Source organism: Paenibacillus motobuensis, assembly GCF_039521865.1.
GTDB classification, from domain to species: Bacteria; Bacillota; Bacilli; order Paenibacillales; family Paenibacillaceae; genus Fontibacillus; species Fontibacillus motobuensis.
In genome coordinates, this window is record NZ_BAAACX010000028.1 from 115,343 (window position 1) to 173,013 (window position 57,671).

Consider the following 57,671-nt stretch of genomic DNA (forward strand, 5'->3'; position numbering starts at 1 on the left):
AGAGGCATATATGGAAAGATCGAGTGAAGAGGATATAAATTAGTGGGCTGCCTGACTGACCCGTTCTTCCAGCGTTTCACCCGAATCTACATGACCTGTATTGATCGCTTCCCACAGATAGATCGAGGCGATGGAGCCATAAGGCTCCCACATATGTGCAACCTGCTGCAGGTATTTGCGGTCTGACCGTTCTTCCATATTATGCAGCCATCTTGCGGCACGCTGCAGCCCGGCATCTCCAATAGAGACAATATTCTCACGCCCGAGGCCGAAGATCAGGAACATTTCCGCCGTCCATTTGCCAATCCCTTTGATCGAGACGAGCTTGGCTGTGGCATCTTCATCATTTAGCTCCTGAAGTCGCTCCAGGTCGACATCTCCGGATAGTACCTTATCACATAGATCACGGATATATGCGACTTTGGCGGTAGAGAGTCCGGCGGCACGAAGATCTTCATCGCTCTGCGCTGAGAGGGCAGCCGGGGACAATTCCCCGGCCAGTTCAATCACCCGACTGCGGATCGATGCGGCCGCTTTGACGGAAATCTGCTGACTGATGATCGATCGTGCTATAGAGGCAAAATGCGGTTCCTGGGTGTTAGTTTTTACCTCGCCAATCAGAGCAATCAAAGTTCCCATACGGGAATCAGCTGCTGATAGCGATTTGACTCGCGGGTCATCGGCATGTATATGGAATGCGATTGAGCTCATTCGTATAACATCCTCTCAATTTTAATGATCCGAATTATTGGTCATCGTCTTCAAGCATCGCAATATATTTCTCGATCAAACTGTCCAACTCCTGCTGAATTTCATTTTGCTGTGTCTGAAGGTTGGATAGTTGATCTGCATCGTAAGCCGTTTCCGGTTCCAGCATAGCTGCGTGGATCAATTTCAACGTCTGTTCTAAATCGGCGATATCACGCTCCATCTTCTGAATCGTGGCTGGATTAGGTGTTGCTGAAGTTTGCGTCGGTTTGGCCAGTTGCTTTGATTGCTGTGGTTTTGCTGTCGAACTCGGAATTGAGCTAATGGCCTTTGCTTCATCATGTTCAGGAGTAGAAGGAGAGTCGACGACCATAGATTTTCTTCTTTCCAGCTCACTCCTGTAGTCCTCAAAGTTCCCAAGCGTCACGGTCATTTGTCCGTTCTCAAGCGCCCATACCTGCCTTGCAATCTTGTTAATAAAATATCGGTCATGGGACACGGCCAGAACAGTACCAGGGAACTCTTCCAGAGCATCTTCCAACGCTTCCCGTGAGTCGATATCAAGATGGTTCGTCGGTTCATCGAGCAGCAGCAGGTTAGGCTTACGGTACATCAGTATAGTCAACCGCAGCCGCGTCCATTCTCCTCCGGAGAGATTGCAAACTTTCTTGAAGACATCGGCTCCGTAGAAGAGGAAGCGAGCCAGTTGGTTTCTGGCCTCACCGGTCTCCATTCCGATCTCGGAGCGGAAGTATTCCAGTACGGTCAGATTCAGATCTGACGGAGCGGATTCTTGGGCTAAATAACCTGTCTCGGTTCTTGAACCCAGGCGAATCTCACCTGTATCAGTAGCAGCCATGCCCAAAACACATTTAAGTAAAGTGCTCTTGCCCGAACCATTTCCGCCGATGAGCGCCGCTGTCTCCCCATAGCGGAGCGTATGCGTTATTTCGCTGTATAACTGCCGGTCACCGATGGATTTACCGACTCCGGTTAATACGAGAGCATCCTTGCCGGAACGGTCGGATTGCTGCAACTGCAGATCAATGCGTTTACGTTCCAGAACGGGCCTCTTCAGCTTGACCATCCGGTCCAACGCCTTCTGCATCGAAGCGGCCCGTCGGTGGAAGCCAGGATTTGGCGGATTGGAGCGGTTGCCCCACTCAATTAACTGCTTGATCGCTTCCTTCATCTTCTGGATTTTCTTCTGCTGCTCCTGGTACTCTGCGAACTGCTGAAGCAGTCTTGTTTCTTTCTCTTCCTTATACTTGCTATAGTTGCAATGATAAGTGAAGGCTTCACCATCTTCAATCTCAATGATCTTGGTGGCAACCGCATCGAGAAAATAACGGTCGTGCGAAGTGATGATGGCTGTACCGCTATAAGTGCCAAGGAATGATTCCAACCATTCGATCGCAGCCATATCCAGATGGTTGGTAGGCTCATCGAGCAGCAGAATATCCGGACTTTGCAGCAAGATTACGGCTAGGCCCACCTTGGTCTTCTCGCCGCCAGATAAGGTAGAGAAGGGGCGGTGATATTGCTCCACCGGAATACCAAGGCCACCGGCCACGCGATCGATTGAAGCTTCAATCTCGTAACCTCCGCCACGTTCGAACTCTTCCTGCATATGGCCATATTGTCTTAGCAATGCCTCCAGCATAGTGGGATTCGTGGCTGTATCTGAGGCGGACATCTCGGCTTCCAGCCGCTGCATTTCTTCTTTTACTTCCAACAAGTTATGAAAAGCGGACTGAAGTACATGGTAGACCGTCTCGCCATTCCCGTAATCCGGGATTTGTGCCAAGGCGCCGATCCGGGCATTTCTACGAATAGCCAGCGTGCCTTGGTCCGGCGTATCACTCCCGGAGATCAACTTCATCAGCGTTGTCTTGCCGCTTCCGTTCCGGCCAATCAAGCCGACTTTCTCGCCTTCTTTGATCTCAAATGATACATCGATTAGTACCAGTTCGGCACCGTAATATTTTTGAATATTTTGACTTTGAATCATCATGATTAAGTTCTCCTTCGACCTATGCCGCTGCTGCCTGTTACCTGTCGAAGACAAAAGAAGGCTGCAGGAAAAACCTGCAGCCTTCTTAGAAACACACACGTATTACAAGTCCGTGAGGTTAAGGGAGGAGCGGCATTTCGCAATTTGTAATGGATATCGAGTTTCTAAAAATGGACAGACGTATCCCGTTGCGAAATGCTTCATGAACAATGCCAAAAACTGCCATCGGCAGCAGGCTCACTCGATTCCATGCAAATTTACGATCCACTCTCCCCACCTCCTTCAAAAACATAATTATTGTAAGTATATGATGGGGGAATGGAAAAATCAAGTAGTGAATTAAAGGCCCAAACTATGCCTCATCTTTATATAAAAAAATCACCTAATAAAGGTGATTAAATAGGATTAGCTTTAAGTTCTCTAAGAATTAAAAGAGCACCAATACCATACACAATAGCTATTGCTAAAGGTACAAGAGTGAATGCCTGATCAACAAGGAATCCACCTAAGATTAGGGAGGAAAAACAGGCGCCTAAAGTAACAAATAAATAAGCTTTGCTCTTATAAACCCACATGTAAGGAAGAAAATGAGAGCCTGCAAGTAAACCGATGGTGAAGGGAAGGTATTCAGGTATGTTCATATACACAATTATAAATACTGGTATGTAAAAAGCTTGGGGAGCTGCCACTATTCCTCCTAAAGTACCTACGGGGTTGCTGGTGGTGAATAAATTAACACCAAGAATTTTACTAATTAGAATTCCAATAGGAAAAATGGCACCTAGGCCAAATATCCAAATTAAACGCACAGCTTCTATTGGAACAACTAAGGGCATAAGGGTGAAAATTAAAAAGACAATTACGCCAGACAGCAAAATGGGGTACCCTTTTTTTGCTTCAAAAATGATTTCCTTTTGTAATTCCTCGAGTGTTTTACTCATAAAATGCACTCCTATAAGTTTAGTAATCTATAACATAGCAAAAATTTACTCGATTTACCATGGTGAATTAGGAAATGAAGACCATAATTCAATGAAAAATACGAAAATAAAACTTTAACAAAATAGGCAGAAGGCCATCAATCATTATTTTGTGGGAAAGATATTGCATTCTCAGCATCTACACTGTTCGTATCAAATTCGTATAATGGCATCAATCGGCACCAAGATATAGATTTATTTTTGTACTAGAAAAACCCTTGAAGCTTAACGCCTCAAGGGTTTCCTCATGATGATCTGTAGTGGGCTCGAACCACTGACCCCTACCCTGTCAAGATAGTGCTCTCCCAGCTGAGCTAACAGATCATATTATAAGTGAAGACAAAATTTATCTTATCAGGAAGGGCCAATTATGTCAAACTTTTTTATATGAATAATGAAGCAATGTTCTACAATTTCCAACCAGAATAAGCATCAGCGACTAATGGGCATTGAAGAAGACCAGACCCTAAAGAACAAGTAAATCCATCCGGTGTCATCGCGCCGGATTTTTTATTTTCAGCAGAATGTCCTACGTATTGGAATAGTCACTTCAGTTCACTAATTATACGATCTCCATTTATTGGAGATTATGAAGATAGGACTATAATCTGAATGGGGGTATCACAAAAAATGAAATTCGATCAAATGGGATTTAGGTTTCGTTGGGGTAAAGTACTTATGATGCTCATGTTGACCGTAACTATGCTGTTGGCTATGACGGGCTGTGGCCTGTCGGCCAGCCAGAAGACGATGGATAGACAAGCCAAGGCTCCATGGTGGTCTAGCCCTTCTATATCTAATGGTGTCTACGCTCCAGCTGTCCAGAAAGAGGTATACTCCAAGGAACCCTGACTTGGAACGGCTTACTCATCTTCCCATCTACGGGAATACCCTTTCTTAGTGACATAGAACATCGGGACAATCAGAAGAACAGAAATGATAATCGCCGCACCAATCGTTAGTCCGTACATCGGTTTATCAGCTCCTTCTCTCCATGTATTACCCCAACTATACATTAGAATTAATTTTTTGTATAATGATGCAAGTTTTTATTTTTAATGTACATTATATAAATTCATGACAATGGGAGGGATAGGAATGGCTGCTGTAATTGTACCCGTGAAGACTGAAGAACAGTTGGAAGAAGCCTGCAATATTCGAAAAGAAGTATTCGTGCAGGAGCAGAAGGTTCCGGAGGAGCTTGAAATCGATGAATATGATGTGATTGGACCGGATGCCCACCACATTCTTATCGAGGTTGACGGAGTATATGCTGCTACAGGCCGTCTAATATACTACAAGGATAATGCGGCAAAAATGCAGCGGATCGCTGTCCGCAAAGACTTCCGTTCACAAGGAATTGGCAAGGTGCTGCTGCTTGCTATGGAGGAGCTGGCTCGTGAGCTGGGATTGACGAAATCTGTGCTGGATGCACAGTGTCAAGCAGAAGCCTTCTATCAGAAGCTTGGCTATGTGACGACTTCTACGGAGACGTTCCTTGATGCGAACATACCTCATGTCAGAATGGAGAAATCGCTGGAGCTCTAATTCTCATACATTCCGCAATTTGGGACAAACTATACACATCCCTCTCAGGGGAGCCCTGTGAAGGGAAACAATGAAGAGGAGATGTGATAGTCAGATGGAAATGAATACACGTGAGACCTTTATCGCAGTCCAGAAAAATGGAGACGGTGATCTTACCGCGTTCAAAACCTCCAACGGCCGGGTTCTTGATTATGAACAGGCGTTACAGGAAGTGAAAGCCGGAGCTATTGCAGGGGTCAATGTATTCAAAGGAAGGGACGGAGAAATGTACATTCGTGGAGATGCGGATGGCGACCCGACCAACAATTTGGACGCATTGCCAAGGTTCGAATAAATCAAATTCCACAATGAAACGATGACAGCCGCAGGCACCTTACCTGCGGCTGCTTATATTTATAAAGAATAGATCTCATGTTGACGCAGAAATTGCATAGGACCTGTTTTGCCAACGTAGTTCTCCATATCATCCGCATAATGCATCAGATAGATCATTTGCTGAATGTCCTCAGGCAGGCTTCGCAGTTCATCCAGCGTCGTATGAACCGCCCCAGGCGAGATAAACTGTACTTCATGCAGAATGGTACGGCAGCCCCGCTCGCGAACAAGCTTCATTAATAACTCTGGTTGAAAAGTCATATCCGCACTGTAGAAAATTTCTTGATTAATATATAGCGAATAACTATCTTTTCCGGGAATATGCGGAGTTTGAATCAATTCAACAGTTAGATTTGGTGACAGAGGACAGGGAACTCCTTCTATCAACGTATGAACCTCAAAGGCATCCTCCAGCGAAGAGATTCCTTCCTGAGTTAATCCACCTTTAAGTGTATTTTCCCATAGAGGTTGAACTAGCTTCTCACTAATATATAGGACCGGCTTACGCTTGTATTGAAATTTCATCCGAAAGGCGAATTCCTCCAGGCCGCCGACATGATCTCCATGGATGTGGGTGATCAGAATCGCATTGATCTCATCCGGTGTCTTACCTATTTGATGTAGGGACATGGGGGCGGTAATTCCGCAATCGATCAGCAGTGTGAAATCTTCAGTACTGAGAAGCGCATTATTGTTGAAATATTGCTTGGCAAAGGCACCGCCTGTTCCTAGCATTTGCAAGCTTAATGACATATTTATTCACCTCTTCATTTTGATGCTGCAGTACTTATTAATATATCATTTTCCAATACTGGCCCGAAATTATTTCAAAAAAAATAATAACCTTTCATGAAAACAGCGCAACTTGGTTCATTTTTTGGAGTATAAATTTACATCAACATGAATCTTATGGAGGTTATCATTTATGAAATGGAGAAGAGTTGCAATACTCGTTACTATATTCTCCCTGATGGGAGGTTCATTGCTATTCGCTGATTCGGCTTCCCAGAAAGTCCGTCTGCTGATGAATGGCCGTGAGCTTGATGATGGCAGTTATATCATTGATGGTAAGACATATATTCCTCTTCGTGAACTTGAAGGGTTGATTTATTATGATGACTCTACGAAGACGGTATATTATTATAAACCGAATGTACATATCTCTCTGATCCAATCGTCCGATGGCAAAGTCTTCGGTGATATCAACAAGAGTGGGAAGCTGAAGTTCAATGTATTCACGCAGGTCGACAATTTAAAGACGGATATATCGGCAGTTAGGGTATCTATCACTTCTCCAGACGGCAACACAACTGTAATTCAGACGAGTGATATTCCTAATAATAAGGATAATTTCTGGTTCCGGACTGAGGATTTTAATTATGATTTCAAGAATGCTGGGAAATATAAAATTGGCTTCTACATGAAATCAGCAGGTGGGGGGGAATTCACCTTAGTCTCAGAAAAGAACGTTAATGTGCTCAAATAACATGCCCCAGTAATCTAAATTGACCTGTCCGCTGTAAAGTGTTACGATACCACAAGGTTGATAACTTTAAACTAAAAGCGAGGTATTTCGAATGAGCGAGCATAATCACGAGCACGGCGAAGCATGCGGCTGCGGACATGATCATGATCATGACCACGAGCATGAAGAGTTCGTGTTGACTCTAACCGATGAGAATGGAAAAGACGTGGACATGGTTCTCGTTGAGACATTTGACGTAGGCGAGAAGCTGTATGCATTGCTGCTTGAACGCAACAATCCGGGAGCCGACGGCATCATTCTGCGTATGGAAGAAGAGAATGAAGAAATGGTGCTGTACAATATCGAGGACGAAGATGAGTGGAATCAAGTAGAGGAAGCTTACAATCAGCTCGTATCCGAATTGGACGAAGCATAAATTTTTCGATAAATAAGAGTTGTCTTTGGCATTTATTTTGCCTGGGCAGCTCTTTTTTTGAATAAAAAAAGGACCTTGAAGACTGTATATACAGCCTTCAAGTCCTGTCTCAAGTTTTTATTAGAAGATCGGATCAGCTTCGACGATAACTTTAACGTTCTTGATGTAACGGTCTTCAGGTCCTTTTACAGGTAATCCGACCGAGACATGATCCTGAATATAATCGATATTGTCCTGGGAGATCACCTCACCAGGCAAGAGGATCGGTATTCCAGGAGGATAGACATATATGAATTCGGCAATAATTCGGCCAGCTGACTCCGCGAACGGAACCACCTCGGTATCAGCATAGAAGGCGTCACGAGGAATAAGCGATAATTGCGGAATTTCCGGTATTTTAACGATCAGTTCGTTGGCATTGCCTTCTTTATAATACAAACTGGACAGCTCGCGAAGAGCGGTTAGTAACGTATTCACCGTCTCCTGATTATCTCCAGGCGTGATCAGACACAGAATATTGTACATATCGCTGAGCTCGACTTCGATCTTGTAATGTTCTCTGAGCCAGTTCTCCGTCTCGTAGCCGGTAATGCCCAAATGGCGCACATGAATCGTCACCTTGGTAGGATCGAGATCGTAGGTGGCTTCGCTGCCAAGAATTTCACGACCGAAGCTATACAGGCCGTCAATGTCGTTCACGCCGCGGCGAACATAATCAGCTAATCGAATCGATTCCTCGGCCAAATCATGACCATGAAGAGCCAGAGTTCTTCGTGCAGTGTCCAGTGAGGCCAGCAGCACGTAAGAAGTTGAGGTCGTCGTCAGCATACTCATAATCGTCTGGACACGCTGAGGATTCACATAGCCATTCTTCGTATTCAGATTGAGCACAGAGCTCTGGGTCATTGAACCGCCCAGCTTGTGAACGCTGGTTGCAGCCATATCCGCTCCAGCTTGCATCGCAGACATAGGCAGATCTTCATGAAAATGAATATGAACGCCATGCGCTTCATCCACGAGTACGGGAACATGATAGCTATGAGCCAGGTCTACAATTTCCTTCAGATGAGCACAGACCCCATAGTAGGTCGGGTTGATAACCAATACCGCCTTGGCGTCAGGGTGCTTCTGCAGCGCTCTGCGTACCGAAGAAGTCGTAATTCCGTGATCGATTCCGAGATTGGCATCCTGAGCCGGGGATACGAAGACAGGCTTCGCTCCGGAGAAAATAATCGCCGACATGATCGATTTATGGATGTTCCTTGGTACGATAATCTTATCCCCAGGAGAGCAAACAGACAAAATCATAGTCATGATAGCTCCACTGGTTCCTTGCACCGAGAAAAAGGTATAATCCGCCCCAAAGGCATCGGCAGCAAGGTTTTGGGCTTCTTCAATTACGCCCGACGGCTGATGGAGGTCATCAAGCGGGGCGATATTGATCAAGTCAATAGACAGAGCATTATCGCCAATAAAATCATGAAACTCTTTATCCATACCCTGGCCTTTCTTATGTCCGGGAATATGGAATTGTACAGGGTTAGTGGCCGCGTGCTGCTTAAGTGCAGTAAATAACGGCGTACGTTGATGATCCATTTAGTCGTCTTCCGCCTTTCTTAAAAAATTAACAAGCTTGAGTATAGCAAAAAGCGACCGGAATGCAAGAAAAGATTCAGTCGCATGATGAATTCTGTTATTTCTGCAGGTAAAAGGCAGCCAAAAATTGGGCAAACTGATATCAATGAAGAAGGGGAGATCATCTTCCCAGGGAGGGGTGAGCAGATGAAACTGACATCAAAGCTTGTTAACAAATCGTTGTTAACTCCGACCTTTGTGTGTCTGTGGATTATTATGTTTCTGGTCGAGTTCGTCAAAGGTTCTTTGCTGGTATCGGTGCTGCCGGTTTATATGGGAGATGTGCTGAAGCTTAGCGCTTTCCTGATCGGACTATCCTTCTCACTCCAGTATATCGGGGACAACCTGTTTCGAAGCCCGGCGGGCTGGCTCGTAGAACGGCTCGGGTTCCGTATGACGATGGCGGTTGGACTATTGATCACACTAGGAGCGGTGCTGATCCTCAGCTTCATTAAGACCGTAGGCTTTATTGTGCTTGGCTGCGCATTGCTTGGCATTGGAACGGCGCCTTTATGGCCCTGTGTAATGATGGGAATCTCCGCAGTGACGAAGGAGAAAAAAAACTTCGGCACAGCGATGGGAGTCATCCAGATTTCCAGTCTTGGTGGAACAGGACTCGGGCCGATTATTATTAACTTTCTCGTCAGTAAGTCTTATACGCTGGTATTCTGGTTCTTGCTTGCCTGCATGGTAGTTGTTGTGATCATCTCACTATTCTTGCCGGGTAAAGGAAATAAGCAGGTATACGCCGCATCTAGAGGTTTGGGGCAGAAGGGCAGATTGCACGCACTGCTGCAGAACATCCGTCATACGTTGCATCACATTCGGCATAATTTGAAGGTAAGTCCATTCCTATACCCGGCGCTCTTCCTCCAGACCTTCGCGATCGGGTTGCTGACACCGGTTATAACCCTATATGTTAGAACGGAACTTGGGCTGTCACCTGAAGCCTACAGCGCCATGTTAATTGCTGGTGGAGGGATTGCCGTTGCCGGATTAATTCCAGTCGGTAAATTAGTAGATCGTTACGGGACAAGTTTGTTTCTGAATGTCGGCTTTGCCTCCGCCGCTATCTCGATCTGCCTATTTGCGCTTACCCGCTCAATTCCAATCGTCTGGTTTCTAGTTATCCTGATCGGGCTTAGCTATTCCTGCATTCTGCCAACCTGGGATACGATGCTGTCGCATCTGATTCCGGAGGGGGAGAAGGGGACGGTCTGGGGATTTTTCTTGACGATCCAGGGCTTCGGTATGATTATCGGCCCAATCGTCTCGGGGAAATTATGGGATTGGCTTGGCCCATCGGCCCCATTTCTGGCCAGTGGCTGTTCTATGGGCTTGCTGTTCTTTGTGCATCTCATCCTCTCCCGGCCAAGCTATCGTCTGAGTACTGAATAAGTACGGAGGTGATAAGTTGATAACGCCCTGATTGGTAGTCCGGGAGAAGGAGGACAGACACACTTATACTTTTTTAAAAAGAGGCTTTGTACAGAGGCAGCAAGGTTGCAAAAGTCTCTTCGATCTTAGCAAGCAGTTTATCGCCATCGAGCAGAATCGGGTCATCGCGTTCAATCCGCAAACCACACATCATTTCCGCCTTCTTGACGTTTTTTAGCCGCTCAGCCATCTTCTTTAATTCAGCGGAATTGACTTCTGCATGTGGGGTTCCAACCGGATTGAAGTGATCCATGGACCAGAAGAAATGCTCAGGTACTACCTTCTTTACCTTGGCCGCATGCTTGTCCAGGAAATCGGCGAATACAAGCTTGTTCGGGCTCTCATAAATAACCGCAAAAATAATGAACAGATGTGTAGAGAACAGTCCTACTTCGAAATGCGGCAAGGCCTTATAACCGCGTTTTCCGCTTGCCAGGGCCACCCAGGTATCAATCGGCGGATTGACAGTCCGTCTAGCATGCTTGGCGACATGGGGGTACATCTCTTCTCCGCAAAGTGCGGACAGATAGGTGGACAGTGTCTGGCCCAGAACCTCCAACTTCGGTCTGACCTGGCCGATAATCGCTTCCATTCTGCCCTCCAGGCCAGGTACTGTGAATACATCGAAATCCTCTGCGGTGAAGCCGTTGAAATTCGTCATCATGATTAACCTCCATATTCAGTGCTTCATTCAAGCACATCATGTCACAATTAGTATAGCATAAACATCGTTATAGCTAGGTTGTCCATCTAATAGCGCAAATAGGCGTAATCTTGCCTGCCGGGGCCTTTCCTGCCCTATTGTCGTAGATCGGGCTTAGAGATGGGGAAAATTAATCAATAATCCAAGTTCCGTTACATAATATGAAGTATAAGATAGAGTAAGCCGCAATCGGGAGATAAAGGTGAGAGCTAAATGCAGCAACATCGGCTTTTAGCACTCTCACAAATGATGAGGAGGGAGTGCCGTGAATAAAAGTTATGAAGTGGAATACTGCAACCTGGAACTCCGATTCGACCGTCGGCACATTCAGCAATTGATCCGTGATTTGATCCAAGACGGGTATTCTTTATACTGGAGCGAGAATGAGACGACTTTCATTATCTCAGTCCGCACAGGCCGCAAGCTGACGAAGCTGCGTTTTCAGCGTATAGCGAATGGATACAAGCTGGTCGGCGATTATGTCATTAAGGATGCCAAACTGGCCGAGTGGCTGGAGAAATTAATCGGCGATCTACGCGGGCATGCTGTCGTAAAACGGTTCAAAGATCGGCAGATCGTGGTCGAGAACATTCTGTTCGGAGAACTAATCCGACAGGTAGAAATCAACGGAGTAGAACATAAGGTTATTTATCAAAAAGGGCCAGTGATTGATGTGAAGAAAATGGCTGAATTATATATGGCTCAACTCGCGGAGAAGCGGCTTGAGCAGCTTCAGAAGGAGCTTGATGCAGAACTTGAGAAACTGTATGAAGCTTTGCAAGAGGGAGATCAGGAGAGCATCAAGGCTTGCAAGGAGAAACTTCGCAAGATCAGGCTCGAATTAATCCGCCTGGAGTGGTAATTAATAGCCTTTATCAAGGATAAGTGACCGCCCTGTGGAAAATGAACTAAATACGAACAATATAATTTTTGCAATCTGTGCAAAATATTATTGCAGGCCCCCTGAGAACCTGGGGCTTGTTTTATGAGGATATGATGAAGGTATTCACTTCTATTCACAAAAGAGTTAAAATGATAGTATTGAAAAAAATAAACAGTGAGTAAAGGATGGAGACCATGTCAAAACAACAAATTGGCGTTATTGGCCTTGCCGTTATGGGCAAGAATTTAGCCCTGAATATTGAAAGCAGAGGTTTTACCGTATCGGTGTTTAACCGTTCTCCGCAAAAAACTCATGATTTGCTCGAAAATGAAGGCAAAGGCAAAAACCTTGTCGGCACCTTCTCCATTGAAGAGTTCGTTCAATCTCTTGAAACTCCACGTAAAATATTAATTATGGTACAAGCCGGTGCAGCTACTGACGCTACGATTGAGAGCCTGCTTCCTCATCTGGATCAAGGCGATATTATTATCGACGGCGGCAATGCTTACTTCCCGGATACTCAGCGTCGCAGCAAAGAACTCGAAGCCAAAGGATTCCGCTTCATCGGTACTGGCGTATCCGGCGGGGAAGAGGGCGCGCTTAAGGGGCCTTCCATCATGCCAGGCGGACCGGAAAGTGCCTATAAACTTGTAGAACCTATTCTGACTGCAATTTCTGCAAAAGTAAACGGCGATCCATGCTGTACATATATTGGACCGGACGGTGCCGGACACTATGTGAAGATGGTGCACAACGGTATCGAATACGGAGATATGCAGCTTATTGGCGAAGCTTATCATTTGCTGAAGGATGTCCTCGGCACGGATGCCAAGGAATTGCATGAAATTTTCAGCGAGTGGAACAAAGGTGAGCTCGACAGCTACCTGATCGAGATTACAGCTGACATCTTCTCACAATACGATGAAGAGTCCGGAAAACCTATGGTTGACGTCATTCTTGACGCAGCTGGCCAGAAGGGTACTGGTAAATGGACAAGCCAAAGCGCACTCGATCTTGGAGTTCCATTGTCTATGATCACTGAATCCGTGTTCTCCCGCTTCTTGTCTGCGATGAAGGAAGAGCGCGTAGCTGCAAGCAAGATTCTGAGCGGCCCGGCTAAGAAGGAATTCAAAGGCGACAAGCAAGAATTCATTGAAAATGTACGTAAAGCTCTGTTCGCCAGCAAAATCGTATCCTATGCTCAAGGTTTTGCGCAAATGCGTGCGGCTTCCGATGAGTATGGTTGGGATTTGAAATATGGCAATATCGCTATGATCTTCCGCGGTGGCTGCATCATCCGTTCGCAGTTCCTGCAAAATATCAAGGATGCTTACGATCGCGATGCTGCGCTTAAGAACTTGCTGCTCGATCCTTACTTCAAGAACATCGTTGAGAGCTATCAGGATGCTTGGCGTAAAGTGATTGCTGCAGCAGTAGAGAACGGTATTCCAGTACCAGGCTTCTCCAGTGCCCTGGCTTACTACGACAGCTACCGTACAGATCGCTTGCCAGCGAATCTGCTTCAAGCGCAACGTGATTACTTCGGCGCTCACACCTTCAAGCGTGTAGACAAAGAAGGCGTATTCCATCATCAATGGTTCTAAGCCTGAGTAACTGGGCAGAGAAGCCCATATCTCAGCAGAGCACTATTATATAGAGCAAGAATAAGACGTCGCACCCAGCGGATTGCCGCTTGCTGCGGCGTCTTTTAGAATCGTTAGTTTATTTCCTGAGGACTAAAGGATAGGCAGTGCCACATCAGTGTGCTCTGTGTTATGATATGAAAAAAGTTTACTGCCAAGCTGGAATTAAGGTAGGTGAGATGTTGAGTAGTCACAAGGATAATATTATACTTGTCGGCATGATGGGGACTGGTAAATCAACAGTAGGGGCGCATTTGGCTGATAAGCTTGGCTACCGTCTAATTGATCTTGACCAGCAGATCGTGCAGCAGGCCGGCTGCTCTATTCCGGAGATCTTCGCTGAGAAGGGTGAAGCTTATTTCCGCGATCTAGAGTCTGATGTGCTTGATCGGGTCCTGCAAGAGGGGGGGATCGTTCTGGCCACCGGTGGAGGGGCTGTGCTGCGGGAGAGCAATTGCAAGTGCATGCTCGGGCATGGACAAGTTGTGGCCCTTGAGGCCACAGTAGAGGAGATTCTAAGCCGTGTTGGCGAAGATAAGAATCGACCCTTACTGGCTGGGGGCGCGAAGCGGCGGATAGAGATCCTGCTGGATGAACGCAAGCACGCTTATCTGTTCGCACATCATCATGTGAATACGACAGGTAAGAGTGTTGAACAAGTGTCAGATGAAATTTTAATGCTTTGCCGCGGTTAATCATCAATTCATAAAGGAGAACTCATAGTATGGATGTTATCGTTAGACCAACGCCTGAGTTAAGGGGAGAGATCGGAGCGTTATCGTCAAAGAATTATACAACACGTTATTTGCTGGTTGCCGCGCTGGCTGAAGGTACTAGCACGATTTATTATCCAGCCCACAGCGAGGACAGCGATGCGATGCGTCGTTGTATTGCTGATCTTGGCGCTGTGTTGGAAGAGGATGAAGAGAAAATCGTCATCACAGGCTTCGGGCGGCATCCGAAGGATATCAAGGAATTGAACGTAGGCAATGCAGGAGCCGTGCTGCGCTTTCTATTAGCGATTGCGGCCCTGTCCCCGGATATTACCTTTGTGAATACGTATCCTGATTCATTAGGCAAGCGTCCGCATGATGACTTGATCGAATCCTTGCAGAGCATGGGTGTTGAAATCGAGCATCGGGATGGCAAGCTCCCAATTACAGTTCGTGGCGGTGCGCCGAAGGGTGGTAAGATAAAAGTATCCGGTGCAGTCAGTTCGCAGTTCCTCAGCGCACTATTATTCCTCACACCATTGCTTGAAGAGGACAGTGAGATTGAGGTTGTCTATGATCTGAAATCGAAGGTCGTTATCGGACAAACGCTGGAGGTGCTGGAACAGGCGGGAATCGTCATCCATGCCAGCGAGGATTTGATGAATTATAAAGTGCCTGGTCGTCAATCCTACCAAGCGAGGGAATATACGGTGCAGGGAGACTATCCAGGCTCAGCGGCAATTCTGGCCGCTGCGGCTGTGACGAATTCAGATGTGAAGGTGCATCGTCTGATGGAACAGAGCAAGCAGGGAGAGCGGGCAATCGTTGACGTACTGCGCATGATGGAAGTTCCACTAACCCATGAGAACGGAGTCGTTCACGTCCGCGGCAATGGTCAATTGCAGCCGATTGAGTTCGATGGCGATGCAGCGACAGATGCCGTACTCGCTATGGTAGCTGCTGCGGTCTTCGCCGAGGGCACATCCCGTTTTTATAATGTAGAGAATTTACGGTACAAGGAGTGCGACCGCATTACTGATTACTTGAACGAACTCCGCAAAGCCGGTGCCGATGTGGAAGAGCGCCAGGCAGAGATTATTGTGCACGGTCGTCCAGGTGAATTGCCAGGCGGCGTCACAATCAATGCGCATTACGATCATCGGGTTATCATGGCTCTAACTGTTGTAGGTCTTCGTTGCCAGCAGCCGCTAGTCATCAAGGATGCGCATCATGTCGCCAAATCGTATCCTGGATTCTTCGACCATATTACCGCACTTGGGGGTAATGTGGAGTGGGTTGAAAACGGGACTTTGTGAACATACATTAGAGAGGAGCAAGTAAAATGGCATTTGAAAATCCAAGCAGAGAGAAGATCAAAGAAATTCTAGAGAAGGCCGGAAATATTGCGATTGTCGGTTTGTCCGATAAGCCGGATCGCACCTCTCATATGATTGGTGAGGCATTGCAGGGCAATGGGTACCGGATTATCCCGGTTAACCCTGTCGTCTCGGGTGAAATTCTCGGCGAGAAGGTCTATCCATCGCTTAAGGATATTCCTGAGCCTGTAGACATCGTTGACGTCTTCCGCCGCAGCGAACATACACCTGAGATCGCTAAGGAGGCGGTTGAGATCGGCGCTAATGTATTGTGGCTACAGCAGGGCATCATTAACGAGGAAGCGGCTGACATCGCCGCTAAAGGCGGGCTCACCGTCATTATGGACCGCTGTATTAAGGTGGAGGACAGCCTCCTGATCGGCAAGCGTCACGGTTAACAGAATCAATCCAGAGCTAATATGACCTTGAATATCGTCCGGTAAAATCTATGCCGGGCGGTTTTCACTTGTCTGCACTATTTCCTTTGACAAAAGAATGAGGCTGGGCGTACCATTAAGAAATAGAGAGAGACTATCCTATAAATGCGTGTTCAATAGTCAGAGTTCCGTACTGGCTTGTTGAACAACCTCTATAAGGGTTTAAATAGGTTTAGGGGGTCGAAACATGATACAAGGTATTGGTGCAGCGGCTGGTGTTGCCATCGGCAAGGCATTTGTGCTGCCCACCTGGGAATGGGATGTTCCGGATCGGCGAATGGAAAGTGTGGATTTGGCCAAGGAGTTCGAAAGGCTGTATGAAGGCATTAGAACGTCCAAGACCGAAATCGAGTTCATGAAGAACGAGATTAAAGAGACGGTTGGAGTAGCAGAATCTAACATTTTTGATGCACATATCGCCATACTGGAAGATCCTGTTTTTATGAGTGAAATTCGCGGGATTATAGAGCGTCAATACAAAGCGGCCGAAGTGGCTGTTAAAGAAGCGATCGATCATTTTGTAACGATGTTTGATCTGTTGGATGATGAGTATATGAAGGAGCGGGCGCTTGATATTAAGGATGTCGGCAACCGATTGCTTAAGCATTTGCTCGGAACCCCAGATATTACACTGCCTTCCGATACGCAGCCATATATCCTGGTAGCCCGGGAATTGTCCCCCTCACAGCTTGTCCATTTGAATCCACAGCATGTGCTGGGGATGGTGACGATAGCTGGAGGCAAGACTTCGCATTCGGCAATTATGGCCAGGGCGCTTGGAATTCCACTCGTCTCAGGCCTGGAGGATTCCTTGACAGAGATATTTAAGACTGGCGATCTTCTGGTGATTGACGGGGATGAAGGAGCTATTTTCCTGAATCCGGGTCATGTCATTATCGATCAATATACTGCGATTGCCGAGAGACAGCGGCGGAGGAAGGAACAACTACAGCTGCTCGCTTCGGTGGACCCTGTAACAAAGGATAATGTGCGGATGAAGCTGGCTGGCAATATTAGCTCGGTGAAGGATCTGGAGCTGACCTTCAAATATGGAGCGGAGGGAGTTGGGCTGTTCCGGACAGAATTTCTGTATATGGATCGGCTGGGCTTCCCAAGCGAAGAGGAGCAGTTTGAGGTCTATCGTCAGATCGCCGAGAGAATGGGAGAGCATTCGGTTGTGATCCGAACGTTGGACATCGGCGGTGATAAGCAGCTGGAATACTTTGCGATCCCTGAAGAAGAGAACCCTGTTCTGGGATTCCGGGCCATTCGGATAAGCCTTGATAATAAAGAAATTTTCAAAACGCAGTTAATGGCTATCCTGCGGGCAAGTGCTTACGGTAATGTTAAAATTCTCTATCCGATGATCTCCTCGCTGGAGGAGGTTCGCAAAGCGAAAGAAATTTTGCAGGAAGCCAAGCAAGAACTTACCGCTAGAGGAATTGCCTATGACGACAATGTACCGATCGGGGCGATGATTGAGGTTCCAGCAGCCGTAGCGATTGCAGATCTTCTGGCTAAGGAAGTAGATTTCTTCAGCATAGGCACGAATGATCTGGTCCAGTACGTGCTTGCTGTAGATCGGATGAATGAGAAGATAGCCCATATGTATCATCCTTTTCATCCAGCGGTACTACGCATGCTTCGACAGACCGTTATGGCGGCGAAGGAAGCGGGAATTCCGATCAGTGTATGCGGCGAGCTGGCCAGCGATGAGAGGGCACTCCCGATTTGGCTCTATCTTGGGGTAAGCAACCTGAGTATGTCGTCGCAATCCCTTCTTCGCGTCAAACACCGGATACTGAATATTTATGCTAGTGAGAGTCGTGAATTAGGCGCTCTTTGCTACCGCCTATCGACAAGCACCGAGGTGGAAGCGGAACTGGTTCGTTACTTGGGAACCGAAGTACGTTAATTCTTATTGATATAGAACAAAATATGAAAAGTAACAGCACCGGAGGATGGACCTCTGGTGCTGTTGTTTCCTCTCAAGCTATTTAGCGGCGAGTGCTTCGATATAAGCTTTGCCGTAAGGCGGCAAATCCGGTGGACGGCGTGCAGAGATGATATGTCCATCGACGATGACGGGCTCATCCTTCCATATCGCCCCGGCATTCTCCATGTCGTCGCGGATGCCTGGGGTCGAGGTGACCGTGACGTTTTTCAGAATTCCGGCTGAGATCAGTACCCAACCGGCGTGGCAGATCTGTCCGATCGGCTTCTGGGCCGCATGCAGATCGCGGATCATCTCCAGTACCTTGGGATAGCGGCGGAGCTTGTCTGGCGCCCAGCCTCCGGGTACAAGGATGCCATCATATTGATCTGCAGAGATTTCCTCGAAGGAGAATTCAGCTTCCGCGGGAACCCCATATTTGCCGATGTATTTTTTGCCTTTCTCCGGGCCGACGAGATGAACTTCGGCTCCCTCTTCGCGGACGCGGTAAATCGGATACCATAGCTCCAAATCCTCGAACTCTTCATCTACTAACGCGATCACTTTTTTTCCAGTTAGTCTCAATATAGTCTCCTCCTGTCTGAAATGAGTCTTGACGAAAATCGATTTCAATATTTTAATTGTATCAAATATGAATTAAAGATTACATACAGCACAGATGTGATTATGAGGTGATACCGTGCTTTTATTCTGCCGTTGCGGCCAGGCAATGACTCTTAGCTTTCGGATGCTAGTTTTCGAAAATATGTATCAAATCGACTTAGTTCCTATTCTGGAATGCGAAGATTGCTCTACTTATGAACTAATTCCATCATTTAAGCAGGATGTAACTAAGCTGTTAGCTGAGCTAAAGGAACAGCAACGGGAAGGAAGAGTTATTTTTACGAGTGTGAATGAGCTTGCTTCGGTATTGTATGACGTTTATAAGTCCGGGCAGGAACTATTGGAGGTGTCCTCATTTAATGCATTCTTGATAGAGAAATGCGAGGAACGCATTAATTTGTTACTGGATTTGTACGGGTATGCGAGTAAAGAAGGAGACGCTGACTGGATGGAGGCAATATCATTTCGCTTATCCAGCTTATCTTCATTTGTGAAAAAGCGCCAATTTTTAGAAACGAAGTAAATGAATTTAAAAGAAATGACGAATAAAGTTGTTTTTAAGGGGCGCATTTTGTTAATATAACATATGGCAAGGTACAGATACTTAAAGTGCGTGTTCAAAAAGGCCGTTTTCAGCACCAAAGGTTGGACGAGAGCTAGAGAGTGGACTTTTTGAATTACCTCTAAATGAAGAAGGGATGGATATGTCATGTATAATTTGCTAAGAATAACATCCATAGAAGACCTTCATAGCGCTTTGCAGCAATCCACTAGTCAACCGCTTTTGTTGTTCAAACACAGTACTCGTTGCCCGATCAGTGCCGGGGCTGAGCGAGAGTTTACAGCATATTTGAATGCGGCTCCCAATGAGGGAGTTATATATGGTTTGATTTATGTGATTGAAGAACGAGAGGTATCTAATGCTGCTGCCGAGTTGCTTGGCGTGAAGCATGAATCTCCTCAGGCAATACTCGTCAAGAATGGGCAAGCAGTATGGAATACTTCCCATTCACAGATTACTTCCGGAGCTCTACAAGGAATTCTGGGATAAGTGAAGCGTTATCATTGCACAAAGTAATATTTTGTCGTATCATTAAACTAATTGGGGTACTGGACCTTACCGGATGAACGAGTGAAAATCTATTGGCAATGGAGAGAAGAATGTGACGGTTACCATTTACGATGTGGCACGTGAAGCGGGCGTTTCGATGGCGACGGTTTCTCGGGTTGTAAACAACAATCCGAATGTCAAGCCGCAGACCAGGAAGAAAGTATACGAAGCGATTGAACGTTTGGGATATCGTCCAAATGCGGTGGCAAGAGGTCTTGCCAGCAAGAAGACGACCACGGTCGGAGTGGTCATCCCAGACATCTCGAATTCAATTTTTGCAGAGATTGCGCGAGGTATCGAAGACATCGCCAACATGTACCACTATAACATTATCCTATGTAACGCAGACAAGAAGAAGGAGAAGGAGATTCGCGTCGTAAATACCTTGCTTGAGAAGCAGGTTGACGGACTTCTTTTCATGGGCGGAGTAGTAACTGAAGAACATGTTCAAGCATTCCAGACTTCGTCTGTTCCGATCGTACTCTGTGCGACGAGCGACGAGAAGGGCATGTTCCCATCCGTAGATATTGACCACGAAGCTGCTGCATTCGATGCAGTGAGTACGCTGATTCGTCACGGTCATCGCAATATTGCTATGATTAGCGGCACTTTGCAGGACCCGGCGAACGGTTATGCACGTTTTCAAGGCTATAAACGCGCTCTCGAGACAGCTGGAATCGAGTATCAAGAGGATTTGGTGCGGATTGGCAACTATCGCTACGAATCCGGTGTCGAGGCTATGAAGTATTTCCTCGGTCTCAAGAAACGGCCGACGGCGATATTCTCAGCGACCGACGAAATGGCTATTGGAGCTATTCACAGCATTCAGGATGAAGGACTTAAAGTTCCTGATGACTTTTCTATTATCAGTGTAGACAATATTCGCATGGCATCGATGGTACGTCCGCAATTGACGACGGTTGCCCAGCCGATGTACGACCTTGGTGCGGTCGCTATGCGTCTGTTGACGAAGCTGATGAAGAAGGAAGCGGTGGACAACCCCCATGTGATTTTGCCTCATGAGACGATTCTGCGTCTCTCTGTCAGTCATGTGTAATGCTTAACTGGGCCTTAGCTGTGCTGGTGGCCATCAGATAGAGATAGACACAAACAAATATATGAAAAAGGTTATCGGGAAAAAGCTCCTTCTCTTGAAGGGGCTTTTTTAGGGTTCAATGAAGCTATATACAATATGAATTGAAGGGAGTCGCGCAACTATGAGTAGAATTGGTCTTATCGGAGCGATGGATGAAGAAATCGCCCTCCTCCTGCAAGGGATGGATGACAAGGAGGAAGTGAAGCGGGCTGGTGTCTCTTTCGTTCAAGGTCTGCTCCATGGAAAGAACGTTGTCGTTTGTAAGTCGGGAGTCGGTAAAGTGAATGCGGCGATGACAACGCAGGTTCTGATCGATTATTTTCGAGTGGATATGATCTGGTTCACCGGAGTGGCCGGGGCTGTTAATCCAACGCTTGATATTGGCGATATCGTCATTTCTTCGTCCTGCCAGCAGCATGATATGGATGTAACGCCGCTCGGATATGAGCGCGGGGTAATACCTTATCAAGAGATTTCCGATTTTCCTGCGGATGAAGATCTGATCCACCTGGCCGAGGAAGCATGTGACAAGCTGTGTACAGACCATAACTTTATCGTAGGCAAAGTGCTCTCAGGGGATCAATTCGTCGCCGATCGTGTTCTCGTCAGTGAGCTATATGAGACCATGGCCGGGGCCTGCGTAGAAATGGAGGGCTCCGCTGTTGCCCAGGTTTGCTATATGAATCAGATTCCATATGTGGTACTACGTTCAATGTCTGATAAGGCAGATGGAACAGCGGATGTGAAATTTGCCGAGTTCACGGAGAAGGCTGCTAGCCGCTCATTTGAGATTGTGAATGATATGCTGCAGAGAATCGTCTGAACTCAAACTTCAGGATAGTCCTGCAAGGCGACCGCGAGAATATCGCGGTTTTTTGCTGTGATCTCTTCCCGCCGCGGAATTCCTTCCCAATGTGACATATCATCCAGCCAGGTCGTAGGCAGACGAACTTCGGCCTGATCCTGCCAGCGATCGATCCAGGCTTGCGGAAGGTGAAGGGAGGAATCCGCATCAAGCTGCCGCTTCAGTGGATGATCTCTCATCTCCAGCCACAGCAGGCTCCATGCCCGTGGAACAACGCGCCACAGGTCATAACCGCCACCCCCAACAGCTACCCAGCGTCCCTCACAGTACATATGGGCCAGCTGGTGCAGAATCGCAGGCATCTCTTGATAGATTCTCATACTGCATTGCATGTGAGACAACGGATCGAGAGCGTGGGCATCACATCCGTGCAGACTGAAGATCATATCTGGCTTGTAGTAATCGATGAGTCTGCGGACCGACGCTTCGAAGCACTCCATCCAGGAATCATCCTCTGTATAAGGCTGTAGCGGGATATTCATGCATGCTCCATATCCGTGATGCTCTCCACGTTCGTGTACGAAGCCTGTACCAGGAAACAGATATTTACCGGTCTCATGGATAGAATAGGTGCACACTTCAGGTTCTGAATAGAAGCTCCATTGCACTCCATCTCCGTGATGAACGTCTGTATCAATATAGAGCACACGGGCCCCATACTGGCGCCTTGCATATTCAATAGCGACCGCAGCATCATTGTATACGCAAAATCCGGCTGCTTTGCCTGAGAGTGCGTGATGCAATCCGCCGCCCAAGTGCAGGGCATGCGTTGTCTGTCCGGAGAGGACGGCTTCAACCGCTGTGATGGAACCACCGACCACATACGTTGCGGCATCATGCATTCCGCTAAAAAAAGGGGTATCCTCATCCATCAACCCATACTGTTCCGCGCGTGTCGTCCAGGAGGGATCTGGCGAATACTTGCTCAATTGTTGAACGGCCTCCACATACGCAGGTTGGTGGACCCATTCCAGCTCGCCGGGGACGGCTGGACGTGATTGCAGCATATGCTCGGGCGCAAGAGCCTGAATCTCCCTCAATAGATCCAGTGTCAATTGTAGACGAATCGGGTGAAAGGGATGATTGTTATGAAAACAATAATTAGACAGCTCGTCATGATGAACAAATAATGCGTTTCCAGACATAGCCTCACTTTCCTTCCTTATGGCCCTTAGTTGCAGCTTGCAGCCCATATTAATAATGTGTGTTCAAAAAGGCCGGTATTCAGCACCGAGGCTAACGTTTCCGATATACGTTTCTTCGAAGCGCTTCAGTTGGATGAAGCTAGGGGTTGAGGAGCGGAACGTACGTAGTTGGTACGTGAGCACCTGAGATGTTTCCGAAGGAAACATGACTTCGTAAGCATTCTCTTAGCCCCGGCTGAATTCAAGATTCGAAGTCGAACATGCTCCCTTGGTTTACGTCGTGTTAGATATAGAATTTATAAGTTATCAGCGCAGCTGATGAAATTCTATATCGCAAGAAAACCTACCGCTGAATCGCGGTCGCTCATCCTTGAATTGTCTTCGATCAGGTTTTCTTATCAAAAGCGGACTTTTTGAACTTCCTCTAATACATGAAGCGCTGCTGGAAACGAATCCGATCAAACTGCTCCTCCGATTCAATAGGCACCCCTTTGCCGATACGTACCATCAAGCAGTTGGCCGGATGAGAGCAAATCTCCGGATCATCAGTCGCATACCAGACCATATCCACGGTTTGCATCAGCCGCTCCATCATTTTGCGGTAGTCCCAGACGCTGAGTCCACTGCTCTTTAAATCCCAGTGCCAATAGTATTCGGTCGTGAACACAATATACTTCTCCATCTGACTGTCTTCAAATGCGGTATTGATCATTCTTGACCCCAGCTTCATCGAACGATAGGCATTGGCAACTTTGATTGCGCCCAGCTCGATCAAATCGGGCATTCGCCCCTGTGACCAGCGCTCCATTTCGTCCGGATAGTGGAAGGTCACATAGCCGACAATCACTTCGTTCTGTCTAGCCAGAATGATTCGTCCTTCCGGCAAGCCGGCAATTTCAATCAGGGCCTCATGCTGGTCCTTCGGCCTGCGAAAGGCATCCAGTTCAGGATGCATCTGCAGGGTCTGCAGGTGGGAAGGCGAGACAGGACCTTCGATGACAATCTCATTATCCTGGTAGGGTATCGTATGGCGGATATACGTTTTGCGGTGTTCCATGGGACCGCCTCCTTAGCTCTTTCCTCTCACTTATAACAGAAAAATGAAAATTTGAAAAGTATAGCCGTGTCGTAATAACGTGTGCTATAATGATATCCGACACAAAAAGATCACAATTGTACATTGACAATGTGACTTTCTTTACAAACTTCTCTCCCCTTTTGCTTCTTCATAGAACGGATACCATCCTACTCTTTGTCGAATCAATTTATCCTTTCTATTCATCCTATTTTTGTATCCGTTTTCATATCTTCATCTTTAATTTTCATTTATTTCAATCTTACAGATTCAAGGAGGATGGAACAATGAGTCAACTGCAAGGAGAAATTATTTGGGCGGAGGCCGCCTCATCCCATCTGGGCAGCTATGAAGAAGCGTATGCGAATTTTAATTGGGAGGAAGTAGAGAAGCAATTTTCCTGGTATGAGACAGGCAAGGTGAATATGGCCTATGAGGCGATAGATCGCCATGTTGATGCAGGCAAAGGGGATCGTGTTGCGCTTCGCTTCAGTGATGCAAGCCGTAATGAATCGTATACCTTCCAGGATCTGAAAGATCAGACCAACCGCTTTGCCAACGTGCTACGCAGCCGTGGAATAGCGAAAGGGGACCGTGTATTCATCTTCATGCCGCGCAGTCCTGAGCTATATATTACGCTTCTCGGCACGCTTAAGGTTGGTGCGGTCGTTGGGCCGCTGTTCGAAGCTTTTATGGAGACGGCAGTCAAAGATAGACTTGAGGATAGTGGAGCAACTGCGATCATTACAACTCCGGCATTGCTGCCGCGAGTGAAGCGGGATGAACTGCCGTTGCTGAAGACGGTATTCGTCGTGGGCGAGAATGTCGCTACGGATGAGAATACGCTTGACTACCATGCCGAGATGAAGCAGGTATCCTCTGAAGCGGAGATTGAATGGCTTAATCGTGAGGATGGAATGATCCTTCATTATACTTCCGGTTCAACGGGGAGACCGAAGGGAGTGTACCATGTCCACAATGCAATGATTCAGCATTATCATACAGGCAGAGTTGTCCTGGATCTGCGTGAAGGAGATGTATACTGGTGCACGGCCGACCCAGGCTGGGTCACGGGAACCTCATACGGGATATTTGCACCTTGGCTGCATGGGGTTACCAACGTAGTCCGGGGGGGCAGATTCGGTCCTGGCGACTGGTATGAGACGATTGCTAACAACCAGGTGACAATATGGTACAGCGCACCAACGGCATTCCGTATGCTTATGGGAGCTGGTGAGGATATCGTAAAGCAGTACGATCTCTCCTCGTTAAGGCATGTCCTATCCGTGGGCGAGCCGCTTAACCCGGAGGTGGTTCGCTGGGGGCATAGAGTCTATGGCCATAGAATTCATGATACATGGTGGATGACGGAGACAGGCGGGCAATTGATCTGCAACTATCCGTCGATGCCGATCAAGCCGGGCTCCATGGGCAAGCCGGTGCCAGGCATAGAGGCGGCGATTATTGATGATAATGGGAAGGAACTCCCACCGAACCGGATGGGGAATCTGGCGATTCGTACGCCTTGGCCGTCCATGATGCGCCTAATCTGGAACAATGCGCCGAAGTATGAGGAATACTTCCGTATCCCAGGCTGGTATATTTCCGGTGATACGGCCTATATGGATGAGGACGGCTACTTCTGGTTCCAAGGCCGGATCGATGACGTGATTAACTCTTCAGGCGAACGCATAGGACCGTTTGAGGTCGAGAGCAAGCTGGTTGAGCACCCAGCTGTAGCCGAGGCGGGGGTTATCGGCAAGCCTGATCCGATTCGTGGTGAGATTATCAAGGCTTTTATCTCTCTGCGGGAAGGGTATGTAGCTACAGATGAGCTTAAGGCGGAGATTTCTCGTTTCGTCAAAGAAGGCCTGTCTGCGCACGCTGCTCCACGCGAGATCGAATTCAAGGATAAGCTGCCTAAGACCCGTTCCGGCAAAATCATGCGCCGTGTACTGAAAGCTTGGGAGTTGAATCTGCCGACCGGTGATCTGTCTACAATCGAAGACTAGATGAACAAATATCTAAATGTTTATAAATACAGAGGGTTCCAGGAAGATCTTCCTGGAACCCTCTGTTTGTGTTATATCCGCTTCAGCCGCCGAACTTCACTGGTGATGATGGGATTGATTCCCCTTTGCTGTTATAGGCGGTAACCTTGATCCAGCCACTTGAGGCATCGCTCTGGAAGCTGAACTGCGTTCCTGGCGTAGAGCCTATATTGGAGTAGGAGCCGTCCGAGCGATCAGAGAAATAAATGCCGTAGCTTGTTACTTGGTCATCGTGTGCATTGGCAGCCCAACTAACCGTGTACTGTCCATTATCGCCCTGAATATTTACTTGAACGGGAGCCGATGGCAGTGCCTGACCATAGGATGGGTCCTCGGGATCTCCCGGCCATGGAAGCTCCTCTCCGGGAAGGGGCTGCTCGGGAGACCAGGCGCTGCTGACGATGGCACTTGGTTCGGATTCCTTGCCAGCAACATCGACCGCCGTCACATAATAACTGAACGCTGGTCCGCCTGAATCGGTGAACTGCGTAGCCTCGCCGGCGAGTGCTGCCTTTCCAGTATTCTGATAATTTATGCCATCCGTAGAACGATACAAGCGATATCCTACAACATCCTTCTCACTATTTTTATTGAAGGTAATGCTGCCTTCGCCAGTCAGTCTCACATTGCTCGGCGCCGCAGGAGCTGCACCATCATCAACCCGCGGATCGATCTTGTTCGGAGCGTCTTCTCCTGCATCTTTCGGCATATAGTAATCGAGTGACCGATGGCCGCCCTTCATAACCGAGAAGGCATGTTGCAACTCTTCAATCAATTCTTTAATCGGTTTAGCCCGCTTTACAACGACCTTCTCCCGAAGCATATCGGAAGGAGTTGCTTCCTGTGGAATGTAGTTGACACCGTCATAAGTGATATATTTCATTCTTACCAATACGTCATCAGGTTCGGTAGGGACATATTTAGCATTGAAAATATCGGTAACCAGCTTACCAGCCTCTCTTGTCAAGTCTGTCGGTAGCTTGCCGCTATAACCGGAGACGGTCTTCGAGACGATACCGTCAGGCTTCGTAAACTTCGGTGTGACGAACAGCTCTTTCTCGTTCTCGGTAACCTCGTTCATGACAGAGGCCCAGATTGAGCGAGCCCGGGATTTACCGGCATCGGATAGCGTATTGGCGGGTTCCTTGTACCCGATCCAAATTCCTAGTGTTACGTCTGGGGTATATCCCATGAACCACACATCGGCATAATTTTGCGTTGAACCAGTCTTGCCGACAACCGGAATTTTGCCATAATTCTTGAATGAAGATTTGATCGATTTGCCAGTACCATCTGTAATAGCGGTGCGTAGCATATCGGTCATCAGATAAGCGGTCTGCTCTGAGAATACACGCTCTGGCTTAACCTCATGCTTATAGACGATCTTGCCTTTGGAATCGGTGATCTTCTCAATCATGTAAGCGTCCGTGAAATTACCGCCGTTAGCGATGGAACTGTATGCATTCGTCAGTTCTTCAACGGTCACGCCGCGTGTAAGACCACCCAGTACACCTGTTGTTGCTCCGTTATCTTTTTCATCCAGGGTAGTGATTCCGAGCTTTCGGGAGAAGTCCCAAGCCTTCTCGATGCCAATCACATCGTTAAACACTCTTAGCGCCGGAATATTGCGAGACTCATTCAAGGCGGTACGAGCTGTAACCAGACCTTTATAGCCGCCACTAGAGTTGACCGGAATATGGTAGCCCTTCTGATAGTCGCGCAGGATGATCGGCGAATCATCAATAATGCTGGCTGGTTGGATTAACCCAGCTTCCATGGCTGGCAAATAGGCGGCGATCGGTTTCATCGTTGAACCCGGCTGCCGAACCATTTGCGTTGCATAGTTCATTTGCTCGGTGTAGAAATCGCGACCTTCGATCATGCCGAGAATAGCGCCTGTACGATTATCAAGCATCATTCCGGCAACTTGCTCAAGCCCTTTGGTCTTGCTGAGAGGCGAAAAGTTATCGGCATTGTCGGATACCTTATGCATCGAGTTGTATACTTTCTTGTCAATCGTCGTATAGACCCGATAACCTCCGGTTAACAATTCTTGACGTGCTTCCTCAATCATTTGCGGATTTTTGGAAACTTCCTCTTTGGTCATGTTCGGGTTATTCATCATCGCAATAACGATGGCTGCTTGCCGCTCGGTCTCCAGCATAAGATATGGGAAAGTCTCATAGGCTTTCTTCGTCTGTGGAGCGAGCGCGCCCTTGATATCGAACGCCAGTGCCTCCTGATATTGCTCATTTGTGATTTTGCTCTCTTCAAGCATTCTCTGCAGTACGAGACGCTGTCTCTTCAGTGCCCGTTCGAACGCTTCTTCGTTAAACTCGCCTTTACCGTTGTATGCGGAGTAGGAAGAAGGGAGCTGCGGCAATCCTGCCAGATAGGCCGATTCGGCGATATTCAGATCATTCAGATTAGAAATATTGAAAATGCCCTTTGCTGCTGCCTTAATTCCATACACTTGATAGCCGTTGGAACCATTGCCGAACGGTACCTTATTAAGATAAGCGGTTAAAATTTCCGGCTTGGACAGAAAGCGTTCCAGACGCAATGCGAGCAGCATTTCCTTGATTTTGCGGTCGCTTGTACGATCCAGATTCAAGAAGACGCGGCGTGCCAACTGTTGGGTCAGCGTACTGCCTCCAGTCTGCACGTCTTCATTTAGCAATTTCTGTTTGACGGCACGCAGCGTACCTTTGAAGTCGATCCCTTTATGATCGTAGAAATGGTTGTCCTCGATTGCGAGTAACGCATCGACTACAGAATCGGGGACCTCCTCGGTACTGATTGGCCGTCGATCTTCTTCAGTACGAAGCTGACCGATAGGATCACCGTTGCGAAAATATGCAAATCCGGTGATTTCGTTATATGCGATTTTCTGCTCAATATCTTCCCGTGAACGTACAGGGTCATCTTTAACGATAGAGGTTACATAGCCGAAGACGGCCCCTCCTGCAAAGAGAACTCCGGCAATAATAAGCATTATGAGGACGCTGAAAGACGTCCAGACCCAACGCCACTTGCTGCGTTTACGGGGAGGTTTCTTGCTTTTCTCGCTTTTCTCGTTTTTATTGCTCCGGGAGATGCCTTGACCTGACGGCCGTCCGGAGCCTTTATCGTTCTCATGAACCATGCAGTATCCTCCTTTATAACAAGCAACATTATAGCATAAAAAATGAGGAAAATGACCGCTTTTTCGCCTTTATTGCCGATTTTAAGATTTATCCCAATCATAAGGGGAATCTTTGATCTTTTGAATAATCTCTATTATATACAAAATGGAATGGGGGAATGAGTTACCGGAACGGGGAAATAAAGGCAGGGGCTGAACAAGGTCTGCTCTATCATGAAAAAAGCTGCCCCAAGGCCCTAAAGACCTTGGAAGCAGCTCGATCAGCGAACAGATATTAACGGTTGTAGAATTCGACGATTTGCTTCTCGTCGATATCTTGGGACAACTCAGCGCGTTCTGGTAAACGAATGAATTTGCCTTCCATAGCGTTGTCGTTGTATTCAAGATATGCTGGAAGATGCGAGCGGTTTTCCAAAGCTTCTTTAACAGAAGACTGGCCGCGGCTTCTTTCGCGAAGGCTGATAACATCACCTAAGCTTACGCGGAAGGATGGAATGTTTACCTTCTTGCCGTTAACAGTGATATGTCCGTGAGATACCAATTGACGTGCGCCTGCACGGGAATTAGCAAAACCAAGACGATATACGAGGTTGTCCAAACGGCTTTCCAGCAAGATCATGAAGTTTTCACCAGCAATACCTTGCATTTTTTGTGCTTTTTCAAACAATGTACGGAATTGTTTTTCGCCCAAGCCGTACATATGACGCAGTTTTTGCTTCTCCATCAACTGCATACCGTAGTTGCTAATTTTTCTCCGTTGGTTAGGACCATGTTGTCCTGGAGGGAAAGGGCGTTTCAAATCTTTGCCAGTACCGCTCAAAGAGATGCCAAGGCGGCGGCTGAGTTTAAATTTAGGACCAGTGTAACGTGCCATTGTATAATAGACTCCTTTTTTTCTACGTTTATTATTGTAGGGTTCTATTTTGCGCGGATTTTGTTTGGTTGTGCGGTGGATAGAATAGTACCGCTCTCTGACAAGAAAGTTCAGCCGCTGTCTTGTCAGCAACAAAATCCGAGAGGGTGCTCGCAATGGTTATGCCCTAAGTAAGACTCTATCCAGTCTTAATCAACAATAAATATTATATGAAATGGATATATAATGTCAAGTATGAGTTTTTGTTTGAAAAGCGTGAAAATTGTCGATAGGGCATTGGTCCTAAAAATATGGGACAAAATGAAGGATTTTTAATGCAAAATAGTAAAATTGATAGTAAAATGATCATTGATAGCAAACTTCGGAAAATTAATTTTTTTGAAACAACTATTATAATTAAGCAAATATGTGATATTTTTATACTCCGGGCAGAGTCATTATAGCTTCGCTGTATATTAAGTCGCTGCTGAATTGGCAGTGAAAAGGAGCTTTTATTATGGCAGAACAATCACGATCAGACGTGACGATGACGTTCAGAGCAAATTCAGATTTGCCTTTGCCGCTGAGAATAGAAGAGGAAGATCAAGCAGAACAGAAGAACTGGCTGGAACAACTCGATATCAATGATTTCGATTTTCCGTATCTAGACTCGCTTTTGCTGGCGTCTTACTCGGACTGGCTGCCGCAGCAACCCTCTTTTCCCGACTCGCATCAAGCCGGATGGTTTCTCGCCAATTACCTCGGAGAAATTATCATCTCTCAGCCGCTAATACAGATTGATATCTCAGATCAACATATGATTTCCAACAACTTAAGAGAGGTCCTTGAACAAAAAGTTACTCTGTCCGTCAAAGATCAGAAGGGCGCCTATGTTCTGTCACCGGTCAAGACACGTCATAACCATGAGGTTTTTGCTGTGTTAGGCTGCCATATTAATGATGTGAATGAGAGTCAATTTCCATTTGCAGAAATGATCGTGAACACGGCCGCTCAGCATTTGTTGGCCTGTTTCTATAAACGGTTCGAGGCTTTGTTCGTGGAAGACTTGCTGAATGCCCAGAATCAGGCGAAGCGGGAAGAACAGCGCCGTGCCATGCTGTTCCAAGTCATCCAGCGTCTCTCTGACAAGATTGATGTGGACTCTGTTCTGAAGGAAGTGTTCGAACGGATCGCGGGCATGTATCCTGACGCGAAGGTAGAACTGTTAATGTCACAAGACCATCCAAGCCGTGATCCTCGGATTAGAACGCTGCAGCTTCAGGAGGAACAGGACAGCATGTGTGTGCGGGCGTTTATGGACGGGGTTATGCTGTGGGAGGACAAGCAGAAGGATAATGGAAGCAGCTACGCTGAGATTGCCGTTCCGTTAATTGGTAAGCAGGGCGCCTATGGGGTACTGCACTTATTCCTCTCTGACGAGATCGAAGAGGCGGATCGGCAGTTAATCGGTATTCTGGGTGATACGGCAGGTACTGCTTTTGAGAATGCCAAGCTGTATGAGCAGTCGAATCTGCTGATTAGTGAGCTTCGTCTGATTAACGAGTTGGTCAAACGGCTGAATCAGAGTCTGCGTCTGAAGGAAGTATTCAAATTTGCGACAGAAGAGCTGCTGTCGATCTTCAAGGCGGAATATTGCTGTATCTCACAATTAGATAAAGAGAGCGACTGCTTCGAGATTATGTCCTCCAACTTTCCAAGAATATTCAAAGAGTTCTTCCCTAAGGATTATGGATTCAATGGGCTTGTCTACTCCACGAGAGAACCCATTATTTTGTCTGATTACCAGGCTTATGGGAAAATCTCTTCTAAATTTATGGAGGAGACCAAGTCGCGTTCGCTCATAGCAGCGCCAATCATTGTGCGCGGTGAGGTGAATGGGGCGATCATGCTCGCTCACCGGGAGGAGCGCTTCTTCTCCTACGACAATTACAAGCTGCTGCAGATCCTGTCGCAGCATATCGGACTTGCAATTGCTAACGCCTCGCTGCATGCCGAAGTGCGCAGAATGGCGAATCGTGATATGCTGACCGAGCTGTACGCGCGCCATTATCTGGACGAGTCGGTGCAGAAGCATCAGCGCAAGGATGATGGCGGGTCACTGATTATCGTCGATATCGATCAGTTCAAAGGGATCAATGATACTTATGGCCATCAGATCGGGGATAAAATATTACGCGAGGTTAGCTCCATCGTCAGAAGCACGATCCGCAAGACGGATATCGCAGCCCGTTGGGGAGGCGAAGAACTGGCCATTTACTTACCGGGAGCCGATGTCGAGAGCGGTTATCAGATCGCCGAAACGGTCCGTTTGCGGGTAGCCAGCGAGACCGACCCGAAGGTGACCGTCTCCTGCGGCATAGCCGAATGGACGCGGGACAGCGAGAAGATCAGTGTTGAATCATTGTTCTATTATGCTGATATGGCTCTGTACAAGGCGAAGAACAATGGCAGGAATCAGACACATATCGGCCTGAATCCGGAGTTGTAGTATTCATGGGGACATCCAATAAGGATGTCCCTTTCTTATGTGGTCATGATGAATAGTTTCTATGCAAGGGGAAAGCCTACTACTGGTTGAACAATATGTTCTATAAAGCTGTGAGGAGCTTGTAGTAGAGGAGTCTGATCGCTATATGAGAATACGGTTATCTGTGATGAAACTAACGGTTGTTTTTAGCCTCGTTCTTCCTGTGGCGGCTTGCCAGATCGGGGAGACGAAGACGGCAAGGGATTGGTTCGATCTCACTTATGCTGGCCTTGCGGGCCATGAGCAACTGACATTCCAAGGCAATGCAGTTCTTGCTCGCGGGAAGCAGGAGAAAATCGAAGATTCATTCGCTTATGTCGGTGAGCTGAATGACCATCATGAATTAAATATGCGTACGGTTCTCCCCAGCGGACAGGGCCAAAAGCTGCAGACCGCAGAATTCCAGACAGGTCAAGGCCTTGAAGCGAAGCTACGCTGGCAGGGAGGGGCCTGGATGATCGCATCCTCCAATGCCAACGCTTTCACCCGTGGGATTGCCCGGTTGAACCCGCTGGACCAATTAGAAGATATCCGTAGGGCAAGTAAGAAGAACCTGTCGCTAGAGAAAGGCGCTGCAAGGGGGACAGAGGTATTGCGAATTGAACTTGACCCTCAGGAGGCCAAGCAGCAGCTGAAGTCCAAGCTGGACGGTGAGATGGAAGGGATACGGACAGACTGGAGCAGCAAGCTGAAACAGGTGAGCTCAAAGTATTCATCCGAAGTCGAGACAGAGATGAACAATCTATGGGTGAACGGGAACAAGCAGTTGGAGCAAATGATGGAGCAAGCGGATGCCAAGGTGGTGTATTATTTGACCGTGAATCGCAAGACAGGACTACCGGCTAGACTTGTGTCCGAGACGAGATTATCCTACCCGAATCCGCTCGGAATTACCGAACATGAAGTGCTCTATACGGACAATCAGTTCTCGAAGATTAGATAAGGGCCCAAGTATCGTAGGAGTAGGCTGACTTAAAGGGGTTGTAGTGGTACAATAATGAAGAATTAACCATTGTTCAATAGAGACTTGTATGGTTAGGGCAGCGATATGTTGCTGCCCGTTATGTGATGAGGAGGCAAGCAGTATTATGAGAGACCCTAGAATTCAAAAGTTAGCAGAAAATCTCGTGGGCTATTCCGTTAATGTTCAGCCTGGCGAGAATGTACTTATTGAGATGATCGGTGATGAACGCGATCTAATTAAAGCGATTGTTGAAGAAGTGGGGAAGAAGGGCGGTCATGCCTTCGTTGAATTAACGGACAAGGCACTGCAAAGCGCACAGTTGAAGTATGCGACCGAGGAAGGTATTAAAGCCTGGGCCGAGTATGACCTGCACAGAATGCAAATGATGGATTGCTATATCGGGATTCGTGCCGGATCAAATGTGAATGATATGTCTGATGTTCCGGAAGATAAGATGAAATTGTACAATGCTCATTATCAGCATCCGGTTCATAGCGAGCAGCGTGTGAAGCATACGAAATGGGTTGTACTCCGCTATCCGAACGCAAGCATGGCCCAACTGGCTAATGTAAGCACGGAAGCTTTCGAGAACTTCTATTTTGATGTATGTAATCTTGATTATGCCAAGATGGATCGTGCCCAGGATGCGCTTGCCGATCTGATGAAGCGTACTAACAAGGTACGCATTATTAGCCCAGGCACCGATCTGAGCTTCTCAATTAAAGACATCGGCGCAGAGAAATGCTCTGGTCAGAAGAATATCCCTGATGGAGAGGTTTACAGCGCTCCGATACGTGATTCCGTTAACGGTACGATCAGCTATAATGCAGCTACTCTATATAATGGCATCACCTTTGAGAATATTAAATTCCGCTTCGAGAACGGTAAAATTGTCGAGGCAACCAGCAATGACACAGCTCGTCTGAATGAAATTCTGAATTCGGATGAGGGAGCTAGATATATCGGTGAATTTGCGATTGGCTTTAACCCGTACATTCTTCATCCAATGAAGGATATCCTGTTCGACGAGAAGATTGCCGGCAGCCTGCACTTCACACCAGGTCAAGCGTATGATGAGACAGATAACGGCAATCGTTCCTCGATCCATTGGGACCTGGTGCTTATTCAGCGTCCTGAATACGGTGGCGGGGAAATCTATTTCGATGATGTATTGATCCGTAAGGATGGTATTTTCGTAATTCCAGAGCTGGAAGGTTTGAATCCGGAGAACCTCAAATAAAGTGCTTGATCAAAGCCCTATTTGAACCACCTCTAAGAGAAAATTCCTTGCCTGGAAAGCGGATTCAAGGTATCATTATATTGTATAAATTCTACAGTATCGACGCGGAGGGATTCCAATGGCAAATAATAATCAAGCGATTGTTGAAATTGCTCAGACAGCAGGCAAATTTACTTCTTCCATCGTGTTGCAAGCTGACAGCAAGTATATCGATGTTAAGAGTATTCTCGGCCTTTTTACTACACTCGTTAATACACAGGACTATCAATTGCATGTCCATGGACCGGATGCGGACGAAGCGAAGAAAGCCGTATCAGAAGTGTTTGCTAAACACGGCTTGAAGGTTCAGGTTGTGGCCGAATAAGTCAAGTAACAGGGAAACACTTCCGTCCTATGGGCGGAAGTGTTTTTTTGTATACATATAATATTTTGACATATAATTTTTAAGAGAGTGATTATTTGGAGAGGTTCTTGTATTGGCCCTGAATTTCGTCTAATATTAAGAATAGAGTTGATGAGTGATAAGGACATAGGGGGGAAGAAACATGACTTCATCTGATATACAGGAGCAAATTAATCTCAAAGCGCTTAATCTTCTGAAGGAAGATGCAGATAAAATAGAGAAACTGATCGAAGTACAGATGGAGAATCTCGCTACTCGTTATTGCCCTCTCTATGAGGAAGTTCTGGATACCCAGATGTACGGTTTCTCAAGACAGGTTGATTATGCGGTACGCGCCGGCCTGGTACAGGAACAGGAGGGCAAGCTAATCATAAGCAGACTTGAACGGAATCTGGCATCCCTGTATGAAGCAATGAATAACCGAGAAGCTTAAAGTCTTTGCGTCAATTGAGCGATATAATTTATAAAGCGCAGAATTCGGGGCCGAATCTGCGCTTTATTTTTTTGTAGATGGTAAATTAGCGTCTATACCAGATAGAACGAGACACCGAGGATGGCATATACGGAGAGCAGCAGCAATCCTTCATACCAGTTCGTCTGACCATCCTGAATAATTGATTTGGCGATAAATACGGATACGCCGATGGCTGCAAGCTCAATAATCGTAAAGACAATGTCCATCGGTTTTCCGAACAGATGGCTGACGAAGATTAGGACAGGGGCGACGAACAGGGAGATCTGCAGACTGCTTCCGACGGCTATCTCCACGGCGGCACCAATTTTGTTCTTCATGGCGAGCAGTACCGCAGCACTATGCTCAGCAGCATTTCCGATAATCGCGACGACGAACGCACCTACAAATATTTCACTTAGGCCGAATTTTTGTGTAAATGTATCCAACGTATGTACAAGCCATTCACTAACGAAAGCGACCATGACTGTAGCAAGAATAAGATAGAGAATGGATCTTTTTTTCGACCAGGCAGGGCCGTGTTCTTCCTCTGCTGCTCCGTCTTCCGGTTTGTGCTCCTCTACAACATCGCTCAAGTATTTCTTATGTGTAATCATCGAGAAGACAAGCCAGAGAATATAAGAAACAATGAGGATTCCGCCTACGATAAGGCTCAAAGTGGTGCGGTCTTCTTCATGGAGCACATGGGTCTGCAGGAAGATAGCAGGTATGAATAGGGCGATAACCGCAACGATCATTAGCGATCCGTTCATATTGGCCAGTGGTACATTGAAGCGCTGCACCTTATATTTCAACCCGCCGGCGAACAGGCTAAGGCCGAGTACAAGCAGCAGATTACCGATGATCGATCCGGTGATGCTCGCCTTGACGGTCTCGAACATTCCTTCACGAACGAGCAGAATACCGATGATAAGTTCTGCGGCATTGCCAAAGGTTGCGTTAAGGAATCCGCCCAGCCGTTGTCCGGCATAATGGGCCACGCTCTCGGTTGCTTTACCGAGAAATCCGGCTACGAAGATGACGGCTATAGCCGAAATGATGAACTGAAGCGTATCCGGCCAATGAGCATAATGTCCTATAGCGCTGAGCAAGAAGGTTAGGATTAGCAATCCAGGCGATATAAATTTTTTCATGAAATGCACCTCGGTATACAGAATTTAATGATGGCAGACTCAATTCGTTTTTCAATTTAATATACCAACAATTGAAGATTATAATTCAAACAAATGATGCGGTCTATATTTGCTTTACTTGGTTTTACCATATAAAATATAAGTAGTAGGTTGAAGGAGGGATAACCATGACCGAGCAACTGCAATTGGATATGGGTATGATTAAAATTTCAGATGATGTTGTATCCAAAGTCGCGGGTATGGCCGCCTTGGAAACACCGGGTATTGCTGCAATGTCCGGAGGGTTGTCTGAAGGTTGGGCAAAACGGTTGAGTGGTAAGAACGTACAAAAAGGCGTTACCGTAGAGGTCGGTCAATTGGAAGCGGCGATCGATTTGCGGATTATCGTTCTCTATGAGACTCCAATCCATGAGGTATGCCGAATGTTGCAACAGAATGTGCGGGAAGCCGTTGAGAGTATGACCGGGCTTAAGGTTGTTGAAGTAAATGTGAAGGTTGAAGGTGTAGCTTTTAAAGACGATGAGGCATAACTGACAAATGTCGGAGTTATGGTTTACATAGTTTTTGACTCTACCCGAGATTTCAGAATTGAATTAGAAAAAGACTGCGGATTTCGATCCAGCAGTCTTTTTTGAATAAAACTACATATTACGATTTTTACGTTGGTTCCGTTCGAATACGCTCTCTTCCTTGACGACAACCGACTTGGTCCTCTCTTGCTTCGACGGGAGCGATGATTCTCTTGAAATGCTAAGTACAATCCCCATGGCTAGCATCATGACAACCAGCGAAGAGCCGCCATAGCTAATAAACGGCAAGGTTACACCAGTAATCGGGATCGTACGGGTTACCCCGCCGATATTAATGAAGGATTGAATGGCGATAAGTCCCATGATACCAACACCCAATAATGTACCGAAGGGACTGGAGCATCGCAAGGAGACGAGCAAGCCCCTCCATATGAAATATAGATAGAAGAGCAGGAATAAAAACGTACCGATAAATCCGAATTCTTCACCAATAACGGAGAAAATGAAGTCATTGTAGGCATTCGGCAAATAATGCAGCTTCTGAATACCTTGTCCGAATCCGGTACCTGTCACTCCCCCGTGACCCATTGCAGTCAGGGATTGAATGAGGTTGTAACTCGTATGCTGAGGATCCGCCCATGGATCAATATACGCTTTGATTCGGTCCAGCTGATATTGGTTACCAGATTGAGCGGATTCGCTAGGGGGATTAATTTTGTTCCATAGCGATCCGATTCCTAGGACGATGCTGGCACCGAGAATCAGGAGTCCGATCGAACCGAGGATATGCTTCATGTTGGCGCCGCCAGCAAGAATAATCAATCCCGCAGTGGCTACTAGTATCATACAGGAGCCCAAATCCGGCTGCAGCATAATTAGTCCAGCGACGAAGCCGACAATAACCATGACTGGAATGTAGCCGGTCCTCAAATCTCGAAATCGTTCTCCCTTCTTGGATATTAGAGCTGCCAGATACATAATCGTCGTGATCTTGGCTAGCTCGGTCGGCTGGATGCCGAGTGAACCGATCTGGAGCCAGGAGCTGGCCCCATTGATCTTGTTCATGAAGGGAACGATCATCAACAGAATAATGGCTAGTATGAATATCGGTGCGAAGAGCTTGCGGAATTTCTCATAAGGAATATTCATCGTAATGAACATTCCGAAAATGCCAACCCCCGCAAAAATGATTTGCTTCTTCGTAAAATAAAAGGGATTATAATTAAATTTCTCACTAAATTGAGTCACGCTGGAGCTGGAGCTAAACACCATGACAATCCCGAATCCAACGAGCAATAAAGTCAAAATAAGCAGCTGGAAATCGGGTGTTCCGCGTCTAGGTCTTTCTTGGCTGTCTTTCATCTATCGTTCGCTCAAGCCTCGAGCAGTTCCTTTAGCTCAGTTAGTTTGCTATTGGCTGTCTTAATCACTTGTGCCGGAATTTCCGATTCATACTCGAGACCGTGCGGGAAGGTAGCCCGCCCCATATATACGGCTTCGATAGCCAGAACCGCGTCAGGACGCTCCAGTTTGCCTTCAACGGCACGCGTATTAATTCGGAGGTAGTAGTCATCATTGTTGAATTCAATTTTGTAATCGTATGTAGCACGGTAATATTCCCATTGCCAGCGGATGAAGCCGACTTTCTCAGCAGATTCGTCCAGGTAAGCTAAATCGCTTTTTAATCCGTCTAAACCCGTATTTTCAACAATCATCGTCCAATATGCCCCCTTAAAAGTTCTCCTCTCATGATATTATGTTTCTACTACTTACGCAAGGTTTGATCAACACTGCTCATAGGGGCTGCTGCAGCTTTCTTGCCCAGCCTAGTATCCGAATAAACGGATTTTCTGCTACAATATAACTTAAATATTTTGCAAGGTTTATAACGGATAACTTTTGATACCTTACAATAAGGAAGTGATTCGGTGGAGCTGGGAGATTTGGAGAAGCTGTTTGGAGCGATGGTAGAGCGAAGAAGACATCTGCACCGCCATCCGGAGTTGTCGTTCAAAGAGAAGGAGACATCTACATATGTGGCAGGTATTTTGAAGGAACTTGGAGTAGAGGTCACGGAAATAGGCGGGGGGTACGGGCTTGTTGGCCGACTGCGCGGCGCTTTGCCAGGCAAGACGATCGCACTTCGTGCCGATATGGACGCTCTGCCTATCCAGGACGAGAAGGAGTGCGAGTATGCCTCCCAGGTCCCTGGAGTGATGCATGCCTGCGGTCATGACGGGCATACCTCAGTGCTGCTGGCGGTGGCTGAATATTATAGTGAGCGGCTGCAGGAGATCCGCGGGGAGATCCGCTTCCTGTTCCAGCCTGCTGAGGAGACCTGTCCCGGCGGAGCGGTAGGTATGATTGAAGCCGGGGCACTGGAAGGCGTTGATGTGATCTATGGCGTGCATCTCTGGACACCGCTGCCGCTTGGTACGGCGGCAAGTGTAGCTGGCCCAATGATGGCTTCGGTGGATGACTTCTTCATCGATATCCAAGGGCGCGGAGGTCATGGGGGGATGCCACATAAAGCGGTGGACAGCGTCGTCGCTGGATCGTCGCTTGTGATGCAGTTGCAGAGCGTGGTTAGCCGCTCGGTAGACCCGCTACAACCGGCTGTGGTAACCATCGGATCGATTCAAGGCGGAACGGCACAGAACGTCATTGCCGATCGTTGCCGTCTATCCGGGACTGCCAGATGCTTCGATGAGTCTACAAGACAGGTGATCCGTGAGCGAATCTATGCTTTGGTAGAAGGGATTACCCAATCCTATGGTACAGAGGCTCACATCCACTATATAACTGGCTATCCTAGCCTGGTCAATGATGAAGCGGAATTTGGCCGCTTCAATCGGGCTCTCGGCAAGGTGCCTGGATTAAAAGGAGAGACCGCGGCGCAAATCATGCCGGCAGAGGATTTCGCCTATTATTTACAGCATGTCCCGGGCTGCTTCGTGCTTGTTGGAGCCGGCAATGAAGAGAAAGGAATTATTTATCCGCATCATCATCCAAGGTTTGACATTGACGAAGGAGCTATGCTTCATGCCGCAGCCCTATTGGTCTCCATGGCGGAGACTTATCAGGATGAACATTAAGCTTACGTCAACACGTGTTATTACAGCCTCGCCCTTAACGGGCGGGGCTGTTCGTATTAGAAGCATCGGTTTGCTGTCCCCGCTGACCCACACTATTTGCTATTAAGAATTGAGCCGTGTAATACGTCAGCATAATCAACATCCCGGAGTAGCTAACATCAGAGACGAATTTATTCCAGGCTAGAATCGAATCCGAAATAATGAACAGCGTACTGCCCATCATAGACCATATATTTCCGCTCATGATGGAGAACCACCCCATCAACAGGATGATAAGCAAGTAGGTCATAACGGGAAGAATCAGCCCCTCGTTGTCGGTATTATGCATGGCTCGGACCAGTTGGTTCGCCATAAATCCTGCATAGATCAGAAACGGAATGATCGTACATAATCGAATCCATGAGAACTTCCACTTTGTGATGAAAGCGGCGGTGTAGAACAGGTGCCCAATCAGGAAGGCCGATAGTCCGATGACAAAATGGCTAAGCAGACCATCCCCTAGCATACAGAAGAAAAGCCCTGCAATCACAAGCAGGACATAACGCTTATCGAGCCGGGATCTATGCAAATAAGCGTACAGCAGAATCAGCCACATCGGAATCAGCTTGAAAATAAGCGCAGAGCTTACGAAGATGTAGATCAGTCCCATGATGAGAATGAGCACGGCCAGCGTTCTTTTGAACATATCGATACCTCCGGATCATTGCAAGATAAAAATCTTCTATATAGATATATATTGGGCGAGAGCGAAAACAGTATAGCAATTCAGATGGTTAACCGCCAGATGAAAATGCCGCCCCAACCAAGCGCTTGTAATGAAGATATTCTCCCGAAGCTCAGCCGTTTGAATATGAAAAAGCGTCCAAAACCCTCTGATGGAGGATATCGGACGCTATAGTAGTACCAAGAGGTTATGAATGATCCCGCACTCAGGAAAGGCGCAGGGATTGTACGTGATCAAATTTGCCTTGCTTCAATCGCTCAACGGAGTAAGTAATTGCTTCGTTCACATGCTCAAAGAAATGCTCTCCGCCGATCGTATAATACAGCCCGTTATGGACCAAGGTCTCTTTCACATGAGGCGGCAGTCCGGCGATCAACAGCTTGCCCCCTTGAGCTTTGAATTCATGGATGATACTGCGGAAATAAGCTTCGCCCGTCGTATCGATGAAGGGGACATTGCCCATTCGCAAAATAAGAAACTTCGGCTTCTGCTTAATATAACTGGCGACCGTCTCATGAAAATCCTGAGCTGCTCCAAAGAATAAAGGACCTTCTACAGTATATACACTAATGGTCGGGGTGCTGCTGGATTCGTTCCATAGCTGGGTGATTTTCTCGCGCTTCTCGCGGAGAGGGTTTGGCAGCGATTTTTTGACTGTCACGCTTTCGCTCATTTTCTTGGTGAATAGAAGCAGTGCAAGGCCAAGGCCGACTTCGACGGCGATGGTCAGGCTTGTGAGGACGGTAAGCAGGAAGGTGACGACAAGAATCAGCGAGTCCCCGGATTTCATCTTGAGAATATGCTTGAAGTGAGCCCGCTCACTCATATTCCAGGCAACGATCATAAGGATTGGCGCCATACTTGCTAATGGAATCCGCGAAGCCAGCGGGGCCAGAAGCAGGAGGGTCAGCAGAACGAAAATTCCATGGATCACCCCGGACACCTTGGAAGTTGCTCCGCTCTTCACATTAGCTGCCGTACGAGCAATTGCCCCGGTAGCAGGTATCCCACCGAACAGCGGAGTAATGATATTGGCGATCCCTTGGCCGATCAGCTCCCGGTTGCTATTGTGCTTCGTATTGGTCAGACCATCAGCGACTACCGCAGATAATAGCGATTCAATAGCGCCCAGCATGGCAATCGCAAAGGCCGGGCCGATCAAGAGCTGCAGGGTATCCCAGCTCACGGACGGTATTTGGAATTTAGGCAATGTGCTTGGTATGACCCCGAAGGTCGACCCAATGGTCGGTATACGGCCAGAGAATAACCACCCGGCAATTAGACTGGAGACGATGATTCCGACGAGCGGTGCCGGTATCCTGGGCATTACGCGCGGCATAATGATCAGAATCGCCAGGCAGATCACCGCCGTAATCACGCTGTACATATTTATCGTGCCGATATGGATAACAATTTCCTTCATGTTTGCGATGAAGGTCTCATGCTTCTCGATATCGGTAAGCCCCAGAAAGTTGGCGATCTGACCTGTGAAGATAATAACCGCGATCCCGGAGGTGAAGCCGACCGTGACAGGTCTTGGGATGAATTTGATTAACGACCCTAATTTGAATATACCCAGAAGACATAAAATGATTCCAGCAAGTATGCCGGCGATCAGCAGATTCTGATAACCATAGGTGAGCACTACACCGAGCAGGATCGGTACGAAAGCACCTGTAGGCCCTCCGATCTGAAACTTGGAGCCACCGAATAGGGAGATCAGTATTCCGGCGATGCACGCGGTGTAAATCCCGTACTCCGGCTTGACGCCGGATGCGATCGCGAAGGACATAGCAAGCGGAATTGCAATAACGCCGACAACAATGCCGGCGATGAAGTCTTTTTGTAATTGCTTGAGTGAGTATTTCTTGAAAATACCCGTAAACAGAGTATTCACAACTGAGCCTTCTTTCTTATAGATCGTGTTCAAGCATTTGCTTAGGTCCGGCTGAATTCAAGATTCGACGTCGATATACCTCTTGATTCACTTCGTGATCAAAAGCGGACTTTTTGAACTACCTCTTAAATTGTTCAATCCTGGTCTTCGAAAATGGAAATAATGTGGATCAGATGATTGTTGAAAATATCTTTGGTAATCGCTAATAAATCGGCGACCATAGGGTCGACCAGAGAATACATGACCTGCTTGCCTTGCTTGACTCCAACCACGATATTTTTGGCCCGCAATATACTAAGCTGCTGGGATACGGCCGAGCCTTCGCTTTCTAGCAAGGTCTGTATTTCGGTGACGCTTCTTTCTCCTTCACATAGCAGTTCCAGAATACGAATGCGAAGCGGATGAGCCAACGCTTTGAAGAATTCAGCCTTGAACGCTTGCAATTGGGTATTCATAGAATTCCCCCCCCACCTTTCAAACCTTTAAGTGTGTATTCAAAAACAGACCTTTGAACAACCTCTTTAATAATTCATATATTCAAATATCTTGATATATTATACTATCATGAAGCGTGAAAGTATGCCATGGGTGATTTCACACAAAATAAATAAAAGGGTTCGAAAATCAAATTTTGATTTTCGAACCCTATGCTATATTGAGCTAATTTCTTATTGTGCTTGAACGTATTCTGCCGATTTGACACCTGCTTGACGGCCGAAAATAATGATCTCGGCAACAGAGTTACCGCCGATCCGATTCTCGCCATGCAATCCGCCAACAACTTCACCAGCTGCGAATAAGCCTGGGATTGGTTCCCCGTCTTTATTTACAACTTCGGTGTTGGTATTGATCTTTACACCCCCCATGGTGTAGTGAATCCCAGGGCCGATCTTGATCGCGTAGAACGGTCCCTTGGACAAGTCGTTGTCCATACCAGTTGTTCTGCCGAATTCAGCGTCATTCTTGTCCTTCACGGCATTGTTCCATGTATCGAGTGTCGTCTTCAATTGATCCGCTGGAACACCCATTTCTTTAGCTAAGGCTTCGATCGAATCGCCAGCAATGACGAAGCCCATCTTTTCATATTGCTCGATCGCTTTCGCGCGGGATTTCACACCAGAGTCGAATACAAGATAAGCCGATTTGTCAGTCAGTTCGTTAATAGCTGCTGTCACTTTATCGCGTGTATCCAATTCATTGACAAAGCGCTTGCCTTCGTTCGAGACGAGGATCGAGCCCTCACCACGTACCACTTCCCCGATCAGATACGATTTATCTTGCTGTACTGTCGGGTGAACCTGGATTTGATCCATATCCACGGTAGTACCGCCCAGCTTTTCGATCATTTGAATGCCATCGCCAGTGCTGCCTTCTTGGTTCGTAGTAACGAGGCCTTCCAAGTCCGGGCGAACCTTGGAGATCATATCCATATTAGAGCCGTAGCCGCCGGTCGTTACGACAACAGCGTCTGCAGTAATGGTCTTCTCATCTTTTTCGTCAAAGAGAACTTTAACGCCGTTTACCTTGCCATCTTTTTCGGTAATTTCCTTCACATTTGCATTAACGAACAGCGGAATTTCCTGTTCTTGGACATTCTTCAGCAGTCCGTTGGCAACGTATTGTCCAACCGCTGATCCATCTTCAGGACGATGTGTGCGTTTCTCGCCCATGCCGCCGGTAATCGTAATATTATTCAATCGAATTCCGATGGAATCCAGCCAATCGATTGCACTGGCTGAATTGTCCACGAAGAACCGAAGCAATTCTTTATCGTTGGTGCCATGGCCACCTTTTAAAGTTTCCTCATAAAATAAATCATTGCTGTCCTCAATCCCTTGTTCCTTCTGGAACTTCGTCTCGGACGCGTTCATACCCGAAGACGCCTTAAGCGTATTCCCGCCGGCAACCGGCATTTTCTCAAAAATAACAGGGTTCAAGCCTTTGCTCTTGGCTTCAAGTGCGGCAGACATGCCTGCGCCGCCCGCACCGACAATGATGATATCGTATTTGTCCTGGAGTTGATCCAGTGGTGTGTAAGTCGTTTTTGATGCGCCTGAGACAGCTTCATTGCCTGCGGCCTCTTCTTTTGTGGTGTCGTTCTGCCCTTGATTGTCTTTCTTGTTCTGGTTCCCGCTTCCACAGCCCGCGATGACGAGTACGAAAGATAGCATGAGAATCAGGATTGCTGCAGCTTTCTTCTGCATGATTTTAACCCCTCCATTTTCTATTTCTAGTAGAACTTAAAGATGCGCATAAAAAAGGAGAGTGTAACTTGAAATGAGAAGCGAAAGATCAGTTCCTCACGGCCTCATTTCATTTCGGTTATCCCCTCCTTCGTTTGCATTTGGCTTCTTTAAGATCCCCTTTATTGTAATATAGGATAAGGATAGACATAGTGATTTTATTCACAAACATTGAAATACAATATATGACAAACCGTTTGGAGGTTAGTTCATCTCTTGTTATGATAATAGTTGTTGTTATGAATAGTTTCGTCTTTTTTCAAGAGGGATTGGAGATGCTATTACTTAGGAGATTATCATCGGGAGTGAGAAAAGTTCCTGGTGGGTGAGAATAAATAATGAAGGAAGGTGCAGCGCTTGAATGCGGCTGGAGCATGTATTGTACAGAGGGACGGTACGGTATTGCTAGAGAGGAATCATCCCGGTTTTGAAGAAGCGCGGGCACAATTGATACAGATTGCTGAGCTGGTGAAGAGTCCGGCTAATTATCATACATACCGTATTACTCCTCTATCGCTGTGGAATGCGGCTGCCGGGGGGAAGTCTGCGGCAGAAATTGTGAATAGTCTGGAGTCGATATCCCGGTGGTCGCTTCCTCCGGCCGTGATCTCAGATATTCAGGTGACGGTGTCGAGGTATGGAAAATTGAAGCTACTCCCTGCCGAAGGCGAGGAGGGGATGCTATGGCTGGAAGGTGAGGAGGAAGAGATCCTTCGCCAGTTGGAGCTGGAGCCCAGCTTGTCGTCCTTCGGGCTGGCTCGCATCAATGATCTGCGAATGAAGCTCCCGGCTGCCTATCGCGGCAGCGTAAAACAGGAATTGGCTCGTTTGGGATATCCAGTACTCGATAAGGTTGGGTATCATGATGGTAAATCGCTCTCTTTCACCTTGAGAAATGTTGCTTCGAATGGGGCTGAGTTCAAGCTAAGGCCGTATCAGGAGCAAAGTGTCACTGCATTTGCGAGGGATCAAGAGCAAGGCTCAGGAGGCAATGGCGTGCTTGTGCTGCCCTGCGGGGCGGGTAAGACGGTGATTGGTCTTGCTTCTATGGAACGGTTCCAATGCGAGACTTTGATTCTAACCTCAAGCGTTACCTCGGTACGGCAATGGATCGCCGAGCTGCTGGACAAGACGACACTCACATCGGACATGATCGGTGAATATTCAGGGGAGAAGAAGCAGGTTAGAGCAGTTACCGTGTCAACCTATCAAATATTAACGCACCGCAGTAAGAAGGAAGACGGCTTCAAGCATATGAGGCTGTTCAATGAACGGGATTGGGGCCTGATCATTTATGATGAGGTACATCTGCTGCCAGCGCCAGTATTCCGCGCTACAGCGGATATTCAGGCTACCCGGCGTCTAGGGTTGACCGCGACCTTAGTGCGTGAGGACGGTCAAGAGCGTGATGTGTTCTCCTTGATCGGACCCAAACGCTATGAAGTACCGTGGAAGGAGATGGAGGAGCGCGGGTACATCGCTACGGTGCTATGTCGGGAGATCAGGGCAGCGATGCCGCCCGTTCTTCAGGAACGCTATCATCTTGCCGGAGCACGGGACAAGTTCAGGATTGCAGCGGAGAATCCGCATAAAATTGCTGTGTTAAAGGAGCTGTTAAAGCGTCATGCTGGACGGCAAATTTTGATCATCGGCCAGTATTTGCAGCAGCTGCGCCAGGTTGCAGATGAATTGGTTATCCCATTGATCACCGGAAGGATGCCGCAGGATGAACGAGAGCAATGTTTCCAAGCTTTTCGCAGTAAACAAATCCCGGTGCTGGCTGTATCGAAGGTGGCTAATTTTGCTATCGACCTGCCGGATGCTGCAGTAGCCATTCAGATTTCGGGCAGCTTCGGCTCGAGACAGGAGGAAGCGCAGCGGCTTGGCAGAATTTTACGTCCGAAGGAGGACGGGGAGACCGCGTATTTCTACACCCTCGTCTCGGATGGAACTCGTGAGCAGGAATTCGCCACGCGAAGACAGTTGTTCCTAATCGAACAGGGATATGAATATGCGATCATGATGGAACAAGGGGACAATCATATCGAGTCCGTTGACTCCGAAAGCATTGAGGGGGTATCGGAAGCATGATCGAAGCAATAATTCGTAAATTCGCCGGTTCTCCGTTCACATTAAGCAAATTGAACACAGCGGCTGTTGACAGAATAAGCGGGGCTGAGCTGCGGGCGGCTTTGCCTGATATGCTTCGTAAGGGGCAAGTTGCTGCCGTCAAGAAGTCCTGGGGAGACAGGCTTTATTATATTCCAGGGGATGTATTGTTAAACTACTGGAGCCATTGGAGTAACCTTGATTCTGCTCGAATGGTACCTGGTAATATCACTTTGGTCCAGGCGGCCAAGCGTGGTCTTGTGGCAGATTTGTTCCGCAGCCTGACTTGGATCGCTCATCAAGGGCTGCCGCTTACGGCAAAAGGAACGATTCACCAGAAATCGCTGAATAAATGGTTGGAGCAGGTCGAGCTCGCGGAGAAGGATCTCGTAGGGCTTGATTTACGCTACCCCCATCAGGAGGCATATCCGGCCCATGCCGCAGTTCTGCTTGATATGCTGCTAGCGCTAGGGCTGATCCGCAAGGAGCGGGGTTCATGGAGTCTGAATGCTCATGAGCTGTCCGTATGGTTAAGCCGATCTGCACAGCAAATGAACGATATGCTTCTTCGTGAGGCATTGCTCCGCTATGTACCTGATGATGTTACTCTGTCGCATTTTGCCTTCCGGCTGATCGCAGCTGATCTGGTGGAGGGACAATGGTATTCCTTACAGGAAGTTTGCGCATCACTAACAGAGCAGAGAATGTTCCCTGGAGAGCTGCCGGAAGATAAGCAGTTATGGATGAGAAACTGGCTGGTAGCGCTCAGCGGATTGGGCTGGCTGGATCTTGGCGAGAACGGGGAAGGAGAGCTTGTATTTCGCTGGAGTATGAAGCCGGTATTTGCCCACCAGAATGGCGAGTCCCGACTTGGCGCCGAGGAACTTTTCTATATTCAGCCGGATTTTGAGATTATCGTACCGCCGGAGGTTTCCTTCCGGGTGCGTTGGGAGCTTGAGCTGTACTGCGAGAACGTAGCGATGGATGTCATGTCCATTTATCGGCTTAGCCGGGCCAGCATGGCTGCCGCCACACAGCAAGGAAGAACGGTAGAGGAAGCTATTGATTTCCTGCACAATGGCTCGGCTGGCATTCCCGATAATGTCCTGCTGTCGTTGAAGCAATGGGCCAAAGAGATGGGCCGGACTTCTCTTGCCGAGGTTCAGCTGCTTCGTTGCAAGGATGAAGAGGCGGCTGGCAGGATCGCGGCTCATCCGCAGCTGATGGGGATGTTGGAGCCAATCGGTCCACTCGCCTTCATCGTAGATTCGAATCAACTTAATAAGGTGGAGAAAGTGCTGGAAGAACTAAGTCTGGCACCGCCTAGACCGGGCCTTGGCCAATCACTGCAGCTGCAATATATACGTCTGGAGACCGCTGCGGAGATAACGGAGCAAGATACTGCTCCTAATCGAGATTTAGCCGACCAACCAGCCTGGATATACAACGGCCGCGATTACCAATTCTATGAACGGGACATATCAATACCAAAGCGTGATCAATTGTTCCCTGGAATGCAGGATATTCCCGGAGTATGGTTGAAGGAATTAAGGAAATACCATCCTTCTACAGCGCGGAAGATCGCCCAGCAGGCTCTAGAGTGGGATACGAAGATCATACTGCGAATGGACGAGCAGCTGGTGGAATTGATTCCCGAGCGACTGGAGGGAGATGAAATTTGGCATATTCATGGTCTTCTCATGAATCCAGATATGAATGGGAAGAACTCGGAAACGACACTGCGTCAAGTTTCTCTTGGGCCGGAGCAATGGGAAGAGATGCGTATTCTTCTACCGGAAATATAAGACCCTTTTCGCTTAGGTAGAGAGTATGATATGATTATTTCGTCGACTATAGTCAATGAAGGAAGTCGCAGCAGTGCGGATGAAATGGCTTGTCGGCGCATAATTGCATAGAATCGAGTTGATCATTCATGAGCGTAACAGAGCGAGTTACGGTTGATATGGCCGAAGTGCTAACATACGCCTATGAATTGGGCGATATGATAAATGACTCTACTGCCGTCTCCGATTATTTATATTGGAAGCAACGTGTAGAGGAAAGCGCGGAGATTCAGGCTCTCATCCGGAAGCTGAACGCACAAAAAGAACTGTTCGAGGAGACTCAGCGGTTCGGACATTTCCACCCCAACTATCATGAAGCAAAGGATCGGGTTAAGGCGGTGGAGCTCGAACTGGAACAGTTCGAAGCCGTAAGTAAGTTCAAGGCGGCCGAGGCTGAGCTGGATGGCATTCTGCATCAAATGTCAGAGATCATTGCTTATTCGGTCTCTGATACGATTAAGGTGCCAAGCAATGATCCGAATCCCTCATCCGGATGCGGTTGCGGGAGCGGCGGGAAATGCAGCTGCGGATAACGGCTGTATAAGCAACGATTGAAGGTTGCCATGCTTGAAGCGTGTGGCAGGCTGCATAGAATCAATCGAAAGGAGAGGAAGCATGTTTCCGGAGCGTACAGGCTACATTATTTGGGTAAACGATTTGAAGGCGGCTAGAAATTTGGAGAAATACGGGAGCGTGCACTACTTATCCCGGCGGATGCATTATGTTGTTATGTATGTAAATGCGGAGCGTGCCGAGGATACGATCAAGAATATTCGCCGTCTTCCTTATGTTCGCAAAATCGAGCGCTCTTATCGTAACGAGATTAAAACGGAATATAGTAAAGATGTTCCGGATAAGACCCAATTCTACGGCTTGTAGAATTGGAATGTGAACTAAAATGTGGTTCCAAGAGGACGATTTATAGAAACAGCGGCAGGTTCATGCCGCTGTTTTTTATTTTGTCAATAATTCAGAAAAACCAATAATAGTATGAAAGATCTATATCCTTTTACCTTATCCGCTTATTTCATCCAGTTCCCTGCCTTGTAGAATTATAGGTTATAATGTAATATAATAGGCAAATATACATAGTTATAAAGTCCTATCGATGCGAGGTGCGGCATGAGAGACAAGGCTACAGAACGGTGGGGAACCTATGAAGCTTTCCATGTTCCTCTGGGCGATAAAAGAATCGCTGATATCGTGATAACCAATCATGCCAAGGTCAGGTACGAGGATCGTATTAAGGATACCAAGGCCCGGTATGAAGATATCGCTCTTTGGCTATGGGAACGCCTAAAGCAAGGGCGGATAACCCCTTATTATAGAAAAGAAGAAGACGTGTATCTTGTGGATGATGACATCGTCATGGTCGCTGAATTCAGTGAGTTAACCGGAGAATTCGATCTAGCGGGTCGACCGCTCCATCGTATGATCATCGTGACCTTTCTTGGCTTGATGTCGGAGACGATTGAGCTTCGTGATTTGAAATCATATTATTCCTGGCTTCGCCATTCGCGGCGTATGACCTTGATGAAAAATAGTCGTAAGCGGAAATAAGGCTTTGTGACTCAGGAGACGGTCAACTGTATACGCTTACGGAACAGAATTAATGGGAGCCATCCTTTGGTAGTTATACTACTTAGGGACGGCCCCTTTTTTTGTAATGTGCGCCATGCTATTGTATGAAAGGGGGGGATCAGCGGTGGCTTTAAATTTTCATCAATTACATATTTTTTATACCGTCGCCGAACGGGGGAGCTTCTCGGCGGCAGCCCAGGCATTGCATATGACACAGCCCGCGGTGACGATGCAGATTCAATCGCTGGAAGATTACTTCGGAAGCAAGCTGCTGGTACGCTCCACGAAGAGAGTTGAGCTTACGGAGGCAGGCCAGACGCTGTATCCGTATGCGAAGCGAAGTATCGAACTGATGCGGGATGCCGAGAAGGCGATGTCCCGGCTTAACTATATGTTGGAGGGGAGGCTGCAGTTGGGAGCCAGTCTGACGATTGGGGAATATGTACTTCCGAGGCTGCTAGGTCCTTTTGCCAGCCAGTATCCTCATATTTCGATTGCACTCAAAGTAATGAATACGACGCAAATCATCGATGAGATCGTCGGTCATCAATTGAATTTTGGATTAGTAGAAGCACCGATTCATCATCCGGATCTTAGCTTTGAGCCTGTGATGGAGGATGAGCTGAAGCTGATCGTGCCAGCAGGGCACCCATTGACAGGACGGGAGCGGGTGACGCTCCAGGAAGTAGTCAGCTATCCCTTCGTATTAAGGGAGAAGGGCTCGGGAACGCGCCAGGTGATGGAATCGGAGCTAATGCATAGAGGCTTTGAGCCGGATCGGATCGAGTCTGTGATGGAGCTAGGAAGTACAGGGGCGGTGAAGTCGGCGGTGGAAGCAGGGATTGGCATTACGATCATCTCCCCTTCCTCGGTGAAGCATGAACAAGCGCTCGGATTGCTGAAAGTGGTCGATATTGAAGATGCGGAGTTTAAGCGGCAATTTTACTCGGTTCATTTGAAGTCGGCTTTGCTGCCAGTTCCGGCGGTTACTTTTCTAACTTTTTTGAGAGAATATGGACAGTTGATGTAGAGGTTAGTTTCTAAAATTGCTGTTCCATTTATTTAATGCCCTCTATTTCCTTTAGAACTTAGGTGTAAGAGGAAACGCGGGACGAAATGGATATAAATTATATGTACGAGGATGTGCAGACGTAATGAAGGAAACTCATGAATCTCGATATGATTTACATACCCATAGCCGTGCTTCGGACGGGATGAACACACCAGAGGAGAATGTGAAGTTAGCGAAGGAGAAAGGGTTGGCTGGACTAGCGGTTACTGACCATGATACCGTAACCGGAATCGCTGCGGCTCTGTCAGAAGGGGAAAGGATAGGCATTCAAGTCATTCCGGGTGTGGAGATCAGTACCCAGGCAGCGGGCAAGGATATTCATGTGCTCGGTTACTATCTAAATATTGAGGACTCCGTTCTACTGGAGCGACTGGCCGGGCTGCGTGCAACACGTGATGCCCGCAATGAGCAGATTATCCGTAATCTTCAAGGCTTGGGCCTGTCGATCACGCTGCAAGAGGTTATCGATGGTCTAGGTCGCAGCCTGCGCCCGGATGAGAGCTTGGGACGCCCACATATTGCTGATGCGTTGGTACACAAAGGTTATGTTCGCGATATGCGCGAGGCCTTTGACCGATATTTGGCTGAAGGAAAGCCCGGCTATGCCGCCCAGCCAAGAATATCGCCGCAGCAGGCGATGGATTGGATTCGCGAAGCTGGCGGCGCTCCGGTGATCGCCCATCCTGGCTTGTACGGGGATGACGAGCTAGTATGTACAATTATTGAAGCGGGCCGACCTGCCGGAATCGAGGTATATCACTCGGACCATGGGCCCGCGGAGGAACAACGATATTTAGCGATCGCTAGTGAATATCATCTGATTTCCACTGGGGGCTCGGACTATCATGGCGTCAGGCAGGGCGTTGTGTTCCATGGCGACCTTGGCAGCCGTTTCGTTACAGAGGAGATGGTGGGACGACTAAGGCAAGCCGCCCAACAATTGAGAGGGTAAATGCCAGTGATATCTGATATAGTAGAGATTATTACCCTATCAGAACAGTATGCTAGGGATTCACGTGATTTGCTACACCGTTTTGCTTCTAACGAACCTACAAATCGTTATTTCCTCAAAAACAGCAGCAAATGAAATCTAACGAAACACCATATCGTTATTTGGGAGAAAATCGGCCTTTGTGCCCTAAATTGGCTTCAATAACGATACCCAGTTTCGTTAAAAAATTTTGCAGCCCATTTTGGGCCAAATAGCGATACCATGTTTCGTTATGGGCACAAGTTTATTTGAACTACCTCTATAAAGGATGGCTGTATGATGACATATAAAATGATAGTACTAGATTTAGATGATACCTTACTTCGCGATGATGGGACGATCTCGCCCCGCAACAAACAAGCGCTAATGGCTGCGCAGGAAGCTGGCGTAAAGGTTGTACTGGCATCGGGAAGACCTACGTACGCAATGAAGGCATTGGCCGATGAATTGGAGCTGGAGCGGTTCGGAAGCTATATTCTATCGTTCAACGGAGCAAAGATTATGAATTGGAAGACGCGAGAGGAGCTGTTCAGCAGCACGCTGACCCCAGAGACAGCTCACGCTCTTTATGAGATGAGTATTCAAGAGGGCGTATCAGCGCTAACGTATGTCGGCGATGATATTGTGACGGAGCAGGCGAATGAGTATACTCATATTGAAGCGCAAATTACCGGAATGAAGATTGCTGAAGTGCCAAGCTTCATCGAGGCCGTTCAAGTTCCGGTTGTGAAGGTGCTAATGGTCGAAGATCCGGACAAGCTTGTACGGGTTGAAGAGAAACTGAAAGCAAAGCTGACAGGAGAATTGAACGTGATGCGTTCGAAGCCATTTTTTCTCGAGTTCACGGAGAATGGTGTCAATAAAGGAACCAGCCTGAATCATTTGATCAACCAGCTAGGAATTGAACGCTCAGAAGTGATCGCGATGGGCGATGGATATAACGATGTAGCGATGCTTGAATTTGCCGGTCTAGGCGTTGCTATGGGCAATGCGCCTGAGGAGATTAAGCAGCTGGCCGATTATGTCACAGATACGAATATGAATGATGGCGTGGCTCAGGTTGTGGAATCATTTATTCTGAATGACCTGATTCCAACGACATAATGCATACCAACATATGCAAATGCTCCCCGGTTTATGGGGGGCATTCATTTTAGGGTAATATAGAATGTACGCTGTACCAGTGGGAGAAAGTGAGGAAGTAGAATGTCAAAATCCATTGTTGAAAAGCTGAATCTGCATAAGTACGATCGGGTTGCGGTGTTGAACAAACCGGAAGACACGGCGTATTTGGAGGAGTTAAGCGGTTATGATACAGGGCTTGAGGATCAATCATATGATCTTATTTTCGCATTTGTATTAGAAATGAAATCGCTGCAGGAACTAGTTACCCACGTGATTGAACATCAGAATCTTCGTCGCGGTGGCTATCTCTTTGTTGCTTATCCCAAGAAAGGCAATAAGGTCTATCCGACATACATTCATCGCGATGATCTGTTCCCGGGCCTTGGCAGTGATGAGGAGGGGTATATCGGGACAAGCACGATAAAATTTGCTCGAATGGTCGGCCTTGATGATGTCTTTACCGTCGTTGGATTCAAAGAGGATGCTAAAGGCAAAAACAAAAGCAAGGGCAACACATCCGTAAAATCAAGTCAACGAGTGGACGACTACATCGCATTCATTCCTAACGTAGAAAAGGACTTGGAGGATACCCCGGAGCTGCTAAGCTTCTATCGTTCGCTAACCCCGGGATACCGTAAAGATTGGGCTCGTTATGTCTACAGTGCGAAGCAGGAGGAGACGGTGACGAAGCGCCGAGGGGAGATGAAGATGATCCTTCAGGCTGGTTGCAAGACCCGCGAGCTATACCGCCAATCCCAAGCCCAATCTTGATTTGGTTATGAACCTGCTGCCTAAGCTGTATAGATTAACGAGACGAATTGCCCCATTTGTTCTATATGCTTTAAGCGAAAAGTGCTTGGGACCGTTCCCTGTGGAAACAGCGGGATGCCTTCTCCGAGGATCTTTGGGGTAACGGTAATATAGAGCTCATCCAATAAACCGGCTTCCAGGAAGGCCGCAGCCAGCTGTCCGCCACCGACAAGCCAGACATCGCCTTCCGAATCGGCTTTTAAGCGTGGGATCAGAGTGTCTAGGGCCTCATTCGTAAATGTTACGTGTGGGGCCGGAGACTGCTCCGTCCTGGACAGGACATAGCATGGTTTATCTGCATAAGGGAACTCATCGGCCAGCTTGAGCACTTCTTCATACGTAAGCCGCCCCATCACCACCGTGCCCACTGTACGGTAAAATTCGCTATATCCGTTATCACCTCCGTCTCCTTCCACATCAAACAGCCAATCGACGGTACCGTCATTTCTGGCAATATAACCGTCCAAGCTCACCGCGATGTATAACACGACTTTATTGTTTTTCATTTGCTATCGCTCCTTTCTATGGACTATGTTACATTATAATTATGACAAAACTTGACGTAATTGGGTGAGGCGATTGAATCAACGCAGACTAATGATTATGCGCCTATTGGACGCCAGAAAGAAATTTACAGCTCGTGAACTGGCTGAACGATTTGACGTATCAGTCCGTACCATTCAGCGGGATCTCGATTATTTACAGCAACTGGGCTTTCCCTTATACACCGAGGTGGGTGCCAACGGCGGCTATCGGGTTCTGCCGAATCGGATTTTGCCACCTTTACAGCTTACCGAGCATGAGGCGTTCGGTCTGTTCATGATGATGGAATATTTGCAGCAGGTTCCTGACTTTCCTTACGGTTCCATACGCGATCAGCTGTCAGATCACTATTTCTCCAGCTTGCCAAGCGATGTCCAGGATCGGATTACCGGAATGAGTCAGCATATTGCATTCTTACAAAATCACTCCGAGCAGCCGGAAGCCCTGACAACGCAGATCATCGATGCTGCTATGGAGAAAAAACAGATTAAATTCACTTACGCATCACGCAGCGGGCTGAAGGACGTAGAGGCTTACCCGATTGGCATTTATTATGAGCATGGCTACTGGTATATGCCGGCCCAGAAGCGTGAGCGGGTGCTGTTATACCGGCTTGACCGAATGCAGAGGTTGGTAATTCTCCACCATACGAATACTTCCGTCCCAACACTGAAGGAATGGCTAGCCTCAACCGATGATAGGGAGAAGACAGAAGTGACGGTGCGGTTTACCGATTTCGGGGCAAGGCTGGCCCAATCAGATGTTGTTTTCAAGTTGGTGAAGGATCATGAGTGGAGGGGATCGGTTCCACCGGAGGAATTCCCGTTCATGGCCCGTAGGCTGCTCGCTTACGGTCCTGAAGCGGAGGTTGTCCAGCCAACAGAATTACGGGAGCTTGTGGGGGAATTACTGGAGAGTAGCTTAGCCCCATATCGGCAGGGGGGTTGAAGCTCTGAATGGTCTATTACACAAAAAACCGTCCGGCGTATAACGCCGGGCGGTTCCGTTAATTATTTCGTGTAATTGTCGAAGTAGCCTTGAATATAGATGACAGGCGTACCTTTGTCGCCGCTGCCTGAGGTCAGATCGGACAGGGAACCGATCAGGTCGGTAAGCTTTCTTGGCGTGGTGCCTTGCGATTCCATGGCTCCAACAAGATCGGATTCTTTATTGTTAATGTACTCGGCGACCGCTTGCTGCAGTTCTTCTCCTCTCAGATGAGAGAAGTTATTATCGGCCAAGTACTTCAATTTAACTTCGTTCGGCGTGCCGTCCAGACCCGCAGTGTAAGCTGGGGATACAACCGGATCGGCAAGCTCCCAGATCTTGCCCACGGGATCTTTAAACGCACCGTCTCCATAGACCATAACTTCTACCTGTTTCCCGGTCTTGTCTTTGAGTACGGATTGAATCTTATCTACAATAGGCTGACAGTTGCGCGGGAAGAGCTTCACGCTGCTCTCGGTGGATTTATTGGAGCCAAGTAAGCCGTAAGATTCATTAAATCCGCTGCCGTCCACAGATTCTGCCAGGATATTGTCCAGGCTGAAGACTTTCTCAGCACCATTTGCTTTTAGGATCCGCTTTGTTCTAAATCTTGTGTGAATGTCGCAAGTCAAGACGCTCTTCGTGTAATTCAGAATCGTCTTCGGATTGTTTGAGAAGATGACTTCGCATTCAACGCCGTACTCTTCAATCAGCGATTTATAGTAGTCGATGTAATCCACACCGGTAAATGTATGCTTGTTATATCCGAAATGTTCGCGGAATTGCTGTTCGGTCAGAACATCTGTCCATGGATTGACTCCTTTTTCATCGAGCAGGTCCAGATCGACCAGATGATTTCCGACTTCGTCAGATGGGTAGCTAAGCATTAATACGATTTTCTTGGCGCCTTTGGCAATGCCCCGTAGACAGATGGCAAAGCGATTACGGCTCAGAATGGGGAAGATAACTCCGATCGTATCATCTCCGAATTTAGCGTTAACGTCCTTCGCGATATGATCGATTGTCGCATAATTGCCTTGTGCACGCGCTACGATCGATTCAGTGATCGTCACGATATCTTTATCGCCAATTTCAAAGCCTTCGATTTC

General features: G+C 47.5%; 55 protein-coding genes and 1 tRNA gene (1 of these 56 cut by a window edge). 34 read left to right on the forward strand and 22 right to left on the reverse strand.

Going from position 1 to position 57,671, the window contains the following annotated elements; translation table 11 throughout:
• Positions 1-39 precede the first annotated feature (39 nt).
• The 5 genes from ABD014_RS24440 to ABD014_RS24460 form a co-directional block, all read right to left on the reverse strand.
• Positions 40-711 carry a DNA-3-methyladenine glycosylase family protein gene (locus tag ABD014_RS24440; RefSeq protein ID WP_343865812.1) on the reverse strand — a complete coding sequence of 224 codons (672 nt, stop codon included), beginning with the start codon at positions 709-711 and terminating at the stop codon, positions 40-42.
• A 34-nt stretch (positions 712-745) separates the two neighbouring features.
• The gene (gene abc-f, locus ABD014_RS24445; protein ID WP_343865813.1) at positions 746-2,722 is read right to left on the reverse strand and encodes a ribosomal protection-like ABC-F family protein; all 1,977 of its coding nucleotides are present in this window, start codon (positions 2,720-2,722) and stop codon (positions 746-748) included.
• Positions 2,723-2,840: 118 nt separating this feature from the next.
• Entirely contained in the window at positions 2,841-2,990 is a 150-nt protein-coding gene (locus tag ABD014_RS24450) for an RAxF-45 family protein (RefSeq protein ID WP_343865815.1), read from the reverse strand.
• A gap of 127 nt (positions 2,991-3,117) precedes the next feature.
• Positions 3,118-3,663 carry a DUF7010 family protein gene (locus tag ABD014_RS24455; RefSeq protein ID WP_343865817.1) on the reverse strand — a complete coding sequence of 182 codons (546 nt, stop codon included), beginning with the start codon at positions 3,661-3,663 and terminating at the stop codon, positions 3,118-3,120.
• 290 nt (positions 3,664-3,953) lie between these two features.
• A tRNA-Val gene (locus ABD014_RS24460) sits at positions 3,954-4,026 on the reverse strand.
• Between the two features lie 306 nt (positions 4,027-4,332).
• Here ABD014_RS24460 and ABD014_RS24465 point away from each other — a divergent pair.
• The 3 genes from ABD014_RS24465 to ABD014_RS24475 all read left to right on the forward strand — a co-directional run bounded on the left by ABD014_RS24465 (position 4,333) and on the right by ABD014_RS24475 (position 5,584).
• A complete protein-coding gene (locus ABD014_RS24465; protein ID WP_343865819.1) occupies positions 4,333-4,554 on the forward strand; it encodes a hypothetical protein in 222 nt (73 codons plus the stop codon).
• A gap of 246 nt (positions 4,555-4,800) precedes the next feature.
• The gene (locus ABD014_RS24470) at positions 4,801-5,250 is read left to right on the forward strand and encodes a GNAT family N-acetyltransferase (protein ID WP_343865821.1); all 450 of its coding nucleotides are present in this window, start codon (positions 4,801-4,803) and stop codon (positions 5,248-5,250) included.
• Positions 5,251-5,344: 94 nt separating this feature from the next.
• The gene (locus tag ABD014_RS24475) at positions 5,345-5,584 is read left to right on the forward strand and encodes a DUF3892 domain-containing protein (protein WP_343865822.1); all 240 of its coding nucleotides are present in this window, start codon (positions 5,345-5,347) and stop codon (positions 5,582-5,584) included.
• A 59-nt stretch (positions 5,585-5,643) separates the two neighbouring features.
• On the opposite strand, the gene ABD014_RS24480 is transcribed toward ABD014_RS24475, so the two are convergent.
• A complete protein-coding gene (locus tag ABD014_RS24480) occupies positions 5,644-6,378 on the reverse strand; it encodes an MBL fold metallo-hydrolase (protein WP_343865823.1) in 735 nt (244 codons plus the stop codon).
• A gap of 172 nt (positions 6,379-6,550) precedes the next feature.
• Here ABD014_RS24480 and ABD014_RS24485 point away from each other — a divergent pair, with 172 nt between their 5' ends.
• On the forward strand, positions 6,551-7,111 hold the full coding sequence (locus tag ABD014_RS24485; RefSeq protein ID WP_343865825.1) for a stalk domain-containing protein: 561 nt from the start codon (positions 6,551-6,553) through the stop codon (positions 7,109-7,111).
• A 91-nt stretch (positions 7,112-7,202) separates the two neighbouring features.
• A complete protein-coding gene (locus tag ABD014_RS24490; RefSeq protein WP_343865827.1) occupies positions 7,203-7,526 on the forward strand; it encodes a DUF1292 domain-containing protein in 324 nt (107 codons plus the stop codon).
• 120 nt (positions 7,527-7,646) lie between these two features.
• Here the strand turns inward: ABD014_RS24490 and ABD014_RS24495 are convergent, their stop codons facing one another.
• Entirely contained in the window at positions 7,647-9,122 is a 1,476-nt protein-coding gene (locus ABD014_RS24495) for an aminotransferase class I/II-fold pyridoxal phosphate-dependent enzyme (protein ID WP_343865829.1), read from the reverse strand.
• A 162-nt stretch (positions 9,123-9,284) separates the two neighbouring features.
• Between ABD014_RS24495 and ABD014_RS24500 the strand changes: the two genes are divergently transcribed.
• Positions 9,285-10,559, forward strand: a complete 1,275-nt coding sequence (locus ABD014_RS24500; protein WP_486190739.1) for an MFS transporter — start codon at positions 9,285-9,287, stop codon at positions 10,557-10,559.
• A 73-nt stretch (positions 10,560-10,632) separates the two neighbouring features.
• Here the strand turns inward: ABD014_RS24500 and ABD014_RS24505 are convergent, their stop codons facing one another.
• Positions 10,633-11,262 (reverse strand): YktB family protein, encoded by a 630-nt coding sequence (locus ABD014_RS24505; protein ID WP_343865830.1) that lies wholly within the window; start codon positions 11,260-11,262, stop codon positions 10,633-10,635.
• A gap of 304 nt (positions 11,263-11,566) precedes the next feature.
• Here ABD014_RS24505 and ABD014_RS24510 point away from each other — a divergent pair, with 304 nt between their 5' ends.
• The 6 genes from ABD014_RS24510 (at position 11,567) to ptsP (ending at position 18,268) form a co-directional block, all read left to right on the forward strand.
• Positions 11,567-12,163 carry a hypothetical protein gene (locus tag ABD014_RS24510; RefSeq protein WP_343865831.1) on the forward strand — a complete coding sequence of 199 codons (597 nt, stop codon included), beginning with the start codon at positions 11,567-11,569 and terminating at the stop codon, positions 12,161-12,163.
• 215 nt (positions 12,164-12,378) lie between these two features.
• Positions 12,379-13,788 (forward strand): NADP-dependent phosphogluconate dehydrogenase, encoded by a 1,410-nt coding sequence (gndA, locus tag ABD014_RS24515; RefSeq protein WP_343865832.1) that lies wholly within the window; start codon positions 12,379-12,381, stop codon positions 13,786-13,788.
• 218 nt (positions 13,789-14,006) lie between these two features.
• Entirely contained in the window at positions 14,007-14,522 is a 516-nt protein-coding gene (locus ABD014_RS24520) for a shikimate kinase (protein ID WP_343865834.1), read from the forward strand.
• 29 nt (positions 14,523-14,551) lie between these two features.
• Positions 14,552-15,856 (forward strand): 3-phosphoshikimate 1-carboxyvinyltransferase, encoded by a 1,305-nt coding sequence (aroA, locus tag ABD014_RS24525; RefSeq protein WP_343865836.1) that lies wholly within the window; start codon positions 14,552-14,554, stop codon positions 15,854-15,856.
• Positions 15,857-15,882: 26 nt separating this feature from the next.
• Positions 15,883-16,314 carry a CoA-binding protein gene (locus ABD014_RS24530; protein ID WP_343865838.1) on the forward strand — a complete coding sequence of 144 codons (432 nt, stop codon included), beginning with the start codon at positions 15,883-15,885 and terminating at the stop codon, positions 16,312-16,314.
• Between the two features lie 226 nt (positions 16,315-16,540).
• The gene (ptsP, locus tag ABD014_RS24535) at positions 16,541-18,268 is read left to right on the forward strand and encodes a phosphoenolpyruvate--protein phosphotransferase (RefSeq protein ID WP_343865840.1); all 1,728 of its coding nucleotides are present in this window, start codon (positions 16,541-16,543) and stop codon (positions 18,266-18,268) included.
• Between the two features lie 78 nt (positions 18,269-18,346).
• Here the strand turns inward: ptsP and ABD014_RS24540 are convergent, their stop codons facing one another.
• On the reverse strand, positions 18,347-18,874 hold the full coding sequence (locus ABD014_RS24540; protein ID WP_343865942.1) for a type 1 glutamine amidotransferase domain-containing protein: 528 nt from the start codon (positions 18,872-18,874) through the stop codon (positions 18,347-18,349).
• Between the two features lie 142 nt (positions 18,875-19,016).
• Here ABD014_RS24540 and ABD014_RS24545 point away from each other — a divergent pair, with 142 nt between their 5' ends.
• The 4 genes from ABD014_RS24545 (at position 19,017) to ABD014_RS24560 (ending at position 21,940) form a co-directional block, all read left to right on the forward strand.
• Complete coding sequence (locus ABD014_RS24545) at positions 19,017-19,433, forward strand: hypothetical protein (protein ID WP_343865842.1); 417 nt, start codon at positions 19,017-19,019, stop codon at positions 19,431-19,433.
• Between the two features lie 186 nt (positions 19,434-19,619).
• Complete coding sequence (gene ytxJ, locus ABD014_RS24550; RefSeq protein WP_343865844.1) at positions 19,620-19,961, forward strand: bacillithiol system redox-active protein YtxJ; 342 nt, start codon at positions 19,620-19,622, stop codon at positions 19,959-19,961.
• Positions 19,962-20,073: 112 nt separating this feature from the next.
• Positions 20,074-21,078: a catabolite control protein A gene (gene ccpA / locus ABD014_RS24555; protein WP_068781962.1), complete on the forward strand. Its 1,005-nt coding sequence runs from the start codon at positions 20,074-20,076 to the stop codon at positions 21,076-21,078.
• Positions 21,079-21,238: 160 nt separating this feature from the next.
• Positions 21,239-21,940, forward strand: a complete 702-nt coding sequence (locus tag ABD014_RS24560; RefSeq protein WP_343865848.1) for a 5'-methylthioadenosine/adenosylhomocysteine nucleosidase — start codon at positions 21,239-21,241, stop codon at positions 21,938-21,940.
• 2 nt (positions 21,941-21,942) lie between these two features.
• Here ABD014_RS24560 and ABD014_RS24565 read toward each other — a convergent pair whose 3' ends face one another.
• A complete protein-coding gene (locus ABD014_RS24565; RefSeq protein WP_343865850.1) occupies positions 21,943-23,127 on the reverse strand; it encodes an acetoin utilization protein AcuC in 1,185 nt (394 codons plus the stop codon).
• A gap of 424 nt (positions 23,128-23,551) precedes the next feature.
• On the reverse strand, positions 23,552-24,184 hold the full coding sequence (locus ABD014_RS24570) for a GNAT family N-acetyltransferase (protein ID WP_343865852.1): 633 nt from the start codon (positions 24,182-24,184) through the stop codon (positions 23,552-23,554).
• Between the two features lie 305 nt (positions 24,185-24,489).
• Between ABD014_RS24570 and acsA the strand changes: the two genes are divergently transcribed.
• A complete protein-coding gene (acsA, locus tag ABD014_RS24575) occupies positions 24,490-26,214 on the forward strand; it encodes an acetate--CoA ligase (RefSeq protein WP_343865854.1) in 1,725 nt (574 codons plus the stop codon).
• Between the two features lie 82 nt (positions 26,215-26,296).
• Here the strand turns inward: acsA and ABD014_RS24580 are convergent, their stop codons facing one another.
• Positions 26,297-29,398 carry a transglycosylase domain-containing protein gene (locus ABD014_RS24580; RefSeq protein ID WP_343865856.1) on the reverse strand — a complete coding sequence of 1,034 codons (3,102 nt, stop codon included), beginning with the start codon at positions 29,396-29,398 and terminating at the stop codon, positions 26,297-26,299.
• Positions 29,399-29,672: 274 nt separating this feature from the next.
• A complete protein-coding gene (gene rpsD / locus ABD014_RS24585; protein WP_068781957.1) occupies positions 29,673-30,272 on the reverse strand; it encodes a 30S ribosomal protein S4 in 600 nt (199 codons plus the stop codon).
• 496 nt (positions 30,273-30,768) lie between these two features.
• Between rpsD and ABD014_RS24590 the strand changes: the two genes are divergently transcribed.
• The 5 genes from ABD014_RS24590 to ABD014_RS24610 all read left to right on the forward strand — a co-directional run bounded on the left by ABD014_RS24590 (position 30,769) and on the right by ABD014_RS24610 (position 35,839).
• On the forward strand, positions 30,769-32,760 hold the full coding sequence (locus ABD014_RS24590; RefSeq protein ID WP_343865858.1) for a sensor domain-containing diguanylate cyclase: 1,992 nt from the start codon (positions 30,769-30,771) through the stop codon (positions 32,758-32,760).
• Between the two features lie 145 nt (positions 32,761-32,905).
• On the forward strand, positions 32,906-33,742 hold the full coding sequence (locus ABD014_RS24595) for a hypothetical protein (RefSeq protein ID WP_343865860.1): 837 nt from the start codon (positions 32,906-32,908) through the stop codon (positions 33,740-33,742).
• Between the two features lie 145 nt (positions 33,743-33,887).
• Positions 33,888-35,003 (forward strand): aminopeptidase, encoded by a 1,116-nt coding sequence (locus tag ABD014_RS24600; RefSeq protein ID WP_343865862.1) that lies wholly within the window; start codon positions 33,888-33,890, stop codon positions 35,001-35,003.
• 118 nt (positions 35,004-35,121) lie between these two features.
• On the forward strand, positions 35,122-35,367 hold the full coding sequence (locus tag ABD014_RS24605; protein WP_068781953.1) for an HPr family phosphocarrier protein: 246 nt from the start codon (positions 35,122-35,124) through the stop codon (positions 35,365-35,367).
• Between the two features lie 181 nt (positions 35,368-35,548).
• Positions 35,549-35,839 (forward strand): Fpa/YlaN family protein, encoded by a 291-nt coding sequence (locus ABD014_RS24610; protein WP_343865865.1) that lies wholly within the window; start codon positions 35,549-35,551, stop codon positions 35,837-35,839.
• Between the two features lie 92 nt (positions 35,840-35,931).
• On the opposite strand, the gene cax is transcribed toward ABD014_RS24610, so the two are convergent.
• On the reverse strand, positions 35,932-37,011 hold the full coding sequence (gene cax / locus ABD014_RS24615; protein ID WP_343865867.1) for a calcium/proton exchanger: 1,080 nt from the start codon (positions 37,009-37,011) through the stop codon (positions 35,932-35,934).
• A 167-nt stretch (positions 37,012-37,178) separates the two neighbouring features.
• Here cax and ABD014_RS24620 point away from each other — a divergent pair, with 167 nt between their 5' ends.
• Entirely contained in the window at positions 37,179-37,541 is a 363-nt protein-coding gene (locus tag ABD014_RS24620) for an Asp23/Gls24 family envelope stress response protein (protein ID WP_068781950.1), read from the forward strand.
• Between the two features lie 111 nt (positions 37,542-37,652).
• On the opposite strand, the gene ftsW is transcribed toward ABD014_RS24620, so the two are convergent.
• Both ftsW and ABD014_RS24630 read right to left on the reverse strand, forming a co-directional pair.
• On the reverse strand, positions 37,653-38,903 hold the full coding sequence (gene ftsW / locus ABD014_RS24625; RefSeq protein ID WP_343865870.1) for a putative lipid II flippase FtsW: 1,251 nt from the start codon (positions 38,901-38,903) through the stop codon (positions 37,653-37,655).
• An 11-nt stretch (positions 38,904-38,914) separates the two neighbouring features.
• Positions 38,915-39,256, reverse strand: coding sequence for a YugN family protein (locus tag ABD014_RS24630; RefSeq protein WP_126997432.1), 342 nt, complete (start codon positions 39,254-39,256; stop codon positions 38,915-38,917).
• Positions 39,257-39,469: 213 nt separating this feature from the next.
• Here ABD014_RS24630 and ABD014_RS24635 point away from each other — a divergent pair, with 213 nt between their 5' ends.
• Positions 39,470-40,636: a M20 family metallopeptidase gene (locus ABD014_RS24635; RefSeq protein WP_379339431.1), complete on the forward strand. Its 1,167-nt coding sequence runs from the start codon at positions 39,470-39,472 to the stop codon at positions 40,634-40,636.
• Between the two features lie 34 nt (positions 40,637-40,670).
• On the opposite strand, the gene ABD014_RS24640 is transcribed toward ABD014_RS24635, so the two are convergent.
• From ABD014_RS24640 to ABD014_RS24655, 4 genes are all read right to left on the reverse strand, one after another.
• Complete coding sequence (locus tag ABD014_RS24640) at positions 40,671-41,321, reverse strand: lysoplasmalogenase (protein WP_343865873.1); 651 nt, start codon at positions 41,319-41,321, stop codon at positions 40,671-40,673.
• 244 nt (positions 41,322-41,565) lie between these two features.
• Positions 41,566-43,257: a SulP family inorganic anion transporter gene (locus tag ABD014_RS24645; RefSeq protein WP_343865875.1), complete on the reverse strand. Its 1,692-nt coding sequence runs from the start codon at positions 43,255-43,257 to the stop codon at positions 41,566-41,568.
• A 134-nt stretch (positions 43,258-43,391) separates the two neighbouring features.
• Entirely contained in the window at positions 43,392-43,712 is a 321-nt protein-coding gene (locus tag ABD014_RS24650) for an ArsR/SmtB family transcription factor (RefSeq protein WP_343865877.1), read from the reverse strand.
• Between the two features lie 213 nt (positions 43,713-43,925).
• Positions 43,926-45,461: a flavocytochrome c gene (locus ABD014_RS24655; RefSeq protein WP_343865879.1), complete on the reverse strand. Its 1,536-nt coding sequence runs from the start codon at positions 45,459-45,461 to the stop codon at positions 43,926-43,928.
• Positions 45,462-45,857: 396 nt separating this feature from the next.
• Here ABD014_RS24655 and ABD014_RS24660 point away from each other — a divergent pair, with 396 nt between their 5' ends.
• The 9 genes from ABD014_RS24660 to ABD014_RS24700 all read left to right on the forward strand — a co-directional run bounded on the left by ABD014_RS24660 (position 45,858) and on the right by ABD014_RS24700 (position 54,993).
• Positions 45,858-47,591, forward strand: a complete 1,734-nt coding sequence (locus ABD014_RS24660) for a DNA repair helicase XPB (protein WP_343865881.1) — start codon at positions 45,858-45,860, stop codon at positions 47,589-47,591.
• Positions 47,588-49,414 carry a helicase-associated domain-containing protein gene (locus ABD014_RS24665; protein ID WP_343865883.1) on the forward strand — a complete coding sequence of 609 codons (1,827 nt, stop codon included), beginning with the start codon at positions 47,588-47,590 and terminating at the stop codon, positions 49,412-49,414. Before ABD014_RS24660 ends, ABD014_RS24665 begins: the two co-directional genes overlap by 4 nt.
• 128 nt (positions 49,415-49,542) lie before the next feature.
• Positions 49,543-49,986, forward strand: coding sequence for a YlbF/YmcA family competence regulator (locus tag ABD014_RS24670; protein ID WP_343865885.1), 444 nt, complete (start codon positions 49,543-49,545; stop codon positions 49,984-49,986).
• Positions 49,987-50,068: 82 nt separating this feature from the next.
• Positions 50,069-50,332, forward strand: coding sequence for a YlbG family protein (locus ABD014_RS24675; protein ID WP_068781941.1), 264 nt, complete (start codon positions 50,069-50,071; stop codon positions 50,330-50,332).
• A gap of 243 nt (positions 50,333-50,575) precedes the next feature.
• The gene (locus ABD014_RS24680) at positions 50,576-51,013 is read left to right on the forward strand and encodes a hypothetical protein (protein WP_343865888.1); all 438 of its coding nucleotides are present in this window, start codon (positions 50,576-50,578) and stop codon (positions 51,011-51,013) included.
• Positions 51,014-51,158: 145 nt separating this feature from the next.
• A complete protein-coding gene (locus tag ABD014_RS24685) occupies positions 51,159-52,064 on the forward strand; it encodes a selenium metabolism-associated LysR family transcriptional regulator (protein WP_343865890.1) in 906 nt (301 codons plus the stop codon).
• 124 nt (positions 52,065-52,188) lie between these two features.
• Entirely contained in the window at positions 52,189-53,058 is an 870-nt protein-coding gene (locus ABD014_RS24690) for a PHP domain-containing protein (protein ID WP_343865892.1), read from the forward strand.
• 318 nt (positions 53,059-53,376) lie between these two features.
• Positions 53,377-54,201 carry a Cof-type HAD-IIB family hydrolase gene (locus ABD014_RS24695; RefSeq protein ID WP_343865946.1) on the forward strand — a complete coding sequence of 275 codons (825 nt, stop codon included), beginning with the start codon at positions 53,377-53,379 and terminating at the stop codon, positions 54,199-54,201.
• Positions 54,202-54,303: 102 nt separating this feature from the next.
• Positions 54,304-54,993, forward strand: coding sequence for a YdeI/OmpD-associated family protein (locus tag ABD014_RS24700; RefSeq protein ID WP_343865894.1), 690 nt, complete (start codon positions 54,304-54,306; stop codon positions 54,991-54,993).
• Between the two features lie 20 nt (positions 54,994-55,013).
• On the opposite strand, the gene ABD014_RS24705 is transcribed toward ABD014_RS24700, so the two are convergent.
• The gene (locus ABD014_RS24705) at positions 55,014-55,538 is read right to left on the reverse strand and encodes a dihydrofolate reductase family protein (RefSeq protein WP_343865896.1); all 525 of its coding nucleotides are present in this window, start codon (positions 55,536-55,538) and stop codon (positions 55,014-55,016) included.
• Positions 55,539-55,611: 73 nt separating this feature from the next.
• Here ABD014_RS24705 and ABD014_RS24710 point away from each other — a divergent pair, with 73 nt between their 5' ends.
• Positions 55,612-56,523, forward strand: coding sequence for a helix-turn-helix transcriptional regulator (locus ABD014_RS24710; RefSeq protein WP_343865898.1), 912 nt, complete (start codon positions 55,612-55,614; stop codon positions 56,521-56,523).
• Between the two features lie 62 nt (positions 56,524-56,585).
• Here the strand turns inward: ABD014_RS24710 and ABD014_RS24715 are convergent, their stop codons facing one another.
• A protein-coding gene (locus ABD014_RS24715) for a coenzyme F420-0:L-glutamate ligase (RefSeq protein ID WP_343865900.1) crosses the window boundary here: on the reverse strand, positions 56,586-57,671 show its 3' portion. Its footprint extends 105 nt past the window's final position; only the last 1,086 of its 1,191 coding nucleotides appear in the window; the start codon falls outside the window, past its right edge; its stop codon occupies positions 56,586-56,588.

Bases quoted from the DNA above. Each gene is read 5' to 3' on its own strand.
- ABD014_RS24485 (WP_343865825.1), top strand. From the start codon at position 6,551: ATGAAATGGAGAAGAGTTGCAATACTCGTTACTATATTCTCCCTGATG.
- ABD014_RS24520 (WP_343865834.1), top strand. From the start codon at position 14,007: ATGTTGAGTAGTCACAAGGATAATATTATACTTGTCGGCATGATGGGG.
- ABD014_RS24675 (WP_068781941.1), top strand. From the start codon at position 50,069: ATGTTTCCGGAGCGTACAGGCTACATTATTTGGGTAAACGATTTGAAG.
- abc-f (WP_343865813.1), bottom strand. From the start codon at position 2,722: ATGATGATTCAAAGTCAAAATATTCAAAAATATTACGGTGCCGAACTG.
- cax (WP_343865867.1), bottom strand. From the start codon at position 37,011: ATGAAAAAATTTATATCGCCTGGATTGCTAATCCTAACCTTCTTGCTC.
- ABD014_RS24655 (WP_343865879.1), bottom strand. From the start codon at position 45,461: ATGCAGAAGAAAGCTGCAGCAATCCTGATTCTCATGCTATCTTTCGTA.
- ABD014_RS24495 (WP_343865829.1), bottom strand. From the start codon at position 9,122: ATGGATCATCAACGTACGCCGTTATTTACTGCACTTAAGCAGCACGCG.
- ABD014_RS24600 (WP_343865862.1), top strand. From the start codon at position 33,888: ATGAGAGACCCTAGAATTCAAAAGTTAGCAGAAAATCTCGTGGGCTAT.
- ABD014_RS24595 (WP_343865860.1), top strand. From the start codon at position 32,906: ATGAGAATACGGTTATCTGTGATGAAACTAACGGTTGTTTTTAGCCTC.
- ABD014_RS24640 (WP_343865873.1), bottom strand. From the start codon at position 41,321: ATGTTCAAAAGAACGCTGGCCGTGCTCATTCTCATCATGGGACTGATC.
- ABD014_RS24465 (WP_343865819.1), top strand. From the start codon at position 4,333: ATGAAATTCGATCAAATGGGATTTAGGTTTCGTTGGGGTAAAGTACTT.
- ABD014_RS24630 (WP_126997432.1), bottom strand. From the start codon at position 39,256: ATGATTGTTGAAAATACGGGTTTAGACGGATTAAAAAGCGATTTAGCT.
- ABD014_RS24700 (WP_343865894.1), top strand. From the start codon at position 54,304: ATGTCAAAATCCATTGTTGAAAAGCTGAATCTGCATAAGTACGATCGG.
- ABD014_RS24570 (WP_343865852.1), bottom strand. From the start codon at position 24,184: ATGGAACACCGCAAAACGTATATCCGCCATACGATACCCTACCAGGAT.
- ABD014_RS24650 (WP_343865877.1), bottom strand. From the start codon at position 43,712: ATGAATACCCAATTGCAAGCGTTCAAGGCTGAATTCTTCAAAGCGTTG.
- acsA (WP_343865854.1), top strand. From the start codon at position 24,490: ATGAGTCAACTGCAAGGAGAAATTATTTGGGCGGAGGCCGCCTCATCC.
- ABD014_RS24680 (WP_343865888.1), top strand. From the start codon at position 50,576: ATGAGAGACAAGGCTACAGAACGGTGGGGAACCTATGAAGCTTTCCAT.
- ptsP (WP_343865840.1), top strand. From the start codon at position 16,541: ATGATACAAGGTATTGGTGCAGCGGCTGGTGTTGCCATCGGCAAGGCA.
- ABD014_RS24665 (WP_343865883.1), top strand. From the start codon at position 47,588: ATGATCGAAGCAATAATTCGTAAATTCGCCGGTTCTCCGTTCACATTA.
- ABD014_RS24505 (WP_343865830.1), bottom strand. From the start codon at position 11,262: ATGATGACGAATTTCAACGGCTTCACCGCAGAGGATTTCGATGTATTC.
- ABD014_RS24690 (WP_343865892.1), top strand. From the start codon at position 52,189: ATGAAGGAAACTCATGAATCTCGATATGATTTACATACCCATAGCCGT.
- aroA (WP_343865836.1), top strand. From the start codon at position 14,552: ATGGATGTTATCGTTAGACCAACGCCTGAGTTAAGGGGAGAGATCGGA.
- ABD014_RS24705 (WP_343865896.1), bottom strand. From the start codon at position 55,538: ATGAAAAACAATAAAGTCGTGTTATACATCGCGGTGAGCTTGGACGGT.
- ABD014_RS24490 (WP_343865827.1), top strand. From the start codon at position 7,203: ATGAGCGAGCATAATCACGAGCACGGCGAAGCATGCGGCTGCGGACAT.
- gndA (WP_343865832.1), top strand. From the start codon at position 12,379: ATGTCAAAACAACAAATTGGCGTTATTGGCCTTGCCGTTATGGGCAAG.
- ABD014_RS24580 (WP_343865856.1), bottom strand. From the start codon at position 29,398: ATGGTTCATGAGAACGATAAAGGCTCCGGACGGCCGTCAGGTCAAGGC.
- ABD014_RS24475 (WP_343865822.1), top strand. From the start codon at position 5,345: ATGGAAATGAATACACGTGAGACCTTTATCGCAGTCCAGAAAAATGGA.
- ABD014_RS24695 (WP_343865946.1), top strand. From the start codon at position 53,377: ATGACATATAAAATGATAGTACTAGATTTAGATGATACCTTACTTCGC.
- ABD014_RS24620 (WP_068781950.1), top strand. From the start codon at position 37,179: ATGACCGAGCAACTGCAATTGGATATGGGTATGATTAAAATTTCAGAT.
- ABD014_RS24670 (WP_343865885.1), top strand. From the start codon at position 49,543: ATGAGCGTAACAGAGCGAGTTACGGTTGATATGGCCGAAGTGCTAACA.
- ABD014_RS24440 (WP_343865812.1), bottom strand. From the start codon at position 711: ATGAGCTCAATCGCATTCCATATACATGCCGATGACCCGCGAGTCAAA.
- ABD014_RS24530 (WP_343865838.1), top strand. From the start codon at position 15,883: ATGGCATTTGAAAATCCAAGCAGAGAGAAGATCAAAGAAATTCTAGAG.
- ABD014_RS24610 (WP_343865865.1), top strand. From the start codon at position 35,549: ATGACTTCATCTGATATACAGGAGCAAATTAATCTCAAAGCGCTTAAT.
- ftsW (WP_343865870.1), bottom strand. From the start codon at position 38,903: ATGAAAGACAGCCAAGAAAGACCTAGACGCGGAACACCCGATTTCCAG.
- ABD014_RS24455 (WP_343865817.1), bottom strand. From the start codon at position 3,663: ATGAGTAAAACACTCGAGGAATTACAAAAGGAAATCATTTTTGAAGCA.
- ABD014_RS24480 (WP_343865823.1), bottom strand. From the start codon at position 6,378: ATGTCATTAAGCTTGCAAATGCTAGGAACAGGCGGTGCCTTTGCCAAG.
- rpsD (WP_068781957.1), bottom strand. From the start codon at position 30,272: ATGGCACGTTACACTGGTCCTAAATTTAAACTCAGCCGCCGCCTTGGC.
- ABD014_RS24545 (WP_343865842.1), top strand. From the start codon at position 19,017: ATGACTCTTAGCTTTCGGATGCTAGTTTTCGAAAATATGTATCAAATC.
- ABD014_RS24590 (WP_343865858.1), top strand. From the start codon at position 30,769: ATGGCAGAACAATCACGATCAGACGTGACGATGACGTTCAGAGCAAAT.
- ytxJ (WP_343865844.1), top strand. From the start codon at position 19,620: ATGTATAATTTGCTAAGAATAACATCCATAGAAGACCTTCATAGCGCT.
- ABD014_RS24560 (WP_343865848.1), top strand. From the start codon at position 21,239: ATGAGTAGAATTGGTCTTATCGGAGCGATGGATGAAGAAATCGCCCTC.
- ABD014_RS24605 (WP_068781953.1), top strand. From the start codon at position 35,122: ATGGCAAATAATAATCAAGCGATTGTTGAAATTGCTCAGACAGCAGGC.
- ABD014_RS24565 (WP_343865850.1), bottom strand. From the start codon at position 23,127: ATGTCTGGAAACGCATTATTTGTTCATCATGACGAGCTGTCTAATTAT.
- ABD014_RS24470 (WP_343865821.1), top strand. From the start codon at position 4,801: ATGGCTGCTGTAATTGTACCCGTGAAGACTGAAGAACAGTTGGAAGAA.